The sequence below is a fragment of the Sorangium sp. So ce590 genome (assembly GCF_051521365.1).
Taxonomy (GTDB): Bacteria; Myxococcota_A; Polyangia; order Polyangiales; family Polyangiaceae; genus Sorangium.
Genome location: NZ_CP150346.1, coordinates 5,197,501 through 5,254,093 on the forward strand (window position 1 = coordinate 5,197,501; position 56,593 = coordinate 5,254,093).

Annotated in this window: 50 protein-coding genes (1 of these 50 cut by a window edge); 19 read left to right on the forward strand and 31 right to left on the reverse strand. The window is 72.8% G+C overall.

Annotated features, from left to right (window positions below):
* The first annotated feature begins 675 nt into the window (after window positions 1-675).
* Together WMF28_RS19640 and WMF28_RS19645 are read left to right on the forward strand one after the other, a co-directional pair.
* Entirely contained in the window at window positions 676-2,217 is a 1,542-nt protein-coding gene (locus WMF28_RS19640; RefSeq protein ID WP_437603775.1) for a hypothetical protein, read from the forward strand.
* 37 nt (window positions 2,218-2,254) lie between these two features.
* On the forward strand, window positions 2,255-6,898 hold the full coding sequence (locus WMF28_RS19645; protein ID WP_437603776.1) for a HEAT repeat domain-containing protein: 4,644 nt from the start codon (window positions 2,255-2,257) through the stop codon (window positions 6,896-6,898).
* Window positions 6,899-7,245: 347 nt separating this feature from the next.
* Here the strand turns inward: WMF28_RS19645 and WMF28_RS19650 are convergent, their stop codons facing one another.
* A complete protein-coding gene (locus WMF28_RS19650) occupies window positions 7,246-7,593 on the reverse strand; it encodes a hypothetical protein (RefSeq protein ID WP_437603778.1) in 348 nt (115 codons plus the stop codon).
* A 192-nt stretch (window positions 7,594-7,785) separates the two neighbouring features.
* Between WMF28_RS19650 and WMF28_RS19655 the strand changes: the two genes are divergently transcribed.
* A complete protein-coding gene (locus WMF28_RS19655; protein ID WP_437603780.1) occupies window positions 7,786-8,472 on the forward strand; it encodes a DUF1349 domain-containing protein in 687 nt (228 codons plus the stop codon).
* Here WMF28_RS19655 and WMF28_RS19660 read toward each other — a convergent pair.
* Genes WMF28_RS19660 through WMF28_RS19675 form a run of 4 tightly spaced genes read right to left on the reverse strand, consistent with a single transcriptional unit; the run spans window position 8,421 to window position 12,673 of the window.
* The gene (locus tag WMF28_RS19660) at window positions 8,421-9,128 is read right to left on the reverse strand and encodes an SDR family NAD(P)-dependent oxidoreductase (RefSeq protein WP_437603782.1); all 708 of its coding nucleotides are present in this window, start codon (window positions 9,126-9,128) and stop codon (window positions 8,421-8,423) included. The genes WMF28_RS19655 and WMF28_RS19660 overlap by 52 nt on opposite strands.
* Window positions 9,125-10,432, reverse strand: a complete 1,308-nt coding sequence (locus WMF28_RS19665; RefSeq protein WP_437603783.1) for a class-III pyridoxal-phosphate-dependent aminotransferase — start codon at window positions 10,430-10,432, stop codon at window positions 9,125-9,127. Before WMF28_RS19665 ends, WMF28_RS19660 begins: the two co-directional genes overlap by 4 nt.
* A 1-nt stretch (window position 10,433) precedes the next feature.
* Window positions 10,434-11,186, reverse strand: a complete 753-nt coding sequence (locus WMF28_RS19670; RefSeq protein ID WP_437493530.1) for an SDR family NAD(P)-dependent oxidoreductase — start codon at window positions 11,184-11,186, stop codon at window positions 10,434-10,436.
* A complete protein-coding gene (locus WMF28_RS19675) occupies window positions 11,183-12,673 on the reverse strand; it encodes a radical SAM protein (protein WP_437603784.1) in 1,491 nt (496 codons plus the stop codon). The genes WMF28_RS19670 and WMF28_RS19675 overlap by 4 nt, the downstream gene beginning before the upstream one ends.
* Before the next feature lie 77 nt (window positions 12,674-12,750).
* Here WMF28_RS19675 and WMF28_RS19680 point away from each other — a divergent pair, with 77 nt between their 5' ends.
* The 7 genes from WMF28_RS19680 to WMF28_RS19710 all read left to right on the forward strand — a co-directional run bounded on the left by WMF28_RS19680 (window position 12,751) and on the right by WMF28_RS19710 (window position 20,076).
* Window positions 12,751-13,509 carry an ABC transporter ATP-binding protein gene (locus WMF28_RS19680; protein WP_437603786.1) on the forward strand — a complete coding sequence of 253 codons (759 nt, stop codon included), beginning with the start codon at window positions 12,751-12,753 and terminating at the stop codon, window positions 13,507-13,509.
* Window positions 13,506-14,528, forward strand: coding sequence for an ABC transporter permease (locus tag WMF28_RS19685; RefSeq protein WP_437603787.1), 1,023 nt, complete (start codon window positions 13,506-13,508; stop codon window positions 14,526-14,528). Before WMF28_RS19680 ends, WMF28_RS19685 begins: the two co-directional genes overlap by 4 nt.
* A gap of 430 nt (window positions 14,529-14,958) precedes the next feature.
* Window positions 14,959-16,251: a cytochrome P450 gene (locus tag WMF28_RS19690; RefSeq protein WP_437603789.1), complete on the forward strand. Its 1,293-nt coding sequence runs from the start codon at window positions 14,959-14,961 to the stop codon at window positions 16,249-16,251.
* A 216-nt stretch (window positions 16,252-16,467) separates the two neighbouring features.
* The gene (locus WMF28_RS19695; protein ID WP_437603790.1) at window positions 16,468-17,700 is read left to right on the forward strand and encodes a ferritin-like domain-containing protein; all 1,233 of its coding nucleotides are present in this window, start codon (window positions 16,468-16,470) and stop codon (window positions 17,698-17,700) included.
* Between the two features lie 111 nt (window positions 17,701-17,811).
* Window positions 17,812-18,117: a DUF3817 domain-containing protein gene (locus tag WMF28_RS19700; RefSeq protein WP_437581402.1), complete on the forward strand. Its 306-nt coding sequence runs from the start codon at window positions 17,812-17,814 to the stop codon at window positions 18,115-18,117.
* Between the two features lie 298 nt (window positions 18,118-18,415).
* Window positions 18,416-19,003 (forward strand): hypothetical protein, encoded by a 588-nt coding sequence (locus WMF28_RS19705; RefSeq protein WP_437603792.1) that lies wholly within the window; start codon window positions 18,416-18,418, stop codon window positions 19,001-19,003.
* 269 nt (window positions 19,004-19,272) lie between these two features.
* Complete coding sequence (locus WMF28_RS19710; RefSeq protein ID WP_437603793.1) at window positions 19,273-20,076, forward strand: GNAT family N-acetyltransferase; 804 nt, start codon at window positions 19,273-19,275, stop codon at window positions 20,074-20,076.
* Window positions 20,077-20,112: 36 nt separating this feature from the next.
* Here the strand turns inward: WMF28_RS19710 and WMF28_RS19715 are convergent, their stop codons facing one another.
* Window positions 20,113-21,948 carry a M2 family metallopeptidase gene (locus tag WMF28_RS19715; RefSeq protein ID WP_437603794.1) on the reverse strand — a complete coding sequence of 612 codons (1,836 nt, stop codon included), beginning with the start codon at window positions 21,946-21,948 and terminating at the stop codon, window positions 20,113-20,115.
* A 656-nt stretch (window positions 21,949-22,604) separates the two neighbouring features.
* Here WMF28_RS19715 and WMF28_RS19720 point away from each other — a divergent pair.
* A complete protein-coding gene (locus WMF28_RS19720) occupies window positions 22,605-23,342 on the forward strand; it encodes a fatty acid desaturase (RefSeq protein WP_437603796.1) in 738 nt (245 codons plus the stop codon).
* A 165-nt stretch (window positions 23,343-23,507) separates the two neighbouring features.
* Complete coding sequence (locus WMF28_RS19725) at window positions 23,508-23,888, forward strand: VOC family protein (RefSeq protein ID WP_437603797.1); 381 nt, start codon at window positions 23,508-23,510, stop codon at window positions 23,886-23,888.
* Window positions 23,889-24,251: 363 nt separating this feature from the next.
* On the opposite strand, the gene WMF28_RS19730 is transcribed toward WMF28_RS19725, so the two are convergent.
* Complete coding sequence (locus tag WMF28_RS19730) at window positions 24,252-25,010, reverse strand: hypothetical protein (protein ID WP_437603799.1); 759 nt, start codon at window positions 25,008-25,010, stop codon at window positions 24,252-24,254.
* A gap of 689 nt (window positions 25,011-25,699) precedes the next feature.
* Here WMF28_RS19730 and WMF28_RS19735 point away from each other — a divergent pair.
* Genes WMF28_RS19735 through WMF28_RS19755 form a run of 5 tightly spaced genes read left to right on the forward strand, consistent with a single transcriptional unit; the run spans window position 25,700 to window position 29,055 of the window.
* Window positions 25,700-26,422 (forward strand): TRP-like protein, encoded by a 723-nt coding sequence (locus tag WMF28_RS19735; RefSeq protein ID WP_437603800.1) that lies wholly within the window; start codon window positions 25,700-25,702, stop codon window positions 26,420-26,422.
* Complete coding sequence (locus WMF28_RS19740) at window positions 26,422-27,297, forward strand: DUF4388 domain-containing protein (RefSeq protein ID WP_437603801.1); 876 nt, start codon at window positions 26,422-26,424, stop codon at window positions 27,295-27,297. Before WMF28_RS19735 ends, WMF28_RS19740 begins: the two co-directional genes overlap by 1 nt.
* On the forward strand, window positions 27,294-28,097 hold the full coding sequence (locus tag WMF28_RS19745; RefSeq protein WP_437603802.1) for a ParA family protein: 804 nt from the start codon (window positions 27,294-27,296) through the stop codon (window positions 28,095-28,097). The genes WMF28_RS19740 and WMF28_RS19745 overlap by 4 nt, the downstream gene beginning before the upstream one ends.
* Window positions 28,069-28,629 (forward strand): hypothetical protein, encoded by a 561-nt coding sequence (locus tag WMF28_RS19750; protein WP_437603803.1) that lies wholly within the window; start codon window positions 28,069-28,071, stop codon window positions 28,627-28,629. Before WMF28_RS19745 ends, WMF28_RS19750 begins: the two co-directional genes overlap by 29 nt.
* A 51-nt stretch (window positions 28,630-28,680) precedes the next feature.
* Complete coding sequence (locus WMF28_RS19755) at window positions 28,681-29,055, forward strand: hypothetical protein (RefSeq protein WP_437603805.1); 375 nt, start codon at window positions 28,681-28,683, stop codon at window positions 29,053-29,055.
* Between the two features lie 195 nt (window positions 29,056-29,250).
* Here the strand turns inward: WMF28_RS19755 and WMF28_RS19760 are convergent, their stop codons facing one another.
* From WMF28_RS19760 to WMF28_RS19815, 12 genes are all read right to left on the reverse strand, one after another.
* Entirely contained in the window at window positions 29,251-31,911 is a 2,661-nt protein-coding gene (locus WMF28_RS19760; protein ID WP_437603807.1) for a hypothetical protein, read from the reverse strand.
* Window positions 31,908-33,008: a beta-ketoacyl synthase N-terminal-like domain-containing protein gene (locus tag WMF28_RS19765; protein WP_437603809.1), complete on the reverse strand. Its 1,101-nt coding sequence runs from the start codon at window positions 33,006-33,008 to the stop codon at window positions 31,908-31,910. Before WMF28_RS19765 ends, WMF28_RS19760 begins: the two co-directional genes overlap by 4 nt.
* A gap of 155 nt (window positions 33,009-33,163) precedes the next feature.
* Window positions 33,164-34,930: a tetratricopeptide repeat protein gene (locus WMF28_RS19770; protein WP_437603810.1), complete on the reverse strand. Its 1,767-nt coding sequence runs from the start codon at window positions 34,928-34,930 to the stop codon at window positions 33,164-33,166.
* 60 nt (window positions 34,931-34,990) lie between these two features.
* A complete protein-coding gene (locus WMF28_RS19775; RefSeq protein ID WP_437603812.1) occupies window positions 34,991-36,004 on the reverse strand; it encodes a DUF2169 family type VI secretion system accessory protein in 1,014 nt (337 codons plus the stop codon).
* Window positions 36,001-36,999: a type VI immunity family protein gene (locus tag WMF28_RS19780; protein WP_437603813.1), complete on the reverse strand. Its 999-nt coding sequence runs from the start codon at window positions 36,997-36,999 to the stop codon at window positions 36,001-36,003. The genes WMF28_RS19775 and WMF28_RS19780 overlap by 4 nt, the downstream gene beginning before the upstream one ends.
* A complete protein-coding gene (locus WMF28_RS19785) occupies window positions 36,996-37,799 on the reverse strand; it encodes a hypothetical protein (RefSeq protein WP_437603814.1) in 804 nt (267 codons plus the stop codon). The genes WMF28_RS19780 and WMF28_RS19785 overlap by 4 nt, the downstream gene beginning before the upstream one ends.
* A gap of 9 nt (window positions 37,800-37,808) precedes the next feature.
* Complete coding sequence (locus tag WMF28_RS19790; RefSeq protein ID WP_437603815.1) at window positions 37,809-38,507, reverse strand: hypothetical protein; 699 nt, start codon at window positions 38,505-38,507, stop codon at window positions 37,809-37,811.
* A gap of 1 nt (window position 38,508) precedes the next feature.
* The gene (locus tag WMF28_RS19795; RefSeq protein ID WP_437581421.1) at window positions 38,509-38,868 is read right to left on the reverse strand and encodes a PAAR-like domain-containing protein; all 360 of its coding nucleotides are present in this window, start codon (window positions 38,866-38,868) and stop codon (window positions 38,509-38,511) included.
* A 51-nt stretch (window positions 38,869-38,919) separates the two neighbouring features.
* Window positions 38,920-41,148 (reverse strand): type VI secretion system Vgr family protein, encoded by a 2,229-nt coding sequence (locus WMF28_RS19800; RefSeq protein ID WP_437603816.1) that lies wholly within the window; start codon window positions 41,146-41,148, stop codon window positions 38,920-38,922.
* Window positions 41,145-43,358, reverse strand: coding sequence for a type VI secretion system Vgr family protein (locus WMF28_RS19805; RefSeq protein ID WP_437603817.1), 2,214 nt, complete (start codon window positions 43,356-43,358; stop codon window positions 41,145-41,147). The genes WMF28_RS19800 and WMF28_RS19805 overlap by 4 nt, the downstream gene beginning before the upstream one ends.
* Window positions 43,358-45,583: a type VI secretion system Vgr family protein gene (locus WMF28_RS19810; protein WP_437603818.1), complete on the reverse strand. Its 2,226-nt coding sequence runs from the start codon at window positions 45,581-45,583 to the stop codon at window positions 43,358-43,360. The genes WMF28_RS19805 and WMF28_RS19810 overlap by 1 nt, the downstream gene beginning before the upstream one ends.
* Before the next feature lie 8 nt (window positions 45,584-45,591).
* On the reverse strand, window positions 45,592-46,113 hold the full coding sequence (locus WMF28_RS19815) for a hypothetical protein (RefSeq protein WP_437581425.1): 522 nt from the start codon (window positions 46,111-46,113) through the stop codon (window positions 45,592-45,594).
* Window positions 46,114-46,291: 178 nt separating this feature from the next.
* On the opposite strand from WMF28_RS19815, the gene WMF28_RS19820 reads away from it, so the two are divergent.
* Entirely contained in the window at window positions 46,292-46,939 is a 648-nt protein-coding gene (locus tag WMF28_RS19820) for a hypothetical protein (protein WP_437603819.1), read from the forward strand.
* A 43-nt stretch (window positions 46,940-46,982) separates the two neighbouring features.
* Complete coding sequence (locus WMF28_RS19825) at window positions 46,983-47,492, forward strand: hypothetical protein (protein WP_437603820.1); 510 nt, start codon at window positions 46,983-46,985, stop codon at window positions 47,490-47,492.
* A 46-nt stretch (window positions 47,493-47,538) separates the two neighbouring features.
* Here WMF28_RS19825 and WMF28_RS19830 read toward each other — a convergent pair whose 3' ends face one another.
* The 12 genes in view from WMF28_RS19830 to WMF28_RS19885 are tightly spaced (at most 35 nt apart) and all read right to left on the reverse strand, a layout consistent with a single transcriptional unit that may run on beyond the window.
* Window positions 47,539-48,063, reverse strand: coding sequence for a hypothetical protein (locus WMF28_RS19830; protein ID WP_437603821.1), 525 nt, complete (start codon window positions 48,061-48,063; stop codon window positions 47,539-47,541).
* Between the two features lie 35 nt (window positions 48,064-48,098).
* Window positions 48,099-48,551 carry a phosphopantetheine-binding protein gene (locus WMF28_RS19835; protein ID WP_437603822.1) on the reverse strand — a complete coding sequence of 151 codons (453 nt, stop codon included), beginning with the start codon at window positions 48,549-48,551 and terminating at the stop codon, window positions 48,099-48,101.
* On the reverse strand, window positions 48,548-49,177 hold the full coding sequence (locus tag WMF28_RS19840) for a nitroreductase family protein (protein WP_437603823.1): 630 nt from the start codon (window positions 49,175-49,177) through the stop codon (window positions 48,548-48,550). The genes WMF28_RS19835 and WMF28_RS19840 overlap by 4 nt, the downstream gene beginning before the upstream one ends.
* Window positions 49,174-49,932: an SDR family NAD(P)-dependent oxidoreductase gene (locus WMF28_RS19845; protein WP_437603824.1), complete on the reverse strand. Its 759-nt coding sequence runs from the start codon at window positions 49,930-49,932 to the stop codon at window positions 49,174-49,176. Before WMF28_RS19845 ends, WMF28_RS19840 begins: the two co-directional genes overlap by 4 nt.
* Entirely contained in the window at window positions 49,929-51,176 is a 1,248-nt protein-coding gene (locus tag WMF28_RS19850; protein ID WP_437603825.1) for a beta-ketoacyl-[acyl-carrier-protein] synthase family protein, read from the reverse strand. The genes WMF28_RS19845 and WMF28_RS19850 overlap by 4 nt, the downstream gene beginning before the upstream one ends.
* Window positions 51,173-52,084, reverse strand: coding sequence for a beta-ketoacyl synthase N-terminal-like domain-containing protein (locus tag WMF28_RS19855; protein ID WP_437603826.1), 912 nt, complete (start codon window positions 52,082-52,084; stop codon window positions 51,173-51,175). Before WMF28_RS19855 ends, WMF28_RS19850 begins: the two co-directional genes overlap by 4 nt.
* Window positions 52,081-52,557 carry a 3-hydroxyacyl-ACP dehydratase FabZ family protein gene (locus tag WMF28_RS19860; RefSeq protein WP_437603827.1) on the reverse strand — a complete coding sequence of 159 codons (477 nt, stop codon included), beginning with the start codon at window positions 52,555-52,557 and terminating at the stop codon, window positions 52,081-52,083. The genes WMF28_RS19855 and WMF28_RS19860 overlap by 4 nt, the downstream gene beginning before the upstream one ends.
* Window positions 52,557-53,150, reverse strand: a complete 594-nt coding sequence (locus WMF28_RS19865; protein WP_437603828.1) for a hypothetical protein — start codon at window positions 53,148-53,150, stop codon at window positions 52,557-52,559. The genes WMF28_RS19860 and WMF28_RS19865 overlap by 1 nt, the downstream gene beginning before the upstream one ends.
* Window positions 53,150-53,893 (reverse strand): SDR family NAD(P)-dependent oxidoreductase, encoded by a 744-nt coding sequence (locus WMF28_RS19870; RefSeq protein ID WP_437603829.1) that lies wholly within the window; start codon window positions 53,891-53,893, stop codon window positions 53,150-53,152. Before WMF28_RS19870 ends, WMF28_RS19865 begins: the two co-directional genes overlap by 1 nt.
* Window positions 53,893-54,636, reverse strand: coding sequence for an SDR family NAD(P)-dependent oxidoreductase (locus tag WMF28_RS19875; protein ID WP_437603830.1), 744 nt, complete (start codon window positions 54,634-54,636; stop codon window positions 53,893-53,895). Before WMF28_RS19875 ends, WMF28_RS19870 begins: the two co-directional genes overlap by 1 nt.
* Window positions 54,633-56,135 carry a radical SAM protein gene (locus WMF28_RS19880; RefSeq protein ID WP_437603831.1) on the reverse strand — a complete coding sequence of 501 codons (1,503 nt, stop codon included), beginning with the start codon at window positions 56,133-56,135 and terminating at the stop codon, window positions 54,633-54,635. The genes WMF28_RS19875 and WMF28_RS19880 overlap by 4 nt, the downstream gene beginning before the upstream one ends.
* Window positions 56,132-56,593, reverse strand: partial view of a radical SAM protein gene (locus tag WMF28_RS19885; RefSeq protein WP_437603832.1) — the 3' portion only. 1,092 nt of this gene lie beyond the right edge of the window; 462 of the gene's 1,554 nt are visible here — the last part of the coding sequence; its start codon lies beyond the right edge, outside the window; it ends in the stop codon at window positions 56,132-56,134. Before WMF28_RS19885 ends, WMF28_RS19880 begins: the two co-directional genes overlap by 4 nt.

The following is a 56,593-nucleotide window of genomic DNA, read 5'->3' on the forward strand; positions in this document are numbered from 1 at the left end:
CGGTCCGGAGTTGCAGCGCCTTCGCTGCTCTGTTCCCCGGTCCGCCAGTTCGGGGCGGGCTTTCTAACGGCCTGCCTCGAACCTGTCAACCTTCTTCTGGAGAAGGCTGACCCGTCGGCTGGACGGTCCGGAGTTGCAGCGCCTTCGCTGCTCTGTTCTCCGGTCCGCCCGTTCGAGGCGGGCTTTCTAACGGCCTGCCTCGAACCTGTCAACCCTTTCTTTCGAGCGGGCTGACCCGTCAACCCAGGCGGTCCTGGGTGCAGCGCTTCCGCTGCCAGCTCCAGGGCCCGCCGGTTCGTGCAGTCCTAGTTATTGATTTCCCGCGAGGCTGTCAACGTCGGCGAGGAACGGCCCCCCCGCCGGCGGCCCGCTCGCCCGGGACGCCGGCGGGGGGCTCGCATGTGGACGTGACACCGGCGCGAGGCCGCCTGGGGCAAAACGCCGCAGCGTCCGCGCGACATGAGCGGACCAGGGGCGCGCGAGCGCTCGTGCGACCGTCCGGTGCGCATGTATGCGCGCGCTAAAGAAGAACGCAAAGGACTAACGAGACCTTCATTGCAGCTCGGCTGCGCGCGCGTGCATCGATTGCGCGATGCATCCACCTCCCAGCTGGCCTGACCTCTGCAGACATCGGCGACGCGGGTGGCACACAGTAGGCGTCAGGGGGAAGCAGCCATGACTATGCGCATCGGGGCGATGGCGGTGAGCTCAGCGGTTCTCGCGCTGGGCTGCATGGACTCGGATCAGCAAGAGCCGCCGCGCGAGAGCGCGGCCGCTCTCCAGAGCGGCGCGAGGCCGAAAGAGACGCGCTTCATCGAGGGCGGCTCGATACCGTACGTGCTCGGGTTCTCGCCAGAGACCGGGCAGATCCTCGGCGGCTCGCACACGCTCCTCATCCCCCTGACCGGGACGCGCGAGCCCATGGACGCCGCGAACCTCCCCACGAGCCTGCACCCGGAGCTCCGGGGAAACTACACGTTGCTGAACTCGAGCCTGCTGCAAGGCCAGTCCACGGGGCCCTTCGCCTCGCAGTGGTGGCCCCAGAACAGGAACGGCATCGCGGACCGCTGGAACTCCGTGGTCAAGGACTACGGCGATCTGACGTCCGATCCGGACAACCTCTCGCCGGCGGAGAAGTACGATCTCCTGTTCTACGCAGGACAGGCCCGGTCGCTCGAGGCGCCCGCCGGCGCCGGCGCCGACGAGACGGGCCTGCCGGAGGGGACGCGCGCGGCGCCGCGCGCTCCACGGGCGACGCGGGTGGTGGGGCCAACGACGTACTGGGAGCTGCAACACCACGGCCTGTATCAGGGCGTGACCCCGGAATACTGGTGGGGACACTGCAACGGCTGGGCGGCCTACGTCGTCGCCGAGGGCGGCGGCCCGCCGCTGCGCGACATCCGCGTGAAGCTCTCCGGCAGCACGCTGACCGAGTGCGCGTCCGTCGAGCGGGGGTGCATCCTGTTCCGCACGGCCGACATCGAGGCGCTGATGACCGAGGTCTATCACAACGACTCCGCCACCGTGTCGGGGCGGCGCTGCGAGGCGCGGGAGGACCTCGTCCAGCGCGACGTCTACGGCAGGCCGGTCGACGCCGCGTGCCGCGATCTGAACCCGGGGACGATGCACGTGGCCATGACCGGCCTGCTCGGGCTGGGCGCGAGCTCGATCAGCTCCGCGTCGAGCGGGCACGGGCGGCGCTCGTTCGTTGTCGACTACACCTGGCACCGCGAGGTGTGGAGCTACCCGGTCACGTCCTTCAACATCGACTCGATGGCGGAGGTGAGCGCGCAGGAGGCGGCGCGGCTCGTCTGTAACGGCGGGTACCAGGGGGCCGATTGCTATAATTACCGGTTCAACCCGAACGCGCGGCGCTTCATGCGCGTCGGGGCGCGCTACGGGATGATCTCGGACGAGGTGAGCCCCGCGCAGCTCCTCCAGCCGCCCGCGCTGCGCAGCGTCCCGATCCTCAGCTCGGAGCTCCACTACGTGCTCGAGCTCGATGACCGGCTGACGGTGCTCGGCGGCGAGTGGATCAAGAACCCCGCCCTCGCCAACGGCGTGAACGGCAAGGCGATGCACCCGGACTATCTCTGGATTCCGGTGAGGCCGCAGGGCGCAGGCGAGGACGGCGACGATCTGGGCGGCTCCGGAGACAACCCGTACATCGCGTACTCGCGCGCGAGGGCGCTGCTCGATCTGTCGCGGAGACGGTGAGCGGGCGGCGCGCGGGCTGGTCTACGATGACCGCCCGATGATGCACCTGGACGAGGCGCTCGCGGCGCCGCTGCGCCGCGGAGATGTGCGGTGGCTCGACGAGCACCTCGACGAGGCGCGCTGCACCGACGAGGTGCTCCGCCAGCTCGTGCGGCACGGCGAGGCGCGCGTGCGTTACCTGGGGCTCTCGCGGATCGCGCAGGCCGCCGCCCGTCGCAGCGCGGGCGCGCGGCGGGCGCTCGCGGCGATGCTGCCGCGCGCGATCGACGGGGACGGGACGCCGGAGGAAGCGCTGCTCCTCGCCGGGCTCTACCGCGAGCTCTGGCCGTTCCTCCCGGAGCAGCGGCTGCCGGCGTGGCGCGAGGCCGCGCTCCATGCGCCCGTCCGCGTCGCCTGGCTGCGGACCGAGATCCTCACGCGGCCCGAGGTCCTCCGCGACGAGCCCGCTGGCGAGCTCGTCTACCAGGCGCTCCACGCCCTCGACCCGCACGAGATCCCCGCGCCCGAGGCGCTCCTCCCCGAGCTCGCGGCGCGCCGCGACCCGGTCCTCCAGGCCGCAGCGCTCGATCTGACCCGGCGCTGCCTCCACGCGGCGCTGCTCGCGCCGGCGCAGGCGCGCGCGGTCCTCGGCGCGCTCGCCTTCGCGACGGCGCCCGCGGTCGCCGCCGCCGCGCTGCGCGAGCTCGCCGAGCCGTGGGCGGTCCTCGCCGGGGCGCCGCTCCCGGGCGCGCGCCTCGATCAGCTCCTGCGCGGCGATCCCGAGGTGGCCGCGGCCGCGCTGGAGGCCGCGGCGCGCCACGGCGAGGGCGCGCCGCTCCGCGAGGTCGCCGCGCGCGAGGACGCGCCGCCGCGGCTCCGGCAGCGGGCGCTCGCGCTCCTGGGCGAGCGCGCGACCCGCGAGGACGTCGGCGCGATCCTCGAGCTCGCCGCGCGCGATCCGCTGCTGCTCGGCCCGAGCGCGATCGCCTGCCTGCGCGCGCTGCACCGGCGCGGCCACTTCCCTGCCCCGGAGCACGCGGCGGCGATCCTCGAGCTCGCCCTCGCCGATCCAACCCTCCCCGCCGGCGACGTCGCGGCGATCACCTTCACCTGCAGGCGCACGCTCTTCGATGCGCTCGCCGCAGCGCCAGCCAGCGACGCGCGCTGGCCGCGCCGGGCCGCGATCGCCGTCGCCATGGCGGAGCAGGGCGCGACAGACCTCCCCCTCGGGGACATGCTCGCCGAGAAGCTCCGCGAGGCCGCCTCGCCCGCGCCCTTGCTGCGCGCGATCGGCGCCCTTCGCCACGCGGCCGCAGAGGACGACGTGCTCGCCGCGCTGCCGCGCGCGCCCGCCGAGGCCCTGGACACGCTCGCCGCGATCGGCGGCCAGCGCACGGCGGACGCGCTCCGCACCGCCCTCGGCCTCGACGGCGCAGGCGCAGGCGCGACCATCGCGCCATCGATCGCCCCATCGATCGCCCTGAATATCCGTCACCAACGGTATCGTGCCGTGACGCTGCTCTGGCATCTGACGGAGGAGCCCGGGGACCGGCGCGCGCTCCTCGCCCGCCTGAACCCCCGCGATCTGCCGGTCGATCTCGCCGCCGATCTCGGCGGGGCCGATCCGGCGGAGCTCGCGGTGCTCCAGCATGCGGTGGAGCGGTACACGCCCGTGGACGCGCTGCCGGCGCTCGCGCGCGCCGGCGATGCGCGCGCGCTCCCGGCGATCGCCGACCTGCTGCTCCGGATCGCGGCGGATCTCGCGGCCGCGTGGGCTCCCGGCGGGCCGGCCGAGCGGCTCGAGCCCGCGATCGACCAGGGCCCCCAGCGGCCCGCGGAGCCGGCGGTGCCGGCGGAGGTCGCGGAGGCGATCCGCGGCCTCGGCCGGCGGCTGCACCAGCGCCGGAAGATCCGGCCCGTGTGCCTGCTCGACGCCGCGAGCGAGCGCGAGGCCGGCGACGCGCTGCTCGCGAGCCTGACGCTCGATCTCCTCGACCGGCCCGGCCTGTCCGCGGGCGAGCGCGCCCTCCTCGTGGACCTGCTGCGCTCGGCGCCGTGGCGGCGCGCGCGCCCGCGCGTCCCGCGCCTCCTCCGCCACCGCGACCCGCACGTGCGCAAGCGCGTGATCGCGCTGCTGGCCCAGGGCGGCGCCGAGGCGCTCTCGGCCAGCCTGACGCTCCTCACGGGTGCCGGCGACGTGCAGACGGCGCGGCAGGCGCTGCGCGCGCTCGGCGCCATGGAGGCGCGCTGGGCCTGCCCCGCGATCGCCGCGTGCCTCGATCACCCGAGCATGAGCATCAAGAAGACGGCGGCCGAGGCGCTGTCGCGGGCGGGCGGGCCGGAGGCCGTGCCGAGGCTCGTCTTCTGGCTCGGCCGCCACGACAACCCGGGGCTGCGCGCCGCGCTCGAGGCCGCGCTGCGGGCGATCGTCGGGCCGGCGTGCGAGGCGACGATCCTCGCCGCCGCCGAGGCCGCGGAGGACGAGCGCGCGCGCGATCGGCTGCTCGATACGGTGGGCCGCACGCTGTCGGCGCAGGCGGTCCGGAGCGGGATCCGCCAGGGATCGGCCGCGGCGGCGCGGCTGCTGGAGCGGGCGATCGCCGGGGAGATCGCGCTCGCTTCCAGGACCGCCGCCGAGCTCGCCGCGGACCTCGAGGCGCGCGACCCGCACCGGCGCGAGCAGGGATCCGCGGGTGCACCGACGCCGCCGGGCGCGGGGGAGGCGCTCGCCGCGGCGGCGCTCGCGGCCGCGCTGGCCCGCGGCGGCTGGGACAACGCGACGGCGCGGCGGCTGCTCGAGCGGGAGGCGGCGCTGCCGCAGGACGGGCTCGCGGCCCTGCGGCAGCTCGCGCCGGAGTGGCTCCGCCTCGCGGCGTCCGAGCCGGCGCTGCGCGACGCGGCGCTCCGGCTGCTCGTCCGCGCCTCCCCTGCCCCGTGGTCGCCCGGCGAGGCGCGCGCGCTCGCGAGGCAGGTCGCGGTGCTGCTCGACGGGCTCGCCGCGGCGGCGGCCGATCTGCGCGACGGTCTCCTTTCGCTGCTCGAGGCGGCGGCGCCGGAGCTCCCGGCGGCCGAGGCGCTGGGCGTGGCGGCGCGCGTGCGCGGGCTCGCGCCGGCGCCCGGGGCGCGCCGGTCGCCGCTCGAGGTGCTGCGGCGGTGCGGGGCGATCCTCGGGCGCACCGACGTCGAGCAGGCGCTCGCCATGGCGCGCGTGGCCGCCGATCCGTGGACGGCGGAGGCGGCGATCCTGCGCGAGGTGTTCGGCGCGCCGGCGGAGGCGGGCGAGGGCGCGGATCCCGAGGGCGCGGCCGCGTGGCAGGCGGCGCTCCGGGCCGCGGCGCAGGAGCCGGGGGAGCTCGCGGCGCTCCGGGCGGAGGGGCCGCGCGGCGGGGTCGGCTCGCGGGCGCAGCTCGCCGCGCTGATCGAGGTGTTCCCGTCCGCGGCCGAGCCGGTGCGGGCGCTCCTCCTGGACTGGATGGAGTCGCTGCAGCCGATCGGCGCGCCGCCCTGGACCCTCGCCGAGCAGGCGGCATCGCGGAGCGGCGGCGCGCGGGCGCCGCGGCCGTCCGATCTCGACCAGCCGCGCTCGGCCGCGCTCCGCGGGCGCCTGCTGTCGATGCTGGACGCGCCCGCGCCGGCCGAGCGGCGCGCGGCGGCCACCGCGCTGCTCTCGTGGCCGGAGGAGGACGTCCGCGCGGCCGTGCTGCGCGCTCACCTGCGCGGCGACGTCGAGGGCCTGGATGGGCGGAGCCTGCCGCGTCTGGCGGGCTCGCTGCTCGATGTCACGGAGGAGGAGCTCCGGGGCGACGCCAGCGACGAGCTGCGCCGGGAGCGCGCGGCGCGTCTCGCGGCCCTGCTCGATCGGTCGGCGGTCGAGCGCCTGTTCCCGCTGCTGCTCGGGTGGTGGGAGACGGGCGCGCCGGCGACGCGCGCGGCGGCGGCCCAGGCGCTCCGCCGCATCGCCCCCGACGTGCGGGCGGCGCGGCTCGTCGAACGCGTCCGGCAGGGGGCGTGGGGCTACCTCGACCTGGTCACGGGCGAGCAGCTGCTGCGCACGCCGGAGCTCGAGGCCATCGTGAGGCGCCTGCGCGCCGAGGGGCGGGCCGACCTGGCGAAGCGGGCCGTCCTCGAGGACGGCCCGCTCCGGCCGCCCGGCGGTGCGGACGAGGACGCGCGGGCGCTGGCGGCGCTGCGCGCGCGCCCGGAGCCGCGGGCGCGCGCGGCGGGTGACCGCGGCCCGGCGCGGCAGGAGCTGGTGCGGCTCGCGCGCGCCGGTGATCCGGAGCAGTCCCGCCGGGCGCTGTCGGCGCTCGCCGGGGCGCCGGACGAGGAGCTCGCGGCGCTGCTCGTGGAGCTGCTCGGCGATCGGCGTCCCCGGGTGCGGCTCCACGCGCACCGGCTGCTGCGCGACGCGGTGGACCGCGCCGCCTACCTGCGCGCGACGTGCGCGCTCCTCTCGGATCCGCTGCCCGACGTGGTCCGCTCGGCGATCCGCATCCTCAGCTTCGCGCCGTGGCCGCCTGCGATCCCCGCGATCGTGGGCCTGCTGCTGCACCCGCACAAGGCAGTCCGCCGAGCGGCCGCCGAGGGGCTCGCGCACGTGGGCGCGCCGGCGATCCCCGCCCTCAAGGAGGCGCTGGGGCACGCGCGGCCGGATCGACGGGAGGTCTACGCAGAGGTGATGCGGCGGATCGGGACGCTGTGATGCGGGGACAGGGTTGCTCCGCAGGATGGCCGGCCGAGAGAGAGAGAATTCAACGCCAAGGCGCAAAGACGCAAAAAAGAGAGGAGAGATAGAATCACAGCATGCGCATCAGGCCATCTCGTTCTCTTTGGTTTCCTTGGCAGCTCATCTTCATTCCTGTCATGAGCACCTCTGCGCCATCGCTTTCGGTGAGCAGCCGGTGACACAGACACCACGCAGATCATCGATCTGCCAGGTCGGCCCCCCTCCCCCATCCTCTTTTTTGCGTCTTTGCGCCTTGGCGCCTTGGCGTTGAATTCTCCCTTCCTGCCAGGAGCCGAACGATGTGCGCCGTCGCGCGCGTCTCATCAGTTCGCTCCCGCCCCTTCGACCTGGCCTGCCGCTCCTCCCGCCCCTTCGACCTGGCCCGCCGCTCCCCCCGGCTCGGCCGGCAAAGGCACAACACCGCGGTCGGGCTCCCCGAGGACGCAGGCCTCTTTGCCCTCGACCACCTTGCAGCGGCGATCTGCCGGGCACTTCCCTCCACACGGCAGCCGCACATACAACCCCGTCGCCGCGTCGCACGCCGTCCCGATCTCACAGATCGCGTAGCAGGTGTCGTAGACCTCGCGGTTCACCACAGCCGCCCCGGCCGCGGCAGCGAGCGCCGCCGCCGCATCACCATAGGAGCTCCCACCCGACCGCACGGGCCTCATCCCCAACAAAAACTCGGGGGGACCGCGCTTCGCCCTCAAGCAACCGGCCAGGCTTACAGCCACACAGCAGGACATCAGAAAGACGGTAATTTTCATCAACCTGAGATCCTGCATACACACAGTAACGATTCGACACCAGGTCAGGAGCATACTCCGGTACAATGCTCGCCATGCAGGGGGGAGGGAACCGAGGTGAGTGATCCTGTGCACCTGGCGCCGTTGCCGACGCCGCTACGCTGGGAGGTACCGCCCAGGAGCTGGAGCGCCGGCAAGGCATCGTGCCTGACCGTCACGGCGGGCGGCAAGACCGACCTGTTCCTCGATCCGGAGCGCACCGCCGGCGTCCTGAACGCGCCGCGCCTGCTCGGGACGCCGCAGGGGGATTTCCTCGCCAGCGCGCGGGTGACCGTGGGCTTCGCGGCGGCGCACGACGCCGGCGTGCTGCTGCTCTGGGCGCACGAACGCGCGTGGGCCAAGCTCTGCTTCGAGCTGTCGCCGGAGCGCGTGCCGACGGTCGTCTCCGTGGTGACCCGCGGCCTGTCCGACGGCCGCAGGGCCTTCAACGTGGACGCCGACCACGTCTGGCTGCGCGTCTCGCGGCTCGGGCGGATGTGCGCGTTCCACGCCTCCACCGACGGGACGATCTGGCACGTGCTCCGCAGCTTCTCGCTCGGCAGCGCAACCGAGCTCGACGTCGGCTTCTCGGCCCAGTCGCCGGCAGGCGACGGCTGCACCGCCGTCTTCGACGACATCCGCTTCACGCCGCGCCGGGTCGGCGACCTGCGCAGCGGACACGCCGAGAGGGACGCAGCGCTGGCGCGCGCCGGTCAGATGCCGCCGTTGACCGGGATGACCTTGCCGCTCACGTACGTGTTGTGAAGGGCCAGCCACGCGATCGCGGCCGCGGCCTCGTCCGGCGTGCCGAGGCGCCGCAGGGCCGAGAACGCGAGGTACTCTCTGCGGAGGCCCTCGTCGAGCCGCGTCGATAGCCCGGCGTCGAGCAGGCCCAGCGCCACCATGTTGACCCGCACCCGCCGCGGGCCGAGCTCCTTCGCGAGCGCCATGGCGGTGGCCGCGATCATCCCTTGGCTCGCCGCGAACGCGACCGGGATCGGCAGCGACTGCGCGCGATCGGGCCCGCCGACGAGGACGATCTCCCCGCCGCCGCCCCGCGCCATCACCGCCCCGACATCGCGGGCGACAAGGAACGCCGCGCGGGCGTTCGACGCATAGGCCCGGTCCCACGCCTCGTCCGACAGCTCGAGCCCCGGCGTGGCGTCGAGGCTCCCGGCGCAGTGGATCGCCGCGGCGGGCACCGGCTCGTCCGCGCCCATCCGGCCGACGAGCTCGCGGAGCGCGGCGGCGTCGGTGAGATCGAGCCGGACGGCGCGGAAGCCGAGCTCGCGCGACAGCTCGGCCGCCCGGACCTCGCTCCGGCAGTACGTGAACGTGGCGCTCGCCCCGCGCGAGGCGAGCGCGCGCAGCACCGCGGCGCCGACGGCGCCCGTGCCCCCGAAGACGACGACGTGCTTCATGTCAGGCCCTCCACGTACGCGAGCGCCTCGGCCGCGGCGTCGACGAAGGTGTCGAGCGTGCCGCGCGGGATGTCGAACCGAGGCTGGAGCCGGAAGATCGTCCAGTCGTGCCCGCAGGTGAAGCAGAAGAAGCCACGGCGATAGAGGCGGTGGCACACGAGCGGCGACACAACCGACTGGTGCGCGAGATCCGGGAACCCGAAATGCTCGAAGGAGAGCCAGGGGTGATCCGGCGGCTCGAGCTGCACGCCGAGCATCAGGCCCGCGCCGCGCACCTCCCTGAACAGCCGGTTCGGCCGGAGCGCCGACTCCAGCCGCTCGCGGAGGTACGCGCCCGTCTCGCGGATGTACGCGATGAGCTCGTCCGTGATCAGGTCGAGCGCGGCGAGCCCCGCGACCGCGGAGAGGGCGTTGTAACCCATGGTGTTGTTGTGGCTCTCGCCCGCGGCGAACTGGCTGCCGTAGGCGCGCACGAAGAGGTCGCGCCTCGTCAGCATCGCCGAGAGCGGCAGGAGACCGCCGCCGAGCTGCTTCGCCAGCAGCACCACGTCCGGCCGGCGCGGCCAGCGCTCGGTCGCGAGGAAGCCGCGCCCGGAGCGGCCGATGCCCGTCTGCACCTCGTCGGCGATGAGCAGCGCGCCGTGCCTCGCCGTGAGGTCGCAGAGCGCCTCGACGAACGGCGGCGGCAGCTCGCGCACGCCGCCCTCGCCCTGGATCGGCTCCACGAGCACCGCCGCCACGTCGCCCCCGGCGAACACCCGGGCGAGCGCGTCGACGTCGCCGAACGGGATCGACGTGGCGCCCTGCAGGAGGGGCACGAACGGGTCGCGGAGGTACCCCTCCCCCATGAACGAGACGCTCCCGTAAGAACAGCCGTGGTAGGCGCCGGTCAGCCCGACGAGGACGGGCTTCCGAGTGAGCGCGCGGGCGAGCTTGAGCGACGCCTCGACGGCGTCGCTCCCCGTGCACCCGAAGAAGACGTTGTCGTAGTGGCCCACGCGCTCGCAGAGGCGGCGCGCTAGGCGGCCGGCGAACGGGTTGACGCGCGACGGGTACCAGGAGGGCGCGTCCGAGTCGAGGAAGGCGCGCACGGCGCGGGCGATGCCCGGGTTGCGATGACCGAAGGCCTGGGTGCCGTGGAAGTCCTCGATCACGAGGCCCTCGCTGTCGACGAGGAGGCCGCCCTCGGCGCGCACGACCCGGATGGGCTCGCGGGCGAGCTTCGCCCGCTGCGCGATGAGCGGGTTCACGAAGGCGCGGTAGTCGTCGAACCCGTCGCGCAGGATGTCGTCGAACGCGTCCACGTCAGAGCCCTCCGTCGGCGACGAGCTTGGCGGCGCTCATGAAGGCGCTGTCGTCGGAGCACAGGAACACCGCGAGCTCGGCGATCTCGTCGACGCGGCCGAGGCGACGCAGCCCGCAGTGCGCGACGTACTCCGCCTGGCGGTGCTGCGGGAGCCCCTGCGCCATGCCCTCCTCGAGGAGGCCGGGGCCGAGGAGGTTCACGCGCACGCCGTAGCGGCCGACCTCGCGCGCGAGCGCCTCGGTGAGGCCGCGCAGGGCCGACTTCGAGGCGGCGTAGTGGACCGGCGCCTCGATCACGCGCTCCGACGCGAAGTTGCCGATGTTCAGGATGACGCCGCGCTTCTCGCGGATCATGAACCGCAGCGCGGCGCGGCTCATGAGGTAGGCGCCCTTCACGTTCACGTCCATCACGAGGTCCCAGTCCTCCTCCTCGAGCAGCGAGATGGGCAGGACCTGCGTGATGCCGGCGTTGTTGACCAGCACGTCGAGCCCGCCCCAGGCGCGGTGCAGCGCGGCGAGGGTGTCCTTCACGTGGGCGGCGTCCGCCACCGAGCCCTTGAAGACGAGCGGCGGGGCGCCTGTCGCGGCGATCTGTCGGCCCGCCTCCGCGGCGTCCGCGTCGTCGGTCGCGTAGGTGAAGGCGACGCGCGCGCCGTGCCGGGCGAACGCGAGGGCGATCGCGCGCCCGAGCCCGCGCGAGCCGCCCGTGACGAGGCAGCGCCGGCCGGCGAGGAGGCCGGAGGCGGCGCTCACGGGGCCTCCCGGCGAGGCGACGGCGAGAGGAGCGGGAGGGCGCGCCGCCCGCCGGATCGATCCGGCCACGTCCGCGGCTCGCTCATGAACCGCGGCTCCTTCTCCCGGTAGAGCACGTTGTAGTTGCAGACAGGCACGGTCCTCCCGTCGGCGGTACAGTTGCTGTCGCAGCACTGGGCCGCGCGCTCGACGTCGAACGTCTCCTCATCCATGTGCGAGTGGACGTACACCGCCTTCACCGCGCGCTCGCTGATCCGCAGCGACTCCTCCCTGCGGAGCGGCTTCTTCGCCGGGAAGAGCGCGCGCAGGAGGCCGTTCAGGAGGCCGAGCGCGCGGTCGTCGTCGCCGCGCGACCAGAGCGCGTCGATCGCGTCCTGCATGGCGCGCTCGAGGCGCGCGCTCGGCTCCAGGTAGAGGTGGTCGCCGAGGCAGGCGTAGAGCGCCTCGCGGCTCATGAACCGGGTGAACGGGATCGGCGGGCCCCCCGCGGGATCCATGAGCAGGTAGGCGACCTGGTAGCAGAGCGGGTGAGCGCACGGCGACGGGACGAAGTCGCCCGGCGAGAGGAGCCCGCCCGTCGTCTCGGCGATCCGCTCGAGGACCTCGAGCGTGGAGATGCGCCCGCTGCGATCGAACGAGGCGCCGCTCTGGCCGGTGAACGTCATCGTGTGGACCTCGAGGTGGCGGACGCAGCCGAGCCGGAAGCCGAGCTCGAGGATGCGGCCGATCTCGTGGTCGTTGAGGCCGCGGGTCATGACCGGGATGAGCGTCGTGTCGACGCCGGCGGCGTCGAGCCGCTCGAGACAGGCGAGCTTCTTGTCGACGCTCCTGACGCCGTTCAGGGCCCTGTCCGTAGCGTCGTCGAAGGTGTCGAAGGAGAGCGCGATCCGCGCCCCGAGCTCCGCGAGGCGCCGGAGGAGCGCGTCGTTCCTGAGCAGGCCGAAGCCGTGGCTGCAGATGCTCACGCGGTGGATGCCCGCGTCCTGGCACATCGCGACGAGCTCGGGCAGCTCGGGGTGGAGCGTGGGCTCGCCGCCCGTGAGGTTGATCAGGTCGAGATCGCCGCCGGCGCCGTCGCAGAGGTGGCGGAGCACCTCCCCGAACTCGGCCTTGCTCATGAAGAACGCGCCGTCGTTCTTGTTGTGCACGTAGCACATGGGACAGTCGAGATCGCAGGCGCTCGTGATCGTGACGACCGGCATCCTGACCCGCTGGGTGTGGGCCTCGCACGGGCCGCAATCGAAGGGGCAGCCGTGCTCGATCGGGCGCCGCGGCGCCCGCGGCGGCGCAGGGGCCGGCGTGATTGCGCGCGTCGACTCGTACCAGGCCGCGCTCGTCGAGAGCCGCACGTCGCGCGGGCCGTGCTCGGGGCACGCCTTGCGCATCCACGCCTCGCCGGCGGGCGTCGCCACGACCCGGGCGGGGACGGCGATCTTGCAGGCCGGGCACAGGCTCGTGGTCTCGTGGATCAGCCGGTCGGTCCCCATGGACGCGGAGGATATCAGGCTCGTCGGGGCGAGCGCGCTCCCGTCGACGCCCCGCGCGGCCTGATAAGCTCGCGCGCATGCCCCGCGCGCCGGACGAGATCGTGGCGGTCGAGTCGCTCACCAAGACCTTCGGCGGGGTCGCCGCGCTCTCGGACGTGAGCTTCCGCGTCGAGGGCCCCGGCCTCGTCGGCGTCCTCGGCCCGAACGGCGCCGGCAAGACGACGCTGCTCGACCTCCTGGAGGGCCTCAGCGAGCCGACGCGCGGCGCGGTCCGCCTCTTCGGCGCGCCCGTGCCGCCCTACCCGCGGCGGCGGGTCGGCGTGGTCATGCAGAAGGAGGTCCAGCTCGAGCGCTGCACGACGCGGGAGTACGCCGGCCTCTTCGCCGCGATCTACGGCGTCCGTGACGGCGCGGCGCGGATCCTGGAGCGGGCGCGCCTCGCCCAGCGCGCGTCGGTGCCCATGGCGCGCCTGTCGGGCGGCGAGGCGGCGCGCCTGTTCATCGCCACCGCGCTGGTCCACGAGCCCGAGCTGCTCTTCCTCGACGAGCCCACGGCGCCGCTCGACCCGGCCGGCAAGCAGGAGATCGGCGAGGTGCTGCGCTGCGTGGCCCGCGAACGCACGGTGGTCATGACGACGCACGACCTGCGCGAGGCGGACAGCCTCTGCGATCGGCTGCTCTTCCTCGTCGGCGGCAAGCTCCGGGCGAGCGGGACGCGGGACGAGCTCGTGGCCGCGGTGCCCGAAGGCCGCCGGACGGGGCTCGGGGTCGAGGACGCGTTCTTCCACTTCTGCGCGGTCCGGATGCGCCGCGGCGAGGCGGAGGAGGCGTCGTGAGCGCCTTCTGGGCGCTCGCGCGCCTCCGGCTGCTCGACGTGCTGCGGAGCGCGAGCTCGACCAGCTTCGTGCTGCTCTTCCCGGTCGTGCTCCTCGTCATCGTCGGGTTCGTGTTCATGAACGGCCACCCGTTCGAGGAGCGGACGATCGCCGTCGTCGCCGGCCCCGGCGCCGCCGAGCGCCCGCTGGAGGCGCTCGGCGGCGAGCTCGATCCCGCGCGGCTCGTGCACGTGGAGAGCGAGGCCGCCGGGCTCGCGCGGCTCCGGGCGCGGACCGCGAGCGCCGTCGTGGTGCTCCCGCGCGGTGACGGGATCTCGCGGGTGATCGTGGGGCCGCGCGACCGGCTCTTCGGGCGAGGGATCGTCGCGTCGCCCGGGGTGCGGGCCGAGCTCGCCGTCGTGGAGCTCCCGCGCTGGGGCTACGTCCACTACCTCTTCCCGGGGATCCTCACGTTCAGCGTCATGCTCGCCGGGCTCTTCGCGACCGCCTACACGATGGTGCTCTACCGGCAGAACCGCTTCCTGAAGAAGCTCGCGACGACGCCCATGCCGAAGGCGGCGTTCGTCGGGGCGCAGATCGCGGCGCGCTCCGTCCTCGTCCTCGGGCAGATCGCCCTCGTCGCCGCGGCCGGCGCGCTGCTCTTCGACGTGCCGTTCACCGCGGTGTCGGCCCTCTGGGTGGCCCTGGTCTCGCTGCTCGGCCTGCTCGCGTTCATGGGCATCGGCTTCGTGCTCGCCTGCGTCCTCAGGACCGAGGACCTCGTGGTCGACATCGTGAGCGCGGTGAACCTGCCGCTCGTCTTCCTGTCCGAGATCTTCTTCCCCCTCGACGCCCTCCCCCGCCCGCTCGCCGCGCTGGGCGCCATCCTGCCGAGCACGCACATGGTGCAGCTCACCCGCGAGATCTTGCTGTTCGGTGCCACCGATCCGGGCCAGCTCGCCGGCGGCATCGCCGTCCTCGCCGGCTGGACGGTCGCGACGTTCGCGCTCAGCCTCCGGCTCTTCCGGTGGCATCGCTGAGGGCGGCGACCCCTACCTGGAGGGGGTCGCCGGAGGGTCGCGTTGGATCGTGAGGTCTCGATTGCGGTACAGCGACCGCCACATGCGACGGGCCGACCGGGTTGTGGGTTGTCGACGGGGTCGATTGCAGCAACCCGACGGAAGGGGGCGACGGAGGTAACGGGGGCAGCAGCGGCGACGAGGACGGCTGCGGCTAGAACACCGACGTTGAGCGAGCGAGAAATGAACCGCCAAGGCGAACTTCAGGCTGGCCGCGCGGACCGACCGGCTCGGCTATCCCTGCGAGCGCATGCGGCTCGATTGGGTCGAGGCTCCGGCGATGCCGTCGTGAGTCCCCTGCAGGTGACGCACAGGCCAGACCTGTAGTCCGCCCCCCGGGCGACCGGCGGCCCCTTTCGCTCGATCGCCGGCCCCGGTAAGCTCGGGCTCGATGATCGCAGAGAACACGCTTCAGGGGCCGCCGGTCGCCGAGAGCTCGCGCCGGGTCGGCGCGCTGTTCGAGCCCTTCTCGCCGAGCTATGCGGACAACCCCGCGCTCGCGTTCTATCAGGCGGCGCACCGGGAGGCGCCGGTCGCTTACAGCGAGGCGTTCTCCGCTTACCTCGTCGTGGGGCACGCCGAGGTCACGCAGGTGCTCCGCGAGCCGGTCGGGTTCTCCTCGGCGCACATCCTCGACCTGCCGCCGGATCTGCCGCCGGAGGTGATTGCCGAGCTCCGGCGCGGCATCTACCAGATGCCGCCGGCGCTCTTCAACAACGACCCTCCCGGGCACACGCGCGCGCGGGCGCTGTTCTCGAAGGCGTTCACGACCGCGAGGGTCGCCTCCCTCGAGCCGACGATCGCCCTGGCGGCGGAGGCGCTGGTGCGCGCGATGGACCCGGGCGGCGATCCGGTGGATCTGATGCAGGCGCTCGCCTTCCCGCTCCCCTTGCAGATCATCGCCGCCCTGGTCGGGATACCGCTGGAGGACGCGCCGCTGCTCAGGGCCTGTCAGGACGAGCGGTTCAAGCTCTACGAGCCGGCGCTCGACACGGCGCGGAAGGTCGAGGCCGCGCGGAGGTTCGTCGCCTACGAGCGCTATCTGGCCGATCTCATCGAGCGGCGCCGCGCCGAGCCCGCCGACGACCTGATCACCGCGCTGATCGGCGCCCGTGTCGACGGCGAGGCGCCGCTGTCGGTCGAAGAGATGATCTCCCACCTCATCATCCTGTTCTTCGCCGGCTACGAGACCGTGGCGAGCCTGATTGGCTCGCTCGTGCTCCGCCTGCTCGAGGCGCCCGCGCTGTGGGACGCCATCGGCAGCGACGCGGCGCTGCTCCAGGCGGCGATGGAGGAGACGCTCCGGATCGACGCCCCCGTGCAGATGGAGCCGCGGCGCGCGACGGCGCCGGCCGTCGTCGGCGGCGTCGAGATCCCCGCGGGGGCCACGGCGTTCGCGTTCTTCGGCGCCGCCAACCACGATCCGGCGGTCTTCCCGGACCCGCAGCGGTTCGACGTGAACCGCAATGTCGCCGGCCCGCGTGCGCGGCACCTCGGCTTCGGCTGGGGGGTGCACACCTGCATCGGCGCAGCGCTCGCGCGCATCGAGGTGAGGTGCGCCGTGCAGGCGTTGCGCGCCGCGTTCCCCGGCCTGCGCCTCGCCGCCGGGGCGCGCCCGAGCTACGCGCCCAGCCTGTTCTTCCGCAAGCCCACGGCCGTGCCCGTGACGCTCGGCGCGGCGTGACCGCGGCGGCCGCCGCGCTTCAGGACGGGACAGGCCACCAAGAAGCTCTCTCCGAGTTCTCCCGACGTCTTTGGCGTCTTGCCGGTCTTCGTCTCCGGGTCGCCCCTTTCGCTCGATCGCCGGACCGGGTACGCTCGGACTCGATAGAAGAGCTGGAACGGAGCAGTTGAGGGTTCGGATACCGATCGACGGCACATCGCTGGGAGGCAGAGTGCCATGAACAGAGAGCTGCGCGCGCGCATCATGCAAATCGTGGGAGCTGGCATGTTCACGGGCCTGTCGCTGGCGCTCGGCTGCCAGGACGGGACCGGCGGCGGGGCGGCGACAGGGGCGGGTGGGACCGGCGGGGCTGGAGGAACCGGCGGCGCCGGCGGTCAGGGCGGCGCCGGCGGTCAGGGCGGCGCCGGCGGTCAGGGCGGCGCCGGCGGTCAGGGCACCTCCTCGGAAACGAGGTGCTTCTCGCTGGACGAGATCCGGGCCAGCTCCGACGGCGGCGCTGGGGGAAGCGGCGGCGGGGGGGGGAGCGCCGAGACCTGCCCGAGCGAGTACCATCCGAACCCCGTGTCCTGCGTGGTCTACGAGAGTGGCCGGCTGGAGGACGGCCAGTGCTGCTACGACGTCAACGACCCGGGCATCGGCGCCTGCGGCCGCCCGTTCCTCGTGGGCGGCGAGCCGCGCGTCGCCGGCGTCGAGACGCGGGCCGACTGGGTGCTCGACGCCGCGGCGGACGAGCCGCTCGCGGTCGACCCCGTGACGCGCGCCGCCCTCGCCGAGGCGTGGCTCGCCGACGCGCGGCTCGAGCACGCGTCCGTCGCGTCGTTCGCGCGCTTCACCCTGGATCTGCTCGCCCTCGGCGCGCCGCCCGCCCTGATCGAGGCCGCGCAGCGCGCCCTCTCGGACGAGCTCCAGCACGCCCGGGCCTGCTTCACGCTCGCGAGCCGCTACGCCGGCCGCTCGCTCGGCCCGGGGGCGCTCGCCATGGACGGGGCGCTCGACGCGCCCACGCTCGCCAGCGCCGCGGCCGGCGCCGTGCGCGAGGGCTGCGTGGGCGAGACGCTCGCCGCGCTCCAGGCCGGCGCGCAGCGGAGCCGCGCACGCGACCCCGAGGTGCGCCGCGCCCTCGACAGGATCGCCGACGACGAGGCCGCGCACGCCGAGCTCGCGTGGGCCTTCGTGCGCTGGGCCGTCGCGCGCGGCGGCGAGCCGGTGCGCGCCGCCGTGGCCCGCGCGTTCGACGAGGCGCTCGCCGGTGTGCGCGCCGCCCGCGGCCCGGAGCGCCCCGGGATCGACGCCGCCGCGTGGCACGATCACGGCCGGCTCACCGAAGCGGAGCGGGCGCGCTGCCACCTCGACGCCGCGCGCGAGGTCATCGCGCCGTGCGCGGAGGCGCTGCTGTCCACGCCGCCCTCCACCGCCGCGGCCAGCGCCGGCCTCGACGCCCCGGCGTAGCCTCCCCCCTGGATCCGACGCCCGAGCGCACCTACGTCAAGAAACGAGCACGACGTCGATACCCGAGACGAATCTCACGAACCTCCCCGCCGCCTGGCCTACCTTCCCGTCATGACCGCGCTTCGCCAGCTCCGCCTCATCGCGATCCTCGAAGGCCTGTCCTACCTGCTCCTGCTCTTCATCGCGATGCCGCTCAAGTACCTCGCCGACCAGCCGCTCGCCGTTCGCGTCGTCGGCAGCGCCCACGGCCTCCTCTTCGTGCTGTTCCTCGCCGCGCTCGTCCACGCCGCCGTCCGGCGCCGGTGGTCGCTCGGCCGCTCGCTGCTCGCCTTCGTGTCGTCGATCGTCCCCTTCGGGACGTTCGTCTTCGACCGCTCGCTGCGGCGCGAGATCGAGGCGACCCTGCCGTCGTCGTAGGCAGGCGCGGTGGCGGCGCGATCGCGGGATCGCCTGGCCCCACCGCCGTGTCAGCCGGGCACCGCGCCAGCGCCCGCACGCCTCGCCGCGGAGTCGCCCGCGCGCGCCGACGACGCCGGGCGCTCCTCGCCGGGTGCCGAGCACAAAACTTAATTATTTCATACACTTACAAATGATCGTAAAATAATGGGCCGGCGTGTCGATCCTGCGTCTGGCCGTTCGTCGTGACGATAGAGCCGGGGCGCATCCGGTCGGGAACGCCCGGACGCGCCGCTTCGAACCAGAAGGAGACACGACGATGCGATCCATGAACACCGCGGGACCGACGACGATCGAGGCGAGGACGGACACGCAGCAGCCGGGTCACGTGGCGCCGTCCGATCGCCGGACGAGGCGAGGCAGCACGGTCATGAGGCGCATCTCGATGGCAGCGTGCCTGTTCGTCGCCGCGTGCGGCGGCGCGGACGACGGCGAGGCGGACCCGGTCGACGCCGAGCCCGATCCGGTCGCGTGGAAGGACATGAGCTTCGCGGAGCGCACCACGTACATGAACGACATCGTCATGCCCCGGATGAAGGAGGTCTTCGTCGCGTACGACGCGAAGTACGCGTCGATGGACTGCACGACGTGCCACGGCGACGACGCGGTCGAGCGCGCCTACGCGATGCCGAGCTCGCAGATCGCCCCGCTCCTCGGCGAGGCGGAGTTCCCCGAATGGGTGTCGGATCCGGAGCACCCGGAGCGCCTGGCGTGGACCGACTTCATGTACAGTCAGGTCGTGCCAGAGATGGCCGACCTGCTCCAGGTCGCCAGGTACGATCCGATGACAGGTACCGGCGAGTTCTCGTGCAACAACTGCCACACGGTGGAGGAAGTCGAGCCGTGAGGCGGCCCGAGGCGTGAGCGAGCGACGCGGATCCCGGCGTCCTCGGCGCCACCACCCTATCTCTGGCTGGTTTGCGCCCTCGCGGCTCGGCGTCTTTGCCCGAATTCTCCCTTCCGGACCCTGATCCGTCGGGTCCGCCTCCTCATCCCGGCGGAGCGCACTGCCGCGTCCGGCGGCCCGGCAGCGCCGCGCGGCCCGCTAACTCGACGGCTGCAGCTCAATCCCTGGACGCCGCGCTCCGACTACTCTCCGCCCGGAGGAGGTTTCGCATGCCCGTCCCGATCGAGATCGAAGAGTCCAACGCTCAGTTCCTGGCCGCCTGGATGCATTTCAGCCAGCGTCTCCCCGGCCATCGGATCGAGCACACCGACGGCGTCACCGTCGTCCTCTCGGGCACCGACATGGTCCTGCTCAACACGGCCACGCTCTCCTCGCCGGCAACCGACCTCCAGGATCTCGAGCGCCGGGCGCTCAGGGCCGTCGAGCTCGCGCGGACCGGCGGCGTTCCCTGGCTCTTCGCGCTGTCCGACAGCTGGTCGCCGGGCGGCGACGCGGGCGCGACCGCCGAGGAGCTCCTGGCCCGGCTCGGCTTCACGCCGGCCGTGTCGCTCATGGGCATGGTGGCCGACGCGATCACCCCCTCGCGGCGCCCGGCCGTCGGCCTCGATCTCCGGCGCGTGGCCGACGCCGAGACGCGCGCCGCCATCGCCGACCTCAACTCCGCCGCGTACAGCGTCCCGATCCCCGCGGGGCGCGCCTCCGTGGCCCACGAGGCGCTGTGGAACGACCGGGCGTTCGGGCAGGTCGGCTACGTGGGCGACCAGCCCGTGTGCTCCGCGGCGACGTTCATCGTGGAGAAGATCCGGTACGTGGGCTTCGTCGTCACCGCGGCCGAGCACCGGCGCAAAGGGTACGCCGAGGCGGTGATGCGCAGCTGCCTCGACGACGCGCTGAGCGAAACGGGCGTCGCGAGGACCGTCCTCCACGCGACGGACATGGGGCGGCCCGTGTACGAAGGGATGGGCTACCGCGCGGTCACGCGCTTCGCCTTCTACACGCCGCCGCAGGCCTGAAGCCCGGGCGGCGCGCGCGTCCCGCTGCGGCGCCGCCTACCACCCGCACGTCCTGCCGCGGTTCTGCTGGTCGAGCCACCCCTTGAGCGGCGCGAAGTAGTCGAGCATCGCCGCCGCATCCATCCGACGCGATCCGGTCACCGCCTCGAGCGCCTCAGGCCACGGGCGGCTCCGCCCCATCTCCATCATCCGCCGGAGCCGCTCGCCGGCCTGCTCGTTGCCGTGGATCGTGCAGCGGTGGAGCGGCCCCTTGTACCCCGCCTCCTCGCAGAGCGCGCGGTGGAGCTGGAACTGGAGGATATGAGCGAAGAAGTACCGGAGGTACGGGACGCTCGCCGCCACATGGAACTTCGCGCCGGGATCGAAGTCCGCCTCGGAGCGGGGCACCGGCGGCATCACGCCCTGGTACCTCGTCCGGAGCTCCCACCAGGCCTGATTGTACTCCTCCGGCGGGATATCCCCGGAGAAGACCCCCCAGCGCCACCGATCGACGAGGACCGCGAACGGCAGGAAAGCCACCTTGTTGAGGGCGTCGCGGAGGAGGAGCGAGAGATCGCTCGACGGCGGGGGCAGATCTTCCACGAGCCCGATCCGCTGGAGGTACTCCGACGTGACCGACAGCCCGATCGTGTCGCCGATGGCCTCGTGGAACGCGGGGTTCGGGCTGTCGCGGTACAGCCACGGCAGGTGGTTGTAGGCCCTCTGATAGAAGGTGTGGCCGAGCTCGTGGTGGATCGTCCGGAAGTCGTCGGCCGTGATCTCGATGCACATCTTGATGCGCAGATCCTCCTCGTCATCGAGGTTCCAGGCGCTCGCGTGGCAGACGACGTCGCGATCCGCCGGCTTGACGAACAGCGATCGTTCCCAGAAGGTGGCGGGGAGCGGCTCGAACCCGAGCGAGATGAAGAATCGCTCGCCCGTCTTCACCATCTCGATCGGTGTGAGGCCCTTCGCGCGGAGCACCGCGTCGAGATCGTAGATCGGCGCGGCCCCCTCGGGCGCGACGAGATCGTCGATGTTGCTCCAGTCCTGGGCCCACATGTCGCCGAGCAGGTCGGCCCGGATCGGGCGCGCGGCGGGGACGACGTCCTCGCCGTACGTCGCCGCGAGCCGGCCGCGCACGTAGCAGTGGAGCGCGTCGTAGAGCGGCTTGACCTGCTCCCAGAGGCGGTCGACCTCCCGCGGCAGCGCCTGCCGCGGCATCTCGTATTTCGAGCGCCAGGCATCGCCGGTGTCCTTGAACCCGAGCTCGCGGGCCCCCTCGTTCGCGAGCGCCACGAGCCGCGTGAAGTCGCCGCGCATGGGCACGGAGACCGTGCGCCAGCCGACCCACGCTCGCTTCAGCTCCTCGGGATCGCGGCTCTTTGCGATGATCCTGCTGAGCTCCTGGAGATCGAGGCACTGGCCGGCCGCGGGGCAGTATTTGCCCGCTCCGTACATCGCCTCGAGCCGCGACGCGATGGTCGCGAGCTCCTGCGTCCTCGCGGGATCGGCGGGCGCGTACAGCGTGAGCGACGTGCGCAGCAGATCGAGCCGCCGGCGAACGTCGTAGGGCAGATCGAGGCCGCGGAAGCGGGCGGCCCGCTTGGCGAGGTCGGACTGCGCGCCGAGCAGCTTCGCGCTCGCCGCGGCCGCGAGGATCTGCGTGTCGACCGTGATGTACGTCGACGCCACCCACGCGGCCCGGTTGTTGTGGGTGCTGAGCTCGTGGAGCTCCGACTCGGCCGCCTCGATGAGTCGCGCGGCCTCCTCCGCCGCCGGCTGGGAGCCTGGCTGCGGCCGCGGCGGAGGGGTGGGCTCGGAGCAGGCTGCCGTGAGCGCGAGGGCGCTGCAGGGCAAGGCGACGACGAACACCGGAACCATGCGCACCATTTCCCGCCGCTCCCGGATCGCCGACACCTGAAGCGTGCAATGGTCCCTCCACCCCGGACGCGCAGAGGGCGTGGGGTGCGCTTCGGCGTCGCGATCCTGATAGGGCCTCTAAGGCCGCTCGGCGGCTCGAGCAATCCTCGGGGGTGCATCCTCGCGAGGGGCTGACATGCGGCAAAGTCTGCTCCTTTCACGCCGTCAAGTCAGCCTGGAGGATGGACCCTTATCGCGACATCGGCAATGACGTTGCTTGCGCGGCGGACTGGACAAGAGCACCGGCTTCCTCCCGCGCGACCCGCGACGCCCCCTCGGGGAAATACCGCTCCGCCAGCCGCCGGAAGCCATCCCTGAGCTCGAAGGATCCGAACGAGCGAGATCTCCCGCCGTGGTCCCCCGCGGGTCACCGCTTCTGCATCTGCAAGCCGCTCACCAACCCCAGGAACCACGACAGCGCGCCGCTCCCCGCCGCCTCCACGCGCGCGCCTCGGGCCCGCCCGCCCACGCGCTTTCGTGGCTGTCCACGCCGTGGACACCCGGCGTGCCGCCTGCGTGGACGCCGGAGGTCGCGCCGCGCGCGCCGGCGCCGTCAAGCGCGCCACCGCGGCCCGCTCCACGCCGGCGCGTGCTCCCTGGCACGGTGGTCGCACCAGGCGGACGTCATGAAGCCTCGCCTCGGCGACCTCGCCTTGCACATCGCCCGTATCGGCCTCTGCGCCTCCGGCGTCGCCGCCGCTGCACGCATCGAGAGCGCGACGCTCGCCGCGGCCTCCGGGGGCTCGCTCTTCTTCGCCGCCTTCGCCCTGATGCACGATGTCGCTCACGGCGCCCTCCGCCTGCCGCGCAAGGCGAACGAGATCGTCCTCACCCTCTCGGCCGCGCTGATGCTCATGAGCGGTCACGCCCTGCGCATCATGCACCTTCGCCACCACGCTCGCCCCCTCGCGCCCGACGACACCGAGGGCGCCCCCGCGCGCCTGCCGCTCTCGCGGGCGCTCCTCGGCGCCCCCCTCGCCGCCTTCGCCCTCCGCGCCGAGGCGTTCCGCGCCGCCGACCCGTCCGGCCGCCGCTGGCAGCTCGTCGAGGCCGCGCTCAACCTCGCCTCGCTCGCCCTCCTGCTCGCATCGCGGCGGCCTGCGCTCCTCGCCTTCGCGGCCACCGCCGCGTCCCTCCAGCTCACCATGGCCGTGTGGGCCGCGTACATCCCGCACAACGCCCCAGCCTGGATGCTGGCCGCCGCCCGCCGGCTCGCCTTCACCCGCTCGCCCATCGCGCTGAGCCTCGGTTACCACGAGCGCCACCACCGCACCCCCAACCTGCCCTGCAGCCGCCTCGCCCTCCCCTCCTCCGACCGCAGGTGCGGTTGCTCGGGTGAGTCCACCATGGCACGCTCGCCCTGATCCCGGGGGGGCACGCGCGGTGAGCCTGATGCAGCGGCTCGCTCGGCCGGGCTCGGCCTGGACGGAGGGTACAGAGATGAATGACACCAGGCCAAAGACTGGAATCATGGCCGCGACGCAGCGGCCACGAGGCCTGCTCGGGCGCCACGGAACGGGGGTGCGAGCATGAGCGTCCGGCTCAACCACACCATCGTGTCCGCGAAGGACAAGAAGGTGTCCGCCACCTTCATGGCCGAGATCCTGGGCCTCGCCGCTCCGAAGCCGTTCGGACATTTCCTGGCGGTGCAGCTCGACAACGACGTCACGCTCGACTTCGCCGACAGCCCTGACGAAATCCGCCCGCAGCACTACGCCTTCCTGGTCAGCGAGGCCGAGTTCGACGAGATCTTCGGTCGGATCCGCGAGCGAAAGCTCCAGTACTGGGCCGATCCCAGAACGCAGCGCCCCGGCGAGATCAACCACAACGACGGCGGGCGCGGCGTGTACTTCCCCGACCCCGACGGGCACTTCCTCGAGATCATCACCCGCCCTTACGGCGGCGGCTGATCCGGGGGCGCCGCGCTCCCCGCGGACAGGCGCTCATCCAATCTCCAGCACCTCGTCGCCGATGCTCGTCCCGGATTCCGGAAGAGGATAGGCCCGAGGCGCCGGGGCTCGTCCGCCGCGCCGGAAGGGTCGATGGGGGAGCCCATGGGTCCTCGCTCCGCCGGCAGAGCCGGAGGGGCGAGGGCTCAGGCGAACGCGGTGGGGTTTGCTCGCCACGCGAGCCGGCGGCCGGCTACCGCCATCCGTGCAAGACTGCAACAGAGATTTGCGCAGAATGCTCGGCGCGTGGCGAGCGCGGGAGGGCGCCGGGTGCAGTGGAGGGGGCGGTGCGGTTGAGGCGCGAGAGACCCCAACCTCGTCGCTTCACGCGGCGAGCACCGACGATCGGGTCATCACCTGGCTCACGCCGTCCGTCTCGGGGTCCGCCACGGGGGCGCCCACGGGGTGCGCGACGGCATAGCGCAGGAGCTCGTGCGTCCACGGCTCGAACATCGCGTACACCTCGTCCGCGAGCGCCTTGTACCGCTCGCGCGTCTCCGCGTCGAGCGAGATGCGCGCGAGCTCGGCGTGGTCGGCGTTCACCGCGTGGCCCGACTCGCGCTCGAAATGGAACGGGCCGCAGTAGCGCAGCTGCGTTCCGAGCCGCTTCTCCAGCGCCTCCGCCAGGGGAAGCATCGCCCCGAAGAGGACGTTGCCAGTCTCCTCGATCGCTTCGATGATGACCAGCCGCTCGAGGCCCGTCGTGCCCTTGATGAGCTCGATGAGCCGCGCGGTGAGGATCCGATTCTCGATCGTCTCGTCGCCCCAGAGGAAGTTCAACAAGTCCGTGCTCCGACCCTCGACGTCGTAGCCCAGCTTGATCAAATCCTCCAGGTACCACGGCCAGTGATGGTCGTCCTCGCGTGTGTGGACGTTCACCATTTCCTGGTATTCGTCCGCTGCGTGCTCCTCCCTCAACACGAACTTGTTCAGATCACCGAAACTCAGGATGAAATAAGCCATGCACGGATAAAAGGCGAGCCGCTCGCTAGGATCGAGCTGTTCGTCACGCATCCGCTCGAACAGGGGTAGACGAGCATACGACTGCTTCTTCTCGAAGATGTGCCGCAAGACCTGCCGCATAAGCGATCTCCTTTTCGGCTGTGGGTGTCAGTTGGTTGAGCGATCCCTCTGTTTGCGAAAGCCAAGCGCCTTGCGCGCCCCGTGGCGCCTCAAGACAAGACCACGGCGTAACCAAATGGACGCTGCTGCTGGATCTCAGCCGTGTCGAAATCCTGCATTCCCCTCCCCCCTTGCAGTCCGAGCTTGATCTTTGGAACTTTCCTCGAACCACCTCAAACGTTATGCGACGTTGGAGGGTGCATCCACTCGGTGCACTCACTCTACCGCAAGTGCGGCGTGAGCTGCATCCAGTATCTTCAGGGATCTCCAATCCAGGCGGCAACGAGAGCCGGGTGGGCGAACGGAAGCCAATGTACGACACTTGATTCGCTGTCCACGATCGGCTGGCGATTCATTCTGCAGGGCGGGCGAGAGCGCCCGGCGACTCAATGCACCGATTGCGGAAGCGAGCCACTGTCATCGCCTCGTCAATGTCTCCACGGCCTTCACGTGGGCCCATGTCGCAGCACCCAGTGCGTTAGAGCAGGGTTCCGGCTGGTCCCACACGCGCGCACCTGACGTGCGGCGATCCAGGTGGACGGCGCTGACGATGGTTCCCGCGAAGGGGCAACCAAACAGCTTGAAGGTCGGCGGTCGAGGCATGTAGCTTGCCGAGTCGTGCCGTGAAAGACCCACGCGATTCAGCTTTGATGATGGAACCTGAAAGCCGCACGCTTCCGAAGAGCGCCCCCGTGCGGGCGGAGGTCGTGCGGCTGGTCCGTGAGAAGCGCTACGAGGAGGCGCTGGCGGTGCTGTACCAGGCGCGCTCGGAGGCCCCCGGCGATCGCGAGCTGCAGACGAGCATCGAGCGGATCAAGGAGTTCCTCGCCGGCGCGTACGCCAAGCGGCTCGGCGGCCTCGATCGGGTGGCGGGGCCCATCCCTGTCGCCGCGGGTCGCTCGCCCGACGCGCTGCTCGTTGCGCGGTACATCGATGGCTCGTCGACGTTCGACGACATCGTACAAATGTGCCCGCTCGGGCGGCTCCGCACGCTGCAGGTGCTCGTCGGCCTTTACACGGGCAAGGAGGTGGCGTCGCCGTTCAGCGAGAGGACGCCGCAGCCCTGGCGGCGGCAGCTGGACACGCTGCCGTCCGAGCCCGGCATGGACCCGGGGCCGCCCACCATGCCGGAGCGCGGGCTTCAGCGGCGATCGCCGGAGTCTCCCCCCGTGAGCGCGACGTTCACGCCGCGGGTGATCGAGACGGAAGAGGATCGGCTCTACCGCGACGCGTTCGCCCGCGGCACCGCCGCGTTCGTGCAGCGCCGCTACGCCGACGCGATCGAGGCGTTCGAGGCTTGCGAGCGCATGCGTCCGGGCGACACGGCGTCGTCGGTCATGCTGCGCCGAGCGCGGAGCGACTTCGGAGTCTGATGCCCATCGTCGTGGTCGCCGATCCCGATCTGCGCGAGCGCATGCGGTGCATTCGCGTCATGGCCGGGCAGACGCCGGTGAGCGCCCTCGGCGCCGCCACCTGGGAGGAGCTCGAGCAGGCCCTCGAGGGCGCGCCGAGCACGGAGCTCATCATCTACGCGCCGTCGCTCCCGGGCGCTCCGGAGGACGCCCTCGCGCAGCTCCTCCGCCGCACGGCGCGGCTGGTGCTCGCCGTGAACGACGGCGCGGAGATCCCGGGAGCGGTGAGCACGACGCGGGTGACGTGGCCAATCGCCGAGGAGACGCTCATCCTCATGGCGCACGCCGCGGGCGCGCAATCGACGCCGATCGGGATGAACTTCGTGCCCGTCGACTTCTTGCAGATGATCTGCATGTCCGGCGACTCGCACGTCCTCGTGGTCAGCAACGACAGCGCCGACGTGGGTCTGATCGAGGTGCGGCGCGGCAAGGTATGGACGGCGTTCGACGGCCTCGGCGTGGGCGAGACCGCGTTCGCGCGGCTCATCCGCCCGGAGATGCGGGTGCGCGTCACCCCGGCCGTCGGCTCGACGAAGGAGCGCACCATCTTCAAGGACCTGGCGGAGCTGCTGCTCGACTCGCTGCGCCGGATCGACGAGGGCAGCGTGGAGGCGCCGCCGCCGATCTCGTCGAGGCGGATCGAGGTCGCGCTCGCCTCGCCGGAGCAGGCTGCGATCCGGATCAAGCAGCTCAACGCCGACGCTCGGCGCCTCTTGATGGAACGCAGCTACAGCGACGCGGCCCGCGTCCTCACCGACCTCTCGACGCTCGACCCTGCGTCGAGCCTCGTGCGCGCTAACCTGGAACAGCTACGCAAGCTCGGATACCCAAGATGACCCGATCCATCGCATTCGCCAGCCTGAAGGGCGGAGTCGGAAAGACCACCGTGGCGCTCAACTGCGCCTTCGCCTTCGCGCGCCGAGGCGCGCGGACCCTCCTCGTCGACACGGATCAGCAGGGCGCCATCGGCATGTCGCTCGACGGTGTCGGCGACCGCGCCGGCCTGGCCGCGAACCTCGCGCGCGGCGGCCCCCCGCTCGAGGGCATGGTGAAGACCCGTCTCGCGGAGCTCTGCCTCTTGCCCATGGGCCCGGTCGACGCGCTCGACGAGGATCGCTTCGCCGTCAATGCCCGCGAGGCCAACCTCCTGGGGCGCGTCCTCGAGCAGAGCCAGCGCGACTTCGACCTGGTCCTCTTCGACACGCCGGCCGGGCTCGGCGGGATGTCGCGCCTCGCGCTCGAAGAGGTCGACAGCGTCATCGCCGTGGCGCAGTGTGAGCCGCTCGCGCTGCGGGCCCTGCCGCGGCTGCTCGAGCTCCTCGCGCGGCTCCGCGAGATCGGCTCCGCCTGCTCCCTGCTCGGCGTCGTCGGCACGATGAGCTCGTTCCGCGACCCGGTGCTGCTGGCCTCGCTGGAGGAGCTGTGGTCGCTCTACCGCGATCAGGTCTTCGACACGGCGGTGCCGCGCGACGGCACGTTCCTCCAGGCGAGCCGCGCGGGCGTGCCGCTCGGTCTGCTCAGCCGCCGCCCGCCGGCGGTCTCTGCGGTGTTCGACAAACTCGTGGCCGAGATCGAGGAGCGCCTCGGCACCACGGCAGGAGGCGAGGATGACGGTCCGATCCGTCTCGTGGACTGACGCGCAGCGGGTGAGCTCGCTGCTCGCGCGGGTGACCGCGACGCGCTCCCCCGAGCCCACGGCGCTCGTGAGCGCCATGGGGGCAGCGCGCGCCGGCGCGCCGGCGAAGGCCGCGCCGACGCCGGCGAAGGCCGCGCCGAAGGCGTCGAAGGAGGTGCCGCGCCTCGTGCAGACCTCCGACAACCCGGCCGACCGGCTCGACGCGCTCGTCGCCTGGACGCTCGCTCATCAGGCGTGCGTGGGCGCCTTCGTCGCGGACGACAACGGCCTCACGCTGGCGGCGCACGGCATCTCCGAGGCGCACGTGTCCCTCGTGGGCCCGCTGCTCTCGGCGCTGGTCGGCGTCCGCACCATCCCCGGCGTCGACGCCACGGCGGGCGCGCTCTGGCTCGGCGCGCAGATGATGTCGTGGGTCGAGGCGCGCACGACGCGCGGCGGTTTCTGCCTCGGGACGGTGGGGGACGAGGCTCTCTCCACGCGGGCGTTCGAGCAGCTGAAGGAAGCGCTCGGAACGACCGTGCGCGGGCTGTAACGGATCCGGTTTTCACCACGGGCGCGCGCGCCCAGGAGCGACGGAAGCACGATGATCGATACCAAAGTCCTCGACGCCGCAGTCCATGACCTCCGCAACATCCTCCGCGACGGGCTGCTGGCCACCGACATCTGGGAACGCACGGCAGGCCTGTCGCTCGCCGGCTTCAACCAGCAGCCGGTGGCGGTGGCCCTCTTCACGCGCATCACCGAGGAGCTGGACAGCTCGCTGCGCGACTCGAATTTCCCGTCGCTCGGGCGGTATTACATGCTCGACATGGCGGGCAATCACACCGTGGTGATGCTGAACCACGGGAAGCTGCTCCAGGGCGTGTTGGTGGACAACCGGCGGGCGAACCTGGGGATCCTCATCTCCGTCGCCATCCCGCGGATGATCGAGACCGTCGCGCAGGCGATGGAGCTCTGAGCTTTTCGGCCCCCGCCCGGCGCCTCGACGGCCTCCCCTCGAGAAGGCCCTCGGGGCCGCCGCTGGGTCGTGGTCCCATTTGCCCGGAGAGAGTTCCCATGAAGGCGGGAAGATCATTGATCTTTTCTTCTCGCCTTCCTGCCTTCATGTTCAAATCTGACCACTACCCGCCGCTGGGGGGCTCGCCGGGGCGTGTCACCGGGGCCCCTGCCCGCGGTAATAGGCGACCAGGTGACGCCAGCGCTCGTGGAGCGCCTGGTCGGCGCTCAAGCGCCGTTGCCACGCACGGTCGGCCGCGAGCCAGGCGTCCTCGCCCGCGATGCCATGCTGCGCGAGGAGCTCGGCGCTCCTCGCGGGCTCGACGAGGCGCCGGGTCCAGAGCCAGGCGTGCTGCTCGAGCGAGAGGGCCGGCGCGTCGGCAGCTGCGCCGGCATCGGCCGGCGCCCTGAACGGCAATCCAGCGTAGGACGGCGTCGCCTTGACCGCCGCCGGCGCTGGCTCCGCGGCCGCAGACCTCTTGAACGGCAAGACGTCGCGCGGCGCGTGCATGGCGCCCTCCGATACGGGGGGCGCGAGCGTGGGCGGCGCGAACGCGGGCGCGGGCGGCGCGGGCGGCGCGGGCGCGGACGGCGGCGACACGAACGGCAGCGCCGTGTCGCCGGCGGTCCGCGCGGCCGACGGCGTGCGCGGGAGCGCCGCGCCCGGAGGCGGCGGGGCGAACGGCAGCGCTCCCGCCACCTCCACCCGCGGAAAGGCCACCATCGTGGAAGCGAGCGGCCGGTGCGACACCGACGCGGCGGGAGGCGGCGGCGGCAGGCTGCTCCGCGTCCACTCGAACGCCCACCGGCCCGCGGGGAAGCTCGCGTCGCTCACGCGATCGCGGAGCTCCGCCAGGTGGGCGCGCTGCCGCGCGACCCAATCGTCCGGCGAGAACGCAGAGACGAGCCCCGTCGCGATCCAGAGCTCGCGCGCGGCCTCGTGGCGCCGCGGCGGCGGGGTCGACCTCGCCTCGATCTCGTCGACGATCGACAGCACGGTGAACGGACGCCCGCCGCGCGTGCGCACCTCCGGATCGAGCCGGCGCGCGTCGCGCCGCAGGAAAGCCTCCCAGCGCGCGGGGTCGGTGACGACCTTCTCCACCTTGCGGACAGGGATCGGCAGCGCGTCGCCCAGGACCGCAGCCTCGGCCTCGGGAGGCAGCTCCACCTCCCACGGCTCCTCGACCGTCTCACGCAGGCCCGCGCCCGTGATGCGCTCCAGCGCCTCGGCCGCTGCTTCCACGAGCGGCTCGTCGCCGGAGCCGAGCAGGCTCACCAGGAAGCCGAGCACCCCGACATGCCCGAAGCGCCCGAGGCCGCGCACGAGCTGGGCGGTGGGCGCCGCGGCCACGCTGGCGAGCAGCGGCTCAAGATCGCTCCCGTGCCCGCCGAGGCACAGCAGCCACGCCGCGCCCGCGGCGCGCGCCGGGCCCGCCCGGCCCGCCAGCGTCACGCGCAGGAGCGAGCGCGTCGGCCCGTGCCCCCGCCGCATCGCCGCCTCGGCGCCGGCGAGGAACACGGCGTCGCTCCCCGTACGCGCGAGCACGCCATCGATCACCGCGAGCGCCTCGTCGCGCGGGCCGGCCACGGCGAGCGCGCGGAGCGCGCGCTCCGCGAGCTCGGGCCGCTCCGACCCCGCGAGCCGCGACGCGAGATCGAACGGCACCGCCTGCCGGAGCGTGAGCACGTCGAGCGCCACGGCGGCGAGCGGCGCGAGCGGGCCGGCCGCGAGCTCGACGAGCGCCGCGTCGATCTCGGGGTTCGGGGCGAGCCAGAGGCCCTCGACCCACCCCGGGTACGTCTCGGGCGCGCTGTGCCGGAGCGTGGCCAGCGCCGCGTCGACCGTGTCGCGGCCCTCGATCGCGCCGAGCGTCAGCGCCACGGCGAACGCGCGCCCCGGATCCGGCGCCCTCGCCTCGGCGAAATAGAGCGACACGAGCGGCAAGGCCGCGGCGCCGACGCTGGCAAAGCAGTCGACGTTGTCGAGCAGGCGCTGCTCGAACGGCTCCTGATCCACCCACGTCTCGATGGCGTTCGGCTTGCGCAGATCGCCGTGGATGGCGATGTCCTCGAGGCAGTCGCGCCCGAGGCGCCGGAGCATCTCCGCCTCCTCGACGGCGGGCTCGTGGACGAAGCGGGGCGGCTCCTCGGCCGGGGCGGCCGGCGCCTCCGCCGCGTTCTCGCCGAGCTTCTCCTCGATCTCGCCCGCCGCGGCCGCGCGGGCGAACGCCTTCAGCGCGTCGAGCGTCGCGGGCGGCTTCAGCTTGCGCGGCGCGGGCTGCGGCTCGCGCAGCGGGACGATCGGGTCGAGCGAGGGCTCCGGGACGAGCCGGCGCCGCGGGAACGCGTGCAGCGACGGCGTGCCCTGGCTCGCGCGGAACGGTCGCTCGCGCGGCGGCTCGTGGTGCCGGCCGCCGCCCGTGAGCTCGCTCCGGCGCTCGAGCTGGATCTGCGCCACGGCCGTCGCGCCCATCGCGAGCGCCGATGCGGCCAGGTCGAGCGCGCCGAGCGCCCTGCCGAGCGCCGGCGCCTCGCGGCGATCGCCGGCGCGCGCGAGCAGCTCGCGCGCCTCGCGCACGAGCGCCGCGGCCTCGGCGAGCCCGTCGTGGTGGACCGGCGCGAGCACGTCGCTGTCGAGCACCGCGTAGCCGCACTGCACGGCCCGGCGCAGCCGGTCGCCGATGCCGGCGCGATCCATCTGGAACGGGATCTCGGGCACGGCGGAGAGCACGTCCTCCACGGCCCGCTGGGCCAGCACGGCCGCGTTCTTCCCGGGCTCGGCGGGCACATCGCGGGGGGGCGCGCTCGAGGAGCTCATGGAGCCGGGTCACGGCTGGCGAGGAGGGCGCCGCGCTCGGGGCCCTCGGAGTGGGCGCCGATGAGCGCGCAGTCGGCGGCGGCGCAGCCGGTCTGCCAGCGCATCGCGGCGATCGCGAGGAGCACCGCGGCGCTCGCCGCGCCGAGATCGCCGGTCTTCAGCAGCGGCTGATCGTGGATCACGTCGGGCGAGAAGGCCTCGAAGGCGCGCGCCATGACGTAGCTCCACTCATCGACGCGGTGCCGCTCGTTCACGACGTCCGTCATCACCCACGGGACCCGGCGCGCCCGGGCGCCCACGGGCGCGACCGCGCGCTTCACGGCCGCGGTGATCCCCTCTCCGAGGCACGGCTCGTCCGAGCCGTACGGTCGTGGCTCCGACGCGACGCCGGCGCCGAGGATCTGGGCCAGGCGGGGCAGCGACGCCGCGCTCCGCCGGGCGGTGAGCAGCGAGAACCCCGCTCCCTCGCCCGGGATGAAGCCGTTCTCGGTCTGCATGGAGTGCAGGCGGAGCTCGCGATCCAGCCATTCGAGCGCGTCGGGGTCGAACCAGCTATCCACGCCGCCCACGGCCACCGCGTCGTACTCGCCCGCGCGGAGGCGCTCGATCGCCAGCCGAAAGGCCTCGACGCCCCCGCCGCGACATCCGAAGATCAGCCCCGAGCGCGCGTGGTCGATCGGCACCTGCGAGCGCGCCTCGAGGCCGCGCAGCAGGTGCTGCTCGAGGCGCGCGTCGAGCCCGGGGCGGCGCCGGCTCGGCAGCGCCACGAGGACGGGCAACGGCCGCGCGGTCCGCCCATTCCTGCGCTCCGCGGCGAGCCACGCGAACGCCGCCTGGGTGAGCGCCGGCCCGCCGAGCGCCACGAACCGGTCGACACCCATGACCTCGTCGTCGATGGAGGGCAGCCGGCACATGACCATCGGCTCGCCGTGCCTGTCGATGAGGTGGGACTCGCGCGGGTCCATCTTCAGCGCGCGCACGCTCATCGTCACCTGCAAGGCCGTGAGCCCGCTCGGCGCGCGAGCCCCCACGCCGACGACGACGACGTCGGAGGCGGGCAGCGGCGGGTGCCCGGCGGGGGGCGAGGAGGCGGCCATCGCCGGGGCATCCTACCAGCGGGAACGGAGCCGGCGCACTGCCATGAAGCATTCCCCGCGCGCGCCCGGGAGTACCCCTCCGCGGTGGGCCAACGGGTCGCCGACCCGTTCCGCAGGCCGCGAGGAACAGCCCCACCGGCACGCTCGGGCGCCCGTCATTCGGGCGGCGCCGACCACCCGCTCAGGTCGAGCTTGCTGTGTGCCTCGAGCGCGCGCGCGTCCTCGGGGTTCGCGTCCGGGTCGAACAGGACAACCTCGAAGAGGTGCGCGAGGTAGACGTCCACGCCGGGGTACGCGACGCGGACCCCGGGCGGATCCACGCGCATCTCCAGCACCGGGTACTCGCCCGCGGCGTCGGGCTCGCCGACATAGAGCACGTCCCGCGCCTCGCCGTCCTGCGCGCCGAGGAGGTAGGCCTCCCCCGGCAGCGCCTCCTCGATGCCCTCGAACATGCCCGCGAGCATCGGGTCGAACTCCGCCTCCGCGATCTGGCGGAGCGTCCTCGGCGCGAAGCGGGGCGCCTCCGGGTCCTCGAACAGCCCGAGGAAGCTCGCGTCGAACGCGAGGAAGGCCGCGAGGCCCGGTGACAGCGGCTTCTTGCACGGGAACGTGAGCTTCTTGAGCTTCGCCGCAGGGACCGGCCGCGGATCCGCGATCGCGTCCGTGCCCGCGATCGCCTCGATCACCTTCGCGACGAGCGCCCGCCCGCGGAGCCGCGCGGCCTTGCCCTTCGCGGGGGCGGGCTTCTTCTTCGCGCCGCCGCCCGCGCGCTTCATCGCCGAGAGCACCTTCACGGCCGAGGGCAGGTCGTCCCACCCGAGGGCGCGCTCGCCCGCGGCCATCGCCTCGATGAGCGGCGCATGCTCGGTGCGCCCGAGCTTGACGAGGGCGCGCGCCGCGTAGAGCACGACCTCCCGGCTCGGGTCGAGCAGCATCGCGAGCAACGGCCCGGCGTCCCCGCGCTCAACGCACGCGTCGGCGAACTGGAACCGCACCTCCGACTCCTCCCCGAACTGCCCGTCCTCCTCGCGCGCGAGCGCCTCGACGACGCCGCGCGCCGCGTCGAGCGCCACGATGGCCTCCTCGCGCGCCTTGGCCCAGGCGCGGGCGACGCGCCCGTCGATGGGCGAGTCCTCCGTGACCCACTTCGGCGCCTGGCGCGTGGCGAACAGTGCGTAATCGTGGTGACCGCGGGCGAGGCAAGCGACCGCATGCGCCCGCCGCTGCTCCTCGCCCTCGGCGAACGGGTTCAGCGCGTTCACCGCGCAGAAGCGCAGCCACGCGTCATCCGACAGGGCCGGGATCTTCGCGAGGTCCGGCGCGTACGGCTGCGCCTTCGCCCGGTCTCCGCCGAGCGCGCCGATCAGCGCGCGGAGGAACACCTCGGAGTAGCCCGAGGACGCGAGGTAGGCGAGGACGCCGCCCGCGCGGCCGCGATCGCCCGCCCTGGCCAGCGCCACGCCGAGGGTCAGGAGCGCGTCCGGGTTGGTCGGGTCCCACTCGAGCGCGCGCTCGGCGAGGCGCGCGGCCTCGTCGAAGCGGCCGAGGTGCACGAGGTCGTCGGCGATGGCGTCGAGCACGCGGTAGACCGAGGTCGGGTGCCACCGCGGCGTGAGGCGCAGCGCCGTCAGGTGGACACGGAGCGCGTCGTCGTAGCGGCCTTGCCGCGTGAACGCCGTCCCGACCAGGCCCTGCAGGAGCACGAACGAGCCCCAGGGGACGACCGCCTCCGCGAGCGCGTCGGCCGCCGCGCGCGCGTCCTGGCCCTCACCGGAGAGCGCCACGTGCACCGTGCGCGAGAGCGGCGCTTCGCCGAGCAGCCGGCGGCGGCTCGCGGCGGCGCCGAACGCCTCCACGGTGACATCGTTCCCCAGAAAATCGCGAAAGGCGGCCTCGACGTCCCCAGCGTCGGCCGTGCTCACGAGCGCCATTCCTCGCCCCCTCGTCTTGATCCCGACGGCATCCCTCGCGGCCCGCGGCGGTCACACGACCCGTTTATGAACCACGTGGACCCACTCTAACATCTCGTACTTCCTGGGCAAAGGGATCGCAGCGCGCCACGTGAGCTCGACGCGCATCGCGTCCGCGTCGATCAGCACGGTATCCAGGTGCGTGCGGTGCTCGGTGCGGGCGCCGAGCGCGAAGCTCGTGAACCCGAGGTGCACGCGCGGCAGCGCGAAGACCCACCGGCCCTGCGGCGTCGCGCCGGTGACCTCGATCGGCTCATCGCCCCGCAGCGGCGTCGGCGACCACTGATCCTCGGGGACGCAGACGTGGAACCGGCTGTCGAAATCGTCCGGCAAGAGCGGCATCTTCGTCTCCATCCACTCGGGGCCGTAGGTGCCCGCGTACGAGGCGCGCGGCTGCCAGTGGCGATGGATCGCGCCGAAGCCGGCCGGTACGTTGCGGTGCCCCCCGATCGGGTGAGCCGGGTCCTCGATCCGCGCGGCCGCCTGATCGACGAGCGAGCGCACGTCGCGCATGGCGCCGCGGCCGACGGTGTTCCTCGGCTCGCCGAACGGCCGCTCCGGGTCCGAGAGATCGAGGCCGCCCCACGCGAGCTCGTACAGCAAGGGGACCGGCTCCACGATGGGCTGCGCCGGGCCCGGCGTGAGCCCGCCCATCGCGCCGAGCGCCCACGCGCGCTGGCCAAAGGCCCGGACCGTCTTCGCGATGGAGCCCATCTTCAACGACACGTCGACGTGCTTCGCCTGCCCTGGAGAGCGCGCGTGGGCGTGCCCGAGCAAGAGCACGTCGGTCCCGGGCTTCTCGTCGAAGAGATCGGACGGCTTCCGGATACTCGCCCGCGCCGCGTCCGCGCCGTTGAACTCGTCCGCCAGGTAAGGCGCAGGCCCGTCCGGATCGATCGTCACGCCGCCGCGCGCGTCCACGGCGAACGTGATCTTGATGATGATCGCGAGCCGATCGCGCCCCTCCTTGCTCTTCACCGGGACCGCGAGATGCTGGCCCGGGGTCTGGTTGATGATGCGGATCATGGGCCGCCGAGCACCTCGAAGCGGCGGAGCCACCGCTCGATCGAGCGCTCGTCCCAGGGCGCGAAGAACTGCAGGTCGGCGCCGCCCGCGGCGCGGAGCGGGCGCACCAGGGCGTCGACCTCCCGGTAGGCCGGCGGAACCTGCCGCCGGTTCACGTCGCCGCGCTCAGGCGCGCCGCCCGCCTGGATCAGCACCCCGTCGCCCGAGGCCGTCCAGGTCGACAGGCGCGGCGCGCCGAGGCCGCCTCCGGCCCGCAACTCGTCGAGCATCGAGGGCCCAAGCCACGTGAGCCAGCTCACGGTACGGATCCGCCGATGGAACGCCTCGGTGAGCCGGACGTACTCCGCCACGTCGTAACCCCAGTACCTGCGCGCATGCGCATAGATGGCGGCCGCGGGCGCCTGGTAGTTCTGCGCCTCGCAGTCGGAGAACGTGTACCCCGCGGCGCCCCAGCGGAGCCGGAGCTTCGCCGCGATGGCGCAGATCCGCGCGTGGAAATCCGCGAGCGGCCACGTCTCCGGCACGGTCAGGTGCAGGACCGCGTGGGCCGTCAGGTGCAGCGCGTCCGAGCCCTCCGGGAGATCGCCGATCTCCGCCCAGAAGCGGTACGAGTACGGTGACGCCTCGAAGGGGTCGCGCGACCCGCTGCACACGACGGACATCTCGTCCCGGCCGAGCCGCACGAGGTGGGCGGAGATCCGCTGATCCTCCGGTCCGCCGCCGGGGACCGGAGGGACGCCGAGGTTCGCTCCATGAGTCGAGATGTAATCGAGGTGCGCGCGCCGGACCGCCTCGGGGCGCTCGGCGCACGAGAGCGATACGTGCGTCAGCGCGGGGCCGATCCAGTCCCACACCATGTCGTTGACCGCATCGAGCCGCGCCTCGTCCTCCGCGGCGAGCGGCTCGAGGTGGAGGACCGCGCCGAGCGCCCCGTAGACGATCGGCGTCCTGTTGGCCAGCCGCGCGAGCGGCTCCGGCGCGACCTCGTGGCTCATAGCTTCAGCGCGACGCGCGCGATGGGCGCGACCCTCCGGTGAAAGCGGTAGAGGAGGTTCTCGAGCAGCGCGCGCGCCGGAGCGCGCTTGTAGGGGAGCTCGGCGTAATGGGCCCGGAACTCGGTGCGGCTGGACCCGAACGTGGGCAAGGTCTTCGACGGGTTCATGATGACCTCGAGCCCGTCCTCGGAGACGTAATTGCGGATGAAGTTGAGCCACCACACGCTCATCGCCTCGAGCTCGACGCGGATCCCGGGGGTGATCGAGGCGGCGAGCTCGACGCGCACGTCAGCGACATGATCGGTCGGCTCGACGTCCACCGGGAACTCCCGGTGCGGCCACGCCTCCAGGTACGTCGAGCGATCGTCGAGCCACGAGCGCACGAGGCCCTCGCGGACCGACAGCTCCCCGCCGTCGAGCGGCAGCGTCCCGACGAGGCTCATCCGCGTCACCGGGTGATCCGCGCCCGCGCGCCGGAGCTCCTCGACGACGTTGCGGAGGAAGAGCGGCGCGACGCCGGCGACGCGCAGCCTCCAGCGGTACGCCGGGCCGAGGACGCCCTCGGCCTCCCAGGGCCCGTCGATGCGCTCGGCCGCGCCGAGGAGGGGGTCGAAGACGGCCCCGCCCGCCGCGCCGCGGTTGATCGCCTCGATCAGGGCGCGGAGCGACGCGACCGACATCGGGAACTCGGCCGCGCCCTCCGTCTCCACCTCGATGATGAGCTCTTGCGGCTCGGCGCTCGCGCGGTAGGCGACGAGCAGCCCGCCCGCAGCGAACTCCATGTCATAGAGAACAGGCACCGTTCACCGTCACTTGCATCCACCGTTGCTTGTCTTCTTGTTATCGCAGTTGGCCGGGGCGCATGACTCGCAGCTCGGCACGATCGGCGGATCGGGCCTGCTGAACGCCTGGTAGTCCTTGGCTTGGCCCTTGCTCATCGTGTCGCCAGGGCCCTTGATCTCGATCACTTGCCGGCCGATGAGCCCGTCCGGGAACTTCACCCGGACGCCGCGGTTCATGAGCCGGAAGAGCGCGAACTTGATGCGGCTGAACAGCGGCGCGCCCCTGCGGATGCCCTCCATGGCGCCGAGGCCGACGATCCCCCAGGGGCCGGCCGGGATGCGGGGGTTCGCGAGCGCGCCGGTCACCGCGGCCGCGCCGGGCCCCGCGAAGGCGCGCACGCCCGCCTGGTGCGCGGCGAGGACCGCGTTCGCCGCGGCGCCGGCCGGGCCGGGCGCGTTCGTCAGGTTCGCCGCGAGCTGGCCAGCCGACCCGGCGGCCCCGCCGAACACGATGGGCACCTCGCGCTGGATGCGGCCCGCCAGCTCGGGGTTGTGGCGCCGGAGCTTGTCGTAGAACTTGTTGTTGAACGACCCACGCTTCCCCTTCGGCTTCGAGCAATGCTCGTCGACGGCCTCGCGGAAGGCCTGGCACATCACATCCTTGTAGCCCGACGCCGCGAGCCCGCCTCCGCCGTGGACGAGCTGCTCGGGAGCCTGGACGGCCATCTCAGATGTTCCCGTTCGACTTGTCGCCGGTCCGCACGACGCCGCCGCCCTCGGCGTCCACGTCGGTCGACGCCATCAGGATGGCGACCATCCCCATGATCTTGTTGCTGACGACGCCGAGCGCGACGCCCGGCTGATCCCCGTTGGAGAGCGCGCTCTTTCCCTTCTTGGTCCACATCGGCGTGGCGATGCTGAGCGTCTTCGTCGTGTAGCCCGGGCCCATCGTCGAGGAGACGGCCACGTTGGGGTACGGCATGGGGACCGGACCGCCGGGCGTCGGCGTCTTGCAGATGTCGAGCGGCCCCGACGTGACGGAGGTGTGGACCGACGCGACGCTCGCGCACATCTTGTTCTGGTTCAAGAGAGGCATACTCGTTCGAGTCCGTGCCAGGGCGCGGCGGAGGCCTCCTCGCTACTTGTCCGCCACCATGGGGGCAAGCTCGGGTTGAGGTCCGGTCGCGGTGAGCTTGATCGTCGACGACTTGATGACGACGGAGCCGGCGGAGATCGTCACGTTGGACCCGCCGACCTTGAGCGTGATCGAGGCGGCGTTCATCGACAGCGCGCCGCCGACGGTGATGTTGAGCGTCGAGCCGCTCGAGATGGCGATGTCGCCGCCGGCCTGCGCCGCCCAGACGCCGCCGACCGTCGTGGCCTTGGCGCCGCCGACGTTGATCGCGACGTCCTTTCCGCTCGCCGAGATGAAGGCGCCGCCGACCGTCGTCGCGTGCGCGCCGAGGGTGAACGAGCTCGCGCCGGTCGCGCACGCCGCGATCTCGGCGCCGCCCACGCTGATGCTCGTGACGCCGGCGACGGCCATCCCGACGCCGAGCGCGGCCGCCTCGACGGCGCTGCCGCCGACCGTCTCGCTGAACGAGGCCGGCGTGCTCGCGCTGACCGACATGGGCGTCATCGTCGTGTGACTGCCGCCGATGGTGAGCGAGCGCGAGCCCTTGACATCCACCTTCTCATCGCTGCTCACGGCCTCGGTCCGCGACCCGCCGACGGCGATCGTCTGCGACCCGCCGATCTCGATGTCCTCCTGCGCGCCGACGTCCAGCGTGGCGTTCGCGCCCACCGTCTGCTCGTGGTTCGAGCCGACGCCGAGCGTCGCGACGTTCGTGACCTTCTCCGTCTTGTTGTTGGCGACGACGACGTTGAGATCCCGCTCCGCGTGGACATGGACGTGCTCGCCGCCCCCGCCGTCCTCCATGCGGATCTCGTTGTGCCCCCCGCCGCCGGGGCTCGACGACGACTGCAGCGCCGACTGGGTCTTGCTGTCGGGAAGCTTGTACGGAGGGCCGTACTTGCCGTTGTAGACGCGCCCGAGGACGATGGGCCGATCCGGATCGCCGCCCTCGAAATCGACGACGACCTCCCAGCCGACGCGCGGGATCGCCACCGCGCCGCTCGAGTGCAGCTGCGCGACGCGCACCCAGCACGAGCTCTTGTCGTCGCCGGTGCCGCGCCGATCCCAGGGGAACTGCACCTTGACGCGCCCGAACGCGTCGGTGTGGATCTCCTCGCCCGCGGGGCCCGTCACGGTCGCGAGCTGCGGACCCGGCACGTCGCACTCCGGCGCCGACGCGGGCGGGCGGAACGGGAGATCCTTCGGCAGGAGGTGGAAGCGGTTCCTGTAGGTGCCCTCCCCGGACGCGTCCTCCCACACGTGCTCGATCTCGCGGACGACCCACTCGCCCTCGAGCGCCTGCTCCGGCGCGTCCGTGAGCTTCACCGTGTGGCCCGGCGTCAGCGAGGCCACGGTGCTCGCGCCGCGCGCGCCCTGCGACGCGGCCTCGAACGCCTCGAGGCGGATCCGCGCGCGCCGCGCGCCCTCCGACGGCTCGACGTAGCGGCCGGGGTAGTCGTAATGCTCGCGGCCGAGCGGCGCCTTGCCGCTCGCGTTGGCCTCGAGATCGAGCGCGGGTCGCTTGAAGTCGTGATCCCGGAGCGTCACCTCGGCCGGGCGGGCGCGCTCGAACAGCGCGAGATCGGTGATCGCATAGCCCGAGGTGAGCCCGCTCTCGCGCCGGAACACGACCTCCGCGGTCGGCTGCGCCTCCGCGTAGGCCGAGCTCGAGTCGCCGAAGACGACGATCGCGCCCTCGTCGCCGTGCTCGTGGAAGTAGAAGATGCCGTCCTCCTCGAGGACGCGCGAGACGAACGTGAAGGTGTCCTCGCCGAACTGCGTGCACACCTCGCGCTTCGGGTAGCTGCCGGACAGCCGCCACCGGACGCGCGCGCCGACGATGCCCCGCTCCTCGAGCAGCGCGGAGACGATCTCCTGGCTCGTCTGCTCCTGGAAGATGCGATGATCCGTGGTGCACCGGAGGACCGCGAGCGGCGACTCGAGCGTGACCGCGATCGTGCGCGGGTCGCCGCGGCTCGCGCGCTCGCGCACGCGCGTCACGACGCCGCAGAAGAGCCGCGGCGCGCCCTCCTGGCTCGCGACGATCGCCGTCGCGCTCGCGCCGACCCAGCCGCCCGGGTCGAGCTCGGGCGCCGAGAGCTCGATCTCGACCTCGACCTGGTACGAGAGGCTCAGCCCCTCGTGGGCGGCGATGCTCCGCACGCGCGCGAGCTCCGGGGAGAGCCCCTCGGTCGCGAAGAACGCCTGGTGGAGCGAGATCGCGTCGCTCATCCGTTGTGCGCTATCTTCGAGGCCTTCTTCGTGATCGTCGCGCCGGGCGCGGCGATCGCGGGCGCCTTGACCTCGACGCTCGACGCCTTGATCGTGAGCGAGGCGCCCCCGACGCGCATCGAGATCTCGCTCTCAGCCTCGATCTCGATCGTGGGCGCGTTGACGAGCATCGCGCCGCCGACCGTGAAGGCGAGCCGCGACGTCGCGCTCTCGCCCACGTTCGCCCCGGCGGCGATCACGTACGCGCCGCCGACCGTCTCGGCGCACGCGCCCTTCACCGAGACGGCGCAGCCGGCCGCGCCCGCGTTGATCTTGGCGCCGCCGACCGTCTCGGCGCACGCGCCGCCCGTCAGGTACGCGAGGCCGGTCGCCGCGGCGCTGACCCACGCGCCGCCCACCGTGACGCTCGCCGTGCCCAGCACGAGGCGGTTCACGCCCAGCGCGGAGATGGCCATCATCGTCCCGCCGATCGTCACCGAGCGACCCCCCGTCGCGTCGAGGCTCGATCCCAGGGTCGCGGTGACGCTGCGCGAGGCGCCGATCGTCGTCGTCTCGGAGCCGCCGACGACCACGGACCGGCTGCCCGACACGGTGAGCGACTCCGCGCCGCCGACGCTCACGTCCTGGTTCGACACGACGCCGACCTTGCGGTTCGAGCCGACCTTGGCGTCGAGGTTCGCGCCGATCGTCTCCTCGAGGTTGACGCCGATCTTCTCCATCCTGTTATCGCCGACGACGACGTTCATGTCCTTCGACGCGTTGAGAAAGATCTCCTCGCCGCCCTTCTTGTCCTCGAACCGGACCTCGTTCGACGAGCCGCCGCCCGGCGTCGTCGCCGTCTGCCACGAGGTCCGCGTCTTGTTGCCGGGGAGGCTGTAGGGGACGGGGAACTGCCCGTCGTAGAGGTGCGCGCTCACGTAGGGAAAGTCGACGTCGCCCTCGACGTGGTGCGCGAGCACGTCCCAGCCGACGCGCGGCAGGACCATCGAGCCGCCGAGCGGGAACTGGCCGACGCGCATCCACGTCGAGGCCTTGTCGTCGCGCTGGCCCTGGCGATCCCAGTAGAACTGCACGCGGACGCGGCCGGACCTGTCGGGGTGGATCTCCTCGCCCGGCGGGCCCACGACCACCCCCGTCTCCGGGCCGGCCGGGTCGCGCGTGACAGGCCCGCGGCGCGCGGCGCGGTACGGCGTCGCCTTCGGGATGGCGACCCAGGCGATGCGGAGCGTCTCGCCCCCGCCCGCCGACGGACCGCGGTCGTCCGAGACGACGTAGGTGACGCGCTCGACCAGGTAGCTGCCATCGAGCCCCTCGACCGGGTGCTCCGACAGATCGAAGCCGCGGCCGACCCGCAACCGGGTCGTCGACGCATCGCCCGCGACGACGACCCGGCGTGCCCGCAGCTCCTCCAGGCGGACCTGCGCGCGGCGCTTGCCGTCGCCGGGCACCGCGAAGCGCCCGGGGAAGTCGTAGAGCTCGCGCGCGCCGCTGCCCGCCTTCTCGTCCATGAGCAGGCGCGGCTTGTCGAAATTGTAGTCGCGCAGGCGGACCGCCTCGTGGGCGAGGGCGGCGCGCTTCGTCACCCGGTACACGGCGCCCCGCGCCTCGAGCAGCTGCGCGTCGTCCCGGAACGACAGCTCCGCGCCGCCGTCGATCGGGGCCGCCGTGGTCGAGTCATCGCCGAGGACGAGCTTCGTCGCACCGTCCTCGTGCTCGAACCAGTAATAGATGCCCTCTTCGTCCAGCAATCGCTGGACGAAGTCCCAGTCGCTCTCGCGGTACTGGGCGGTGTAGGGCCGCGTCGCGTACGACGCGCTCGTGCGCCATTCGACGTCGGCCACCTGGCCGCGCGCGAGGACGTCCTTCACGATGTCGACGACCGTCATCTCCTGAAAGACGCGGCTATCGCGCCCGAGCGCGAGCGGCGAGACGGGCGACCCCAGCGTGAGCTCGAGCCGCGCGCCCTGCGCGAGATCGCCGACGTGGCGGGCGGCCGAGACGACCACGCCGCGGAGGGGCAGCACGCCGCCGAAGCCGTCGGAGAGCACGAGCTCGTACGGCTCGCCCAGGAGCTCGCCTGGGGAGGGGGCGCCGTCGCGCGTGAACACCTCGGCCGACAGCGCGTAGGGGCAGGACAGCGCGACGGTCCCCTGGAGGCGCGCGACCTCCAGCCCGGTACCCCCCACGGAGAGCTCGGCCACGTGCGCCATCAGCCCACCAGGTTGGGGTTGCCGGAGATCTTGATCTGGCCCGAGGCGTCGAGGGTGATGAGGCCCGCGAAGCTCGCGGAGGCGGGCGTCAGCGTCAGCACGCCGCCGCCGCCGAGCAGGTTCGCCACCCCGCCGACGAGGATGTTGATCTTCTTCGCGTTGATCGCGACCTTGCCCGCGGCGTTCATCGAGGCCAGGCCGCCGACGGTCACCGCCGCGGCGCCCTTCGTGCCGCCCACCCGGTTCGCGGCCGCGGCGTGCACGCACGCGCCGCCGACCGTGGCGGCGTAGGCGCCGACGACCGACTCGGTGACGGACTTGCCGGACGCGGTGATCTTCGCGCCGCCGACCGTCTCCGACTTGGCGCCCGCCACCGCCACGGAGACGCCCATGCCGGCCGCCGAGACCATCGAGCCGCCGACCGTGAGCGAGTAGCTCGACTTGGCCGTCTTGTCGATGCCGAGCGCGGCGAGCGTCGTGTGGCTGCCGCCGGTCGTCTCGGCGTCGCTGCCCGCGATGAGCTGGCTGATGTTGCCGCTCACCGAGACGGTCTCCGACGCGCCGATCGACACCGTGCGATCGCTCTTGATCTGGAGGCCCTGGTCGGCGCCGACCGTGGAGGTCTGGTTCGCGCCGATCGACACGGTCTGGCTCGCGCCGATCGTGATCTGCTCGTCGACGCCGACCTCCACCCGCTCGTCGACGCCCACCTTCTCGGTCTTGTTGTTGTTCGTCTGCGCGTCGAAGTCCTTCGACGCGTTGACGAAGAACTCCTGCCCGCCACCCCCGTCCTCCATGCGGATCTCATTGGATTTGCCGCTCGCCGGGCTCGACGGCGTCTGGAGCGCCATCCGCGTCCCCGCGGCCGGATGGGTGTAAGGAGACGTCTTCTCCGCGTTGTACATCCGGCTCACGGCGATGGGCCGGTCGGGATCGCCGTCGAGATAGACGATCGACATCTCCCAGGTCATCCGCGCGAGGGCCATCGATCCGCCGATGGGGAGCTGGACGACGCGCATCCAGCACGAGCTCGTGTCGTCGTCCTTGCCGAGCCGGTCCCAGAAGAACTTGCCCTTCATGCGGCCGAGCCGGTCGGTGTGGATCTCGCCGCCGGGCCCCGTGACGACCGCGGAGTGCGCGCCCCGCAGCCGCGGGCGCGCGGCGGTCCGCGGCACGCGGAACGGGGTCGCGTGCGGGATGGCCGTGAACCGGTTCGTGTAGGAGCGCGCGTCGCCGCCGCCGGCCGTCCCGAGCCCGCGGGCGATGATGTCGTGCCGCACGGCGGTGAGCAGGTACTTCTGCGACAGGTGCGCGCCGGCCGTCTCCTCCAGCTCGAACCACGAGCCGGCGCGGAACGTCCAGCGATCGCTGTGACCGGCGCCGACGCGGGACCGGGCGAGGATCTCCTCGCAGCGGATCTTCGCCAGCGCCGCGCCCTCCTCCGGCGTCCTGTGGCCAGCGGCGTACTCGAAGCGCTCGCCGCGCGGCGACTCGACCCCGGCGTGGGTGGACGTGAGGTCGATATGAGGCGTCTCGAAGTTGTAATCGCCCACGGACGCCGCCTCCGGTGTCGCGATCGTCTCGAGCTCGAAATCGAGCACGCCGACGCCGTGCTCGCGTCCATCGACGATGGGCCACGCCACGGTCCCCTCGACAGGAGGGAAGCTCGATTGCGCGTCGGCGAACGTGACGTGGGTCCCGCCGCCGTCGTCGTGGATGAAGTAATGAATGCCCTCGTGCTCGAGCAGCCGTGAGGCGAAATTCAGGTCCGTCTCGCGGGACTGGACGCAATAGGTGCGCTCGGCGAGCGTGCGTTGCAGCGACCACGCCACGTCACCGCGCGGGATCCCGGCGCCCTCGAGCACCTCGGACACGATCGCCTTCGCGTCCTTCTCCTGGAACATACGCGTGTCGCTGCGCAGGGTCAGGAGCGAGAGCTCGTGGACCAGCTCGATGAAATAGCGCCGATGGTGGCCGTGCTGCAGGCCGTCGAACCGCGCAGCGGACACGACGAGGTGGAAATGGCGCACCGGGGCGCCGTCGACGCAGAGGGCGAGGTAGGCCTTCTCCCCGATGAGCCGCTCGAGGTCGAGGTCGTCGGGGCCGACGAGCTCGACCGTGGCATGGGTCGGCTGCGAGATGGCCTCCAGGACGGTCGCGGCCACGGCGGTGAGGCCGGCCGGGATCGCGCTGCATTCGAGGGAGAGCGAAAGGAGCTGCTCCACGGTCGACCTCAGTTGAGCCGGATGATGCGGCCGACGATCTTGTGGATACCGGAGGCGCGCGCGGTGATGTCGTGCGCGACCGTCTCGATGAGCCCCTGGGCGCGGACGACGAGGCTCGCCGCGCCGCTCGCGATGGCGAGCTCGTGCTCCGCCGCGACGATCACGCGGCGCGCCTTGATGAGGAACTCGTCGCCCTCGTCGACGCCGGGCGTGGGCGCGGTGCGCAGGGCACCGAGCACGACCCAGCCCCCGCCCTCGCGCTGGACGATGACCCGCTCGCGGCGGACCAGCGCCGTGGCGAGCACGCGCGGCGAGAGCGCCTCATCGAGCGCCGCCTCGATCTCGGAGCCGCCGAGCGAGAGCCGGGCCGTGCGCCCCTCTGCGTCGAACGCGACGAGCCGCGCGGCCATCAACCCGGCGGCCGCCGACTGCGCCTGCGACGCGGGCGGCGGGTCCGACGCCGGGGCGGAAGGCGGGCTCGGAGGAATATCGAGCTTTCGCACCGCCGCCCGCTTCACTTGCCCCGCCATGCGGTCCTCCTGTGGTCCTGAAGCCTCCCGCGAGGTTCGCTCCGGCCAGGATACACGAGGAGCGCGCAATCATGCATCCCTCGAACAGCGCGCCTGACGCCGGTCGCGGCGCAGTTCGTGCACGCACCACGAGACGATCGATCCGGAATCACCGCAGGCGCTACCATCGACGGCCGTCATGGGCCACATCGTCCGCCGACCGTCCTGGGGAGTCATCGATCTCGATACCCGAACCGGGCACATCTTCGTGCAAGAAGAGTGGCGGTACGTATGGCAGCTCGACCCCGGGGCCCGGCCGTGGACCTTGCAGGAACGGCGCCGGTTCCATCACACCGCCGACAGGCACATCTGGGGCGCGTGGAGCCGCCGGCTCCGGGTCCAGCCGACCGGCACGCACCGGCTGGCGAATCCAGTGCGCGACCTCCCCATCGCCTTCGATATCCGGTGGGTCCTCACCGGAGGCCACTGGACGGTGAACGTGAAAAAACTCAGCGCCGGCGCCCCCTCGCCCCGGAGCTGGGTCGATTTCCGCGCGCGCACCATCCAGCTCGATCAGCTCGACGCGATCCCGCACGCCGTCGGGAATGCCGCGCATCAATCGAGGAGCGGCTTCTACACGATACCGCACGAATTCGGGCACACGCTGCCGACGGGGGCCGGCAGCGCGCTGCCGGTGGACGACGAGTACGGCGCGGGGCACGCGCACCTCGCCGATACCGATAGCCTGATGAACATAGGCCGTCAGGTGCGCAGCCGCCACGTGCAGGCCGTCGTGGACGAGCTCAACGCCATGCTGCCTGACCTGCAGTTCTCTGTGGCGCCCTGAGGGCAGGCTGGACACGGGCGGTGGGGGCGGCGAGGATGCCCGGGTGCCGGCCCGAGGCAGGGACGAGGACGACCAGAGCACGGCGGAGCGCGGCGCGCCGCACGGCGTGACGCTGTTCGATCACGCGCAGATCTCCGCCGAGCTCGCGGAGGGCGATCGCGCGCTCGCGCGCGTGCTCGATGCGCGCGGGCTCACGGAAGCGCAGTGGAACGAGGTGACGCTGTACTGGATGCAGCGAATGGGCGACGACGTGATGGACCACGCCGAGCGCGCGCGCATCCCCATCGTCTACTCCGACGCCTTCTCGAAGGCGCAGGACGCGCTGAAGCCGCTGCCCGCGATGGACGTCGAGGGGTACGCGGCGCTGGTCGCCGCCATCCAGGCGGCCGGCTCGCCGGCGCCGCCGCTCGCGGCGCGCCGGCTGTCGATCGCCGACTATCTGCGCCTCTCACGCCATTTCGCGCGCGCGATGGCGGCCGACGCGGAGCAGTCCAGGCGGTTCTTCGAGGTGCTGCAAGCCCTCGCCCCGCCGGCGGAGGAGGTCGAGGTCTGACGGACACGGCGGGAGGGCGCGGCGCCCTCGCGGCAGCGGGGGCGGCTCACCCGGGCGAGCCGAGCGCGGCGCGCGCCGCGGCCACCCTCTCGCGGTAGGTCCGGGCAAGCGTCGGATCGGCGGCGAGGCGCTGGGTCCAGGCGCGCTGCTGACGGGAATAGGAGGAGAGCGAGAGCCGGGCGCCGGCCAGCACGGCGCTCGGGGGCTCGCCCGCCTCGATGCGCGCGGTGAGGCGGGCGTAGTCCTCGAGCGGCAACACGGGCTCCGACGGGCCGAGCGCCGCCTGCGCGGCGGTGTAGGCGCGATCGAGGTCCTGGCCGAGCGAGAGGTCGGCCTGCAGCGCAGCGGTCGCGACGCGGAGGAGCCACGTCATCTCGACGTCCATCCACCGCACCTCGTCGAGCCCGTGCGAGGCCAGGACGCTGGATCGAGCGGCGGGCGCCTCGGCGAGCTCGGCGGAGATGCGGGCGTACGTGTCGAGGTCGACGCCTTCCACCGGCGAGCGCGGCACCGGCTGCGTCGGGTCGGGGCCGCCGGGGAGCTGCGGGAGGGGGGGACGTTCGTCGGGCATCGGTCTCCTGTCGCGCCTGCGCACGCAGCCTCCGGCTATTCCGGCGGCGCCGCCGGGGCCACCCCGGCCGCGGGCGGCGCGAGCCGGCGCGCCGCCACGATGCAGAGGGCCTCCACGGTGATGAGCGAGAAGAGCTGCCGCGGCGTGACCCGCGTCTTGTCCTCCACCGCCGCGAGCGCCGGGAGCCACGTCTCCAGCCGGGCCACCACCGGCCCGGTGAGAAACCCCTCCTTCATCACCTCGGGCGAGGAGAAATCGAGGCGGGTGATGAAGTTGAACTCGCTCTCTCGCGCGCGGATGTGGAGCTCGTGATCGACCATGAACACGATGTCCACGAAGTCGAGCGAGTCGGCGCCGAGATCGTCGATGAGGCGGCTCCCGAGCTCGACCGCGTCGGCCTCGACGGCGAGGCTCTCCACGATGCAGCGCTTCACCGCCTCGACCACGTGCGGAGGGATGTCCACGCTCGCTGCGTCCGTGTTCGTCATCGGATCCACCTGGTGACCTTGCTCCCCGCCTTGCGATCGGTCGGCGCCGGCTCGCCGGCGGCGTACCCGACCGCCACGAGCGCGACGATACCCCAGCTCGCGGGCACGCCGAGGATCTCCTTGAGCCGACCCGCCGCGAGCAGCGGACCGGTCATCGCCGACGCGCCGAGGCCGGCGTCGTGCGCCGCGAGGAGCAGGCTCATCAGCGCGAGCGACGCGCCCGTCAGCCCCGAGTCGCGCTCCATCGCGGCGATCGTCTCGCGCAGCGCCGCCGGCAGCGAGGGCGCGACCAGGCCCGACAGCACGGTGTGCCCGCGGTAGATCGGCGCGATCACGACCGGCGCCCCCTCGAACCGCGTGAAGTAGTCGCCGTAGGCCACGAAGGCCCCCTGGCTGTCCGGCGGCACGTGCTCCGCCACGGTCGCCACCGCCTCGCGCACCGCGCTCGCCATCGCCGCGATCGCCTCGGGGCGCTTCACGACGACGAAGCGCCACGGCTGCTTGTTGCTGGCCGACGGCGCGGTGACGGCGAGCTCGATCAGCCGCTCTATCACGCCGTCCGGCGGCGGCTCCGGGAGGAAGCGCCGCACGCTGCGGCGGGATCGCAGGAGCTCCTCGAGCGTCATCCGACCGCGTAGCCCCCGTCCACCGACGCCACCGCGCCGGTGACGTACGCGGCCCTGTCGCTCAGGAGAAACGCCGCGTAGTCGGCGATCTCGCCCGGGGCGGCGATCCGCTGCTGCGGCACGCGGGCCACGATCTCCTCGCCGGCGAGCGCGCGCGTCCCGCCCAGCATGTCGGTGTCGACCGGGCCGGGCCGGAGGCAGACGACGCGGATGCCCTTCCTCGCGTACTCGACCGCGAGCGCGCGCGTGAGCGCCTCGATCCCCCCCTTCGCCGCCGCGTAGGCGGCCTGGCCGCGGGCAGGGCGGACCGCCGCGACGGAGCTCACGTTGAGGACCACGCCGCGCTTGCGCCGCATCATGAGCGGCAGCACGGCGCGGGCGCACAGGAGCGGGCCGAGCAGGTTCGTCTCGATCTGCGCCCGGATCTGCGCCACGTCGCCCGTCACGAGCAGCCCCGGCGCCACGACCCCGGCGCCGTTGACCCAGCCGTCGATCGGCCCCACCTCGGCCTCGAACCGCGCCACGGCGGCCGCCACGGCCGCCTCATCGGCGACGTCGAACCCGACGGCCAGCGCGCGCCCTCCGCGCGCCGCCTCGACCGCGGCCGCGACGTCCGCGGCCTCGCTCGCCCGCTCGCGGTAGCCGATCCCGACGCCGGCCGCGCCCTCGCGCGCGCACGCGAGCGCGATGGCCCGGCCGAGGCCGCGGCTCGCGCCCGTCACCACGACGCGCTTGCCCTCGAGCAGGAGGCTCACGGCCGGATCGACTCCGGGTGGCGCAGGACGATGGCCGCGTTGTGCCCGCCGAACCCGTACGAGCTCGAGAGCACGTGGCGCTGCCGGTGCGCGCGCGCCTCGTTCGGCACATAGTCGAGATCGCACGCGGGGTCCGGCTCGCGGAGGTTGATCGTCGGGTGCACGGCGCCGCGCAGCATGCACACGACGGCGGCCACGGCCTCGACCGCGCCGGACGCCGAGATCAGGTGGCCGATCATCGACTTTGTCGCCGAGACCGGGACGCCGCGCGCGCGCTCGCCGAGCAGCCGCTTCAGGGCGAGCGTCTCGGCGGGATCGTTCTTCGGCGTCCCCGTCCCGTGGGCGTTGATCGCGTCGACCTCGTCCGGGCCGATCCCCGCGTCGGCGAGCGCGCGCGACATCGCCAGGAAGGCGCCGCGCCCCTCGGGGTGCGGATCGCTGATCTTGTAGGCGTCGAAGCTGGTCCCGTACCCCGCCACCTCGGCGAGGATGCGCGCGCCGCGGGCCCGCGCGTCGTCGAGCCGCTCCAGGACGAGCACGGCAGCCCCCTCGCCCATCACGAAGCCGTCGCGCGTCCTGTCGAACGGCCGCGACGCCGCCTCGGGCCGGTCGTTGCGGAGGCTCGTCGCCCCGAGCGCGCAGAAGCCCGCGACGCCGAGGGGGTTGATCATCGAGTCCGTGCCGCCCGCGAGCATGACGCGGCGGCGGCCGGCGGCGATGAGCCGGTAGGCCGCGCCGATCCCGTCGGTGCCCGCGGCGCAGGCCGACACGTGGACGAGCGGCGGCGCGGCGAGGCCGAAGCGGTGGCTCAGCGCGTGGACGCAGACCTCCGAGGGCGTCTGCATGAAGCCGAGCCGCGCGGCGAGCCCCTCCGGCAGCGCGAACCCCGAGCGCCGCGCCGCCGCGAGGTGATCCATGTTGAAGAGCTCCAGGCCGACGCCCAGGCTCACGCCCGCGTCGGCGCGCGGCGCTTCACCGCCCGCGCCGAGCGCGAGCCCGGACGCCTCCACGGCGCGCCTCGCCGCCGCGAGCGCGAACGCGACCTTGCGGTCGCCGAGCGGCACCTCGGCCGGCAGCGGGGCCTGCCCGGCGATGCGCGTCGGCAGGGTGGACGCGTCGAACAGGGTGATGTGACCGACGCCGCTCCGCCCGGCGAGGAGCGCGTCGCCGAACGCGTCGACGCGATCGCCGAGCGGCGACACGACGCCCATCCCCGTCACGACCACCGCGTGGCGCGCCGTCACGAGACCCTCCGGAGCCAGCGGCTCTCCGCGGTGATGCCGTCGCGCCCCTCGAGGCGATGCACGACCTCGACGGCGCCGCGCTCCCACGCGCGCGCGAGCGCGACGAGCGGCGACGCGGGCCCGAGCTCCGCGCCCGCGTCCAGCGCGGCGTCTCCGCCGCCGCCGTCGGCCTGCGTGGACGACGCGACGGCGACCGCCTCGCGCTTCGCGGGCGCACGGGACAGCGGATCGAACGGCGCGTACGCCACCGCGACCGACGCGAGCTCGCCGAGGGCCGGCGCGCCCCGCCCCGCCGCGTGGGCCCCGCGCTCCAGGACGACGGTGGCCGACGCGTCGAACAGCCGGTCTCGGGGCACGGGGTCGTCGATGCGCCGCATGTGGTGCTCGACCAGGTAGTTGCGCTGGTGCGCCACCCCGACCACGAGCGCCACGTCGATCTCGCCGCGATCGAGCGCCTGCACGGCCTCCTCGAGCGCGAGGTAGAGCTGCCCCGCGCTCGGGTAGAGCACCGCGTACGGCCCCTCCACGCCGAAGCTCGCGGCGACGTGGTAGGCGGGCATGTTGGGCAGGCAGCGGAACGCGAGCAGCGGGTGCGCGCGCGTGTACCCCTCGGCGCCGAAGCGCGTCGGGCTGAAATCGCCGCGCTCGTCGAACGAGCCCTCGAGCACCGGCGCGATGTCGCGCTCCAGGAACGGGATGTAGCCGACCGCGAGGTAGAGCCCGGTGCGCTCGCCCGGCAGCGACGCGGCGAGCCCCGCCGCCGCGAGCGCCCGCCCGGCGCTCACCACCGCGAGCGCGTCCTGGAGCCCGAGGTACTTCCTGCTCTTCTTCTCGCGGAGGAACGGCGACGGATCGCAGGCATCACCGGGAGAGAGCACGACGGACGCGAGGCCGGTCACGAGCGTCACGGCAGCCACACCTTGTCCGGGAGCTCGCGCGTCCACAGCGCGTAGAGGTAGCGCCGCTGCGCGTGCACGCGCTCCGAGTCGATCGTCTTCAGCACGAAGGTGAGCGTCGCCCGCATGCACCTCTCCCCGCGGACGTCGGCGCCGACCGAGAGCTTCGCCGCGGCGTCCAGCGACTGCGCCACCTCGGCGAAGAGCTCGACGCTGTCCCCCGGCTGCGCGGGACGGTAAAACTTCGCCCTGTCGATCTGCGCGAGGAGCGCGCGGCGCGGCGCCTCGGACGGCCTGTTCTCCGTCACCTCGACGAGGAAGCCGGCGAGCTGCGCGGCCGCCTCGACGAGCAGCGCGCCGGGGTAGATCGGGTAGTCGGGGAAGTGGTCGTGCAGGACCTCGTCGGTCAGGGTCACCGCCTTCAGCCCGCGCGCGCAGCGGCCAGGTTCGACGGACGTGATCCGGTCGAGGAGGATGTAACGCATCAGGGGGTGCTCGCTCCGGGGGTGATGCCGTCCGCGGCGCCCCGGCGCGGCGGGCCGAGCCACGCCGCGAGCGCGCGATCGAGGACGAAGAACGTGAGCGCCGCCGCGGCCGCCACGAGGACGAAGTACCGGTCGTAGCGCGGGAACATCGCCTCCCAGCCCGCCCAGACGCGGTGGGAGAGGTTGACGTTCGCCTCCGGGGGCGTGAGCACGCGCGTCAGCCCACCGAGGGCGAGCAGCGCCCCCGTGGCCTTGAGCCAGGCGCGCCGCGCGAGCCCCATCTCCCGCACCGCGAGGACGGCGACGACGGGACAGAGCACGTGCGGCAGGAACGTGGTCAGGATGAGCCCGCTCCCCGTCGCGATGTCGAGCAGCCACATGGGCGTGCCGAACGCGAGCCACAGCGCCGCGATCGCGGCGAGGTCCGGCTTCGCGAGGAAGCAGCCGGCCGCGAGCAGGAGCGGCGCGACGTTGCACATCCAGAGCACGTCGTGCGGCGAGCCCCGCCGCACGTGGTTGCCGCCGTGGACGAGGAACGCCATCGCGGCGAGGCCGCCCAGCACCCGGAGGCGCAACGAGGAAGGCGCCGCCATCAGAGCCCGCCGTCGACCATCATCGTCTGGCCGGTGACGTAGGTGTTCTCGAGCGCGAGCCACGCGGCGAGCGCCGCGACCTCCTCGACCTTGCCGAGGCGGCGGAGCCCGCAGTGCTTGAGGTACTCCCTGCGCAGGTCGTCGGGCAGCGTGCGCGAGGCGCCCGCCTCCAGGACGCCGGGCGCCACGAGGTTCACGCGGATCCCGCGCGGGCCGAGCGACTTGGCGAGGCTGAGCACGAGGCCGGCGAGGGCGGCCTTCGACACGGCGTAGGGGACCGGCGACGGCACCGGCTTGATGCCGTCGACCGAGCCGAACAGGACGATGTTCCCGCCGCCGTCGAAGTGCGGGAGCAGGCTCCGCGCGGCGGCGAAGGCGCTGGTCACGTTGACGGCGAGGACGTCGGCGAACCCCTCGAAGCTGACGTCCTCGATCGCGTCGAACGCGGGCGGCTCGACCGACGACGTGCGGACCGCGCAGTGCGCGAAGGCGTCCACGCCCCCGAGCCGGCGCGCGAGCGCGTCCGCGGCCTCCGCGGCCGCGCGCGGATCGCCGAGGTCGACCTCGATCGCGGTCGTACCCGGGAGAGCGCGCACCAGATCATCAGCGATTTCGCGCCCTTGCCTGTACGTGAACCCGACGCGCGCCCCCGCCCGGGCGAGCTCCGCGACCAGGGCGCGCCCGACCGTGCCCGAGCCGCCGAGGACGACGCAGCGGCGCGGCTTCGGGGCGGCGGCGGCCATCACACGCCCCCGTCCACCACCACGGTGGCGCCGGTCATGTAGCCGTTGCGATCGGACACGAGGAACGCCGCGAGCTCGGCGACCTCGCGGAAGGTGCCGACGCGGCCGAGCGCGCAGTGCTTCAGGTAGTCGGCGAGGCGGTGCTCGGGCAGGTTGCGGCCGACGCCGTCCTCGAGCAGCCCGGGCGCGACGCACAGGACGCGGATCCCGTGCCGCGCGACCTCCTTGGCCATGGCCTCGGTCATCCCCTTCAGGCCGGCCTTGCTCGCGCAGTAATGGATGGGCGCCTCGATCATCCTGACCCCGGCGAGCGACCCGATGTTCAGCACCACGCCGCGCTTCTTCCGGATCATCGACCGGAGCGCCTCGCGGGCCGTGAGGTAGGCGCCCTTGAGGTTCAGGTCGAGGACGTGATCGAAGTCCTGCTCCTCGAGCAGCGCGAGCGGGAGGTTCTGGGACACGCCGGCGTTGTTGACGAGCACGTCGACCCCGCCCCACGCCTCCTCGACGGCGCGCACCATCGCGCGCGTCGCGTCCGCGTCGAGGGCGCTCGCCCGGAACGCGCGCGCCTCCGCGCCGGCGGCCGCGATCTCGTCGCAGAGGCGGCGGGCGCCCTCCTCGCTCTTCGTGAAGGTGAACGCCACCCGGGCGCCGTGCCGCGCGAACGTCGCGCAGATCTCCCGGCCGAGGCCGCGCCCACCGCCGGTGACGATCGCGCGCTTGCCGGCGAGCAGGCCTGTCACGTCTTGCCCCAGATCTGCGGCTCGCCGATCGGGCCCGCATACCGCGGATCCTTGTCGCGGTAGAGGTTGTTGTACGCGCAGCCGGGGATCAGCCGCCCGTCGGGGAGCGCGTAGTGGGTGCAGCACTTCTTGATGCGGTCGACCTCGAAGTTGTGCACGTCCATGAAGGCGTGGATGAACACCGTCTTCACGAGGCCCTCGCCGATGTGGAGGCGCTCCTCGAGCGCGAGGGCGCGCTCCTCGGGGTACATGAGGAAGATCGCCCGGCGCAGGACCTTCAAGATCCGGTCGCAGTCGGGGACCTGGCCCGAGCTCGTCCACATCTGGTCGATCGCGTCGCGCAGGGCGCCCTCGAGCTCCTCGTCGGGCCGGATCGTGCCGCGGTTCGCCAGGAGCTCGAGGTAGCGATCGAGCTCGAGGAACCTGGGGAACGGGATGAACTCGCCGTCGACCTTGAGCAGGTAGGTGAGCGCGAAGCAGCTCGGGTGGGAGCACGGCAGCGGCAAGAAATCGCTCTTCTTGAGGAGCCCTGTCTGCTCCTCGGCCGCGCGGACGACGTCGGGGATGGTCATGACGTCGAGCGGATCGTGCGGCGCGAAGTGGGCGCCGCCGTAGCCGGTGTACGCCGCGGGCTGGAACGTGAGCGACAGGATGAAGTCGTTGTCGTAGAGCAGCCGGAGGCAGTCGCCGATGCGGTCGTCGTTCACGCCGCGGGCCACGGTCGAGACGAGGGTGGTGCGCACGCCCGCCCTCTTCAGGTTGGCGAGCGCCTTCTCCCGCGCGGCGGCCTGGTCCCCTGCCCCGCGCAGGACCCGGAGGGCCGGGTTGCTGAGCGCGTCGAGCTGGAGGCTCACGTACACCTTGCGCCGGGCGAGCTCCTCGCAGAAGGCGTAATCGCTCGCGCAGCGGAGGCCGTTCGTCGAGATGGAGACGCGCGCGATCTCGGTCCTCGCGCACGCCATGTCGAGGAGCGCGAGGAACTCGGGGTGGAGCGTCGGCTCGCCGCCGGAGAGGTTGATCGTCTCGAGCGTCCCCTCCTTGGCCACGATGCCGTCGAGCACGCGCCCGAACTCCTCGCGCGTCATCGTGTAGTTGTGCCGGTTCTGCACGATGCAGATCGGACACTCGAGGTTGCAATGGTTCGTGATCTCGATGATCGGCAGGCACGAGTGCTGCTCGTGATCCGGGCAAAGGCCGCAATCGTCCGGGCAGCCGCGCTCGACCGAGGTCGAGTACTCGATCGGCCTGGATCCCTCCTTGACGTAGGTGAGGGACCTCAGGAACCAGTCGGCGTCGCCGGAGATGAGCGCCTCGCTCTGCCCGTGCGCCGGGCACTGCTTGCGGAGGTACACCTTGCCGTTGCGGAGGAGCCTCACGCCGTCGACGGCCTTCTTGCACTGGGGGCACAGCCCCCGCGAGAAGGAGTGGAAGACCTCGCGGTCCTTCGCGCTCGGGGTGAACGTGAACTTCCGGTCGACGAGGGGGAGCTTCGCGGTCATGACGGCACCTTGAGGAGCGGAAGTGAGCGCCTGTTCGCGGGGGGCGCGGGCGCGAGGAGCGGGTGCGGCGCGGTCCGCCCCATGCGAGCGAGCATGTCGGGATCGGCGAAGCGCGCGTCGTTCTCGCGGTAGAGGACGTTGTACGAGCACGTCGGGATGTTGCTGCCGTCGACGTCGGGGACGCCGATACTGCACTTCATGACGCGGGCGACGTCGAAGCTCTCCTCGTCCATGTGGGAGTGGATGTAGATCGCCTTTGTCGCGCGCTCGGCGATCTTCTGCCGCTGCGCGATGGGAAGCGGCTTGCCCGGGGGGAACATCTCGCGGAGCAGGCGCTTCAGCGTGCGGAGCAGCGCCTCGCTCTCGGGCAGCCTGTCCGGATCGGCCCAGAGCTCGTCCATCGCGGTCCGGAGCGCCTCTTCGACGGGCTCGCGGGGCTGGATGTAGAGGGAGTCGCC

Excerpts from the sequence above, each read along its gene's own strand:
- WMF28_RS19640 (WP_437603775.1), top strand. The coding sequence starts at position 676 with ATGACTATGCGCATCGGGGCGATGGCGGTGAGCTCAGCGGTTCTCGCG.
- WMF28_RS19645 (WP_437603776.1), top strand. The coding sequence starts at position 2,255 with ATGATGCACCTGGACGAGGCGCTCGCGGCGCCGCTGCGCCGCGGAGAT.
- WMF28_RS19650 (WP_437603778.1), bottom strand. The coding sequence starts at position 7,593 with ATGAGGCCCGTGCGGTCGGGTGGGAGCTCCTATGGTGATGCGGCGGCG.
- WMF28_RS19660 (WP_437603782.1), bottom strand. The coding sequence starts at position 9,128 with ATGAAGCACGTCGTCGTCTTCGGGGGCACGGGCGCCGTCGGCGCCGCG.
- WMF28_RS19675 (WP_437603784.1), bottom strand. The coding sequence starts at position 12,673 with ATGGGGACCGACCGGCTGATCCACGAGACCACGAGCCTGTGCCCGGCC.
- WMF28_RS19680 (WP_437603786.1), top strand. The coding sequence starts at position 12,751 with ATGCCCCGCGCGCCGGACGAGATCGTGGCGGTCGAGTCGCTCACCAAG.
- WMF28_RS19690 (WP_437603789.1), top strand. The coding sequence starts at position 14,959 with ATGATCGCAGAGAACACGCTTCAGGGGCCGCCGGTCGCCGAGAGCTCG.
- WMF28_RS19695 (WP_437603790.1), top strand. The coding sequence starts at position 16,468 with ATGAACAGAGAGCTGCGCGCGCGCATCATGCAAATCGTGGGAGCTGGC.
- WMF28_RS19700 (WP_437581402.1), top strand. The coding sequence starts at position 17,812 with ATGACCGCGCTTCGCCAGCTCCGCCTCATCGCGATCCTCGAAGGCCTG.
- WMF28_RS19705 (WP_437603792.1), top strand. The coding sequence starts at position 18,416 with ATGCGATCCATGAACACCGCGGGACCGACGACGATCGAGGCGAGGACG.
- WMF28_RS19710 (WP_437603793.1), top strand. The coding sequence starts at position 19,273 with ATGCCCGTCCCGATCGAGATCGAAGAGTCCAACGCTCAGTTCCTGGCC.
- WMF28_RS19715 (WP_437603794.1), bottom strand. The coding sequence starts at position 21,948 with ATGGTGCGCATGGTTCCGGTGTTCGTCGTCGCCTTGCCCTGCAGCGCC.
- WMF28_RS19720 (WP_437603796.1), top strand. The coding sequence starts at position 22,605 with ATGAAGCCTCGCCTCGGCGACCTCGCCTTGCACATCGCCCGTATCGGC.
- WMF28_RS19725 (WP_437603797.1), top strand. The coding sequence starts at position 23,508 with ATGAGCGTCCGGCTCAACCACACCATCGTGTCCGCGAAGGACAAGAAG.
- WMF28_RS19730 (WP_437603799.1), bottom strand. The coding sequence starts at position 25,010 with ATGCGGCAGGTCTTGCGGCACATCTTCGAGAAGAAGCAGTCGTATGCT.
- WMF28_RS19735 (WP_437603800.1), top strand. The coding sequence starts at position 25,700 with ATGATGGAACCTGAAAGCCGCACGCTTCCGAAGAGCGCCCCCGTGCGG.
- WMF28_RS19740 (WP_437603801.1), top strand. The coding sequence starts at position 26,422 with ATGCCCATCGTCGTGGTCGCCGATCCCGATCTGCGCGAGCGCATGCGG.
- WMF28_RS19745 (WP_437603802.1), top strand. The coding sequence starts at position 27,294 with ATGACCCGATCCATCGCATTCGCCAGCCTGAAGGGCGGAGTCGGAAAG.
- WMF28_RS19750 (WP_437603803.1), top strand. The coding sequence starts at position 28,069 with ATGACGGTCCGATCCGTCTCGTGGACTGACGCGCAGCGGGTGAGCTCG.
- WMF28_RS19755 (WP_437603805.1), top strand. The coding sequence starts at position 28,681 with ATGATCGATACCAAAGTCCTCGACGCCGCAGTCCATGACCTCCGCAAC.
- WMF28_RS19760 (WP_437603807.1), bottom strand. The coding sequence starts at position 31,911 with ATGAGCTCCTCGAGCGCGCCCCCCCGCGATGTGCCCGCCGAGCCCGGG.
- WMF28_RS19765 (WP_437603809.1), bottom strand. The coding sequence starts at position 33,008 with ATGGCCGCCTCCTCGCCCCCCGCCGGGCACCCGCCGCTGCCCGCCTCC.
- WMF28_RS19775 (WP_437603812.1), bottom strand. The coding sequence starts at position 36,004 with ATGATCCGCATCATCAACCAGACCCCGGGCCAGCATCTCGCGGTCCCG.
- WMF28_RS19780 (WP_437603813.1), bottom strand. The coding sequence starts at position 36,999 with ATGAGCCACGAGGTCGCGCCGGAGCCGCTCGCGCGGCTGGCCAACAGG.
- WMF28_RS19790 (WP_437603815.1), bottom strand. The coding sequence starts at position 38,507 with ATGGCCGTCCAGGCTCCCGAGCAGCTCGTCCACGGCGGAGGCGGGCTC.
- WMF28_RS19800 (WP_437603816.1), bottom strand. The coding sequence starts at position 41,148 with ATGAGCGACGCGATCTCGCTCCACCAGGCGTTCTTCGCGACCGAGGGG.
- WMF28_RS19805 (WP_437603817.1), bottom strand. The coding sequence starts at position 43,358 with ATGGCGCACGTGGCCGAGCTCTCCGTGGGGGGTACCGGGCTGGAGGTC.
- WMF28_RS19815 (WP_437581425.1), bottom strand. The coding sequence starts at position 46,113 with ATGGCGGGGCAAGTGAAGCGGGCGGCGGTGCGAAAGCTCGATATTCCT.
- WMF28_RS19820 (WP_437603819.1), top strand. The coding sequence starts at position 46,292 with ATGGGCCACATCGTCCGCCGACCGTCCTGGGGAGTCATCGATCTCGAT.
- WMF28_RS19830 (WP_437603821.1), bottom strand. The coding sequence starts at position 48,063 with ATGCCCGACGAACGTCCCCCCCTCCCGCAGCTCCCCGGCGGCCCCGAC.
- WMF28_RS19835 (WP_437603822.1), bottom strand. The coding sequence starts at position 48,551 with ATGACGAACACGGACGCAGCGAGCGTGGACATCCCTCCGCACGTGGTC.
- WMF28_RS19840 (WP_437603823.1), bottom strand. The coding sequence starts at position 49,177 with ATGACGCTCGAGGAGCTCCTGCGATCCCGCCGCAGCGTGCGGCGCTTC.
- WMF28_RS19860 (WP_437603827.1), bottom strand. The coding sequence starts at position 52,557 with ATGCGTTACATCCTCCTCGACCGGATCACGTCCGTCGAACCTGGCCGC.
- WMF28_RS19865 (WP_437603828.1), bottom strand. The coding sequence starts at position 53,150 with ATGGCGGCGCCTTCCTCGTTGCGCCTCCGGGTGCTGGGCGGCCTCGCC.
- WMF28_RS19870 (WP_437603829.1), bottom strand. The coding sequence starts at position 53,893 with ATGGCCGCCGCCGCCCCGAAGCCGCGCCGCTGCGTCGTCCTCGGCGGC.
- WMF28_RS19880 (WP_437603831.1), bottom strand. The coding sequence starts at position 56,135 with ATGACCGCGAAGCTCCCCCTCGTCGACCGGAAGTTCACGTTCACCCCG.